Consider the following 57,671-nt stretch of genomic DNA (forward strand, 5'->3'; position numbering starts at 1 on the left):
GCTTTCCCCAGGCGGAAATTTTTACCACCGTCAATTTCCTGGCCTCTGATGATATGCCCGCGCTCAAAGGGCGAGCCATCCATACCAGCGTCATTCAGCGCCTTCCCTTCGCGCGAAAGCACTATCGGCGCTATCTGCCGCTGATGCCGCTGGCCATCGAGCAGTTCGATTTAAAAGGCTTCGATCTAATTCTGTCGAGCAGCCACGCCGTGGCCAAGGGGGTGCTCTGCGACCCGGGCGCCGTACATATCTGCTACTGCTACAGCCCGATGCGCTACGCTTGGGACATGCAGCACCAGTATCTTCGACAAACCGGTAAGGAGCGCGGCGTGGCGAGCTGGCTGATGCGCTGGCAGCTTCACCGACTTCGGCAATGGGACTTCATCAGCGCGCAGCGAGTCGATCACTTCGTTGCGATCTCGCACTATATCAAGCGGCGTATCGCCCGCTGTTATCGCCGCGATGCCGAGGTGATCTATCCGCCGGTACAGGTCGAGCGGTTTCGCCACGACCAGCCTCGCGACGAGTTTTATCTCACCGCCTCGCGCATGGTGCCGTACAAGCGTATCGACCTGATCATCGAGGCCTTCAACCGCCTGCCGGATAAACGCCTGGTCGTCATTGGCGACGGCCCGGATCGCGCCCGACTGAGCGCCATGGCCGGGCCCAACGTGACCGTGCTGGGCTACCAGCCGGACGACGTACTGGTGGATTATCTGGAGCGCGCCCGTGCGTTTTTGTTCATGGCCGAGGAGGATTTCGGCATTCTGCCCGTGGAAGCCCAAGCCGCCGGCGCACCGGTCATTGGCTACGGGGTAGGAGGGCTTTCCGAGACCATGCTTGATGACACCACCGGGCTGTGGGTCGCCGAGCAAACCAGCGCTGCCTTGATCGAGCGGATTCATCAGTTCGAACAGCGCCGCCGATCCGAGCCGGACGCTTTCTCACCCACCGCGTGCCGGCAAAGCGCCGAGCGCTTCGCCACGGCCAACTTTCGCCGCGCGATTCTCTCGCTGGTGGAGCAGCACCTGAACCGCTAGCGCCGATTACTCCCCCAGAGGCTTCCCAACGTCGCCGGCGCCTGGCGGCACGGCAGTTTGGTAATAGTGCCGACACTGTTCGAAGGGTTGGTCGTCAAGCCACTCGATCAAGCGCTGCGTGTGTCGCGCGCGCGCTTCATCGACCAAGTGGAAGTTGGTATCGAAAAAGTCGTCTGCCTCGTACATGGCAGCTTCCGGCGTACCCATCCACATTAACCCGGCGCGGCGTACCCGAGTTGGAAGGTTGGCATAGAAGGCCGCCTCGATAGGGGCGTCGGCATAGTGCAGCTTGTACAGTAAAGGCGCCGGCAGGAAGATCGGGCAGGCGCCCCTAACGAGTACGCTGTCGCGAAAGGCGCGTAGCGTCTGGCCATCGAAGCGGCCGCGGCGCGCCGTTTCACCGTAGGTTTCGGCGGGCAGCGAATTTAAAAAACGCCAGTGGCGCGGCTCGCGCCGCGCGCGGGCGGTGCCGGTCTGGTCGCCGCGCCGGTCCAGATGATGCGCGCCGTAGTCGCCGCTGACCGTAAAGCCTTCGGGCACGCCTCGGTAGCCTTCCAGAAGGCGGCGCAGCGAGGTCTGCGCAATGACCCCGAGCGCGCGCTTTAGCGGTAGCGCCCAAAGGGCCTCGGGGTGGCTGTTCGCCCAGTGCACCAGCGACGCCGAGACGGCCTCGTTGCGGTTATAAAGCGAATACTCGAGCGGTAAAAGCACAAGGTCACCTGCCTCGATGACCGGCTCGGCGCTTGCCAGTATCACCGGTAGTGACAGCCCTGCGTTGACGCCCAGGTTGACGGCGGGGCGCCCGAAGGCGGTTTCCAGAGCGCCGCTGTCGATACCGAACATCGCCGACGATCCGGCCACGATCAGGATTTTGGGTGAGGGCAGTGCCTCGGCCCTGGCCAGTTTGTAACTCAGCGCGCCTTCGATCCACGCGTTATTGGGGTGAGCGCGCCCCAGCTGGCCCGCCCACAACAAAAGCCAAAGGCACAGTGCGCCCAAAGCACCCGCCAAAAGCCCGGCCCAAAAGCGCTTTGTGGTTGGTTGTGTGCGTATCGCTAAACGTCGTGTCATCAGCATTCAAAAGTTGAAATACAAAAAGGCCTGGCCTGGCAGATCGACCATCGCCTTCGCCGCGGCCATGAAAAAAGCGCCGGCTACCGCGCCTTGCCACCAGGCGCGTTTGGGCTTGGCCAGCCACCTTGCCCACACCGCGCTTCGCGGCGTGAAAAAGGTGATGAACGAGCCGAGCAGCAAAAGCGCACTGCTGGTGCCCAGCGCCATAACGCCCTGGGTCAGATCGCGATAAAGATCGCCAAGCGCCCCCCACTGCCACTGTCCAAGGCCTGCGTAGAGCGCGACGGTATGCGAAAGGCTCTCGGCTCGAAAGGGCACCCAGGCCAGCATGACCAGCGAAAGCGTCAAGAGCCAACTCAAGGGGCGCGGCAGTCGCACGCAGGCAACGCGTTGCCACATCAATAGCGCGGTCAGCATCAGCCCGTGTAGCCCGCCCCAGAGTAAAAACTGCCAGCCAGCACCGTGCCAAAGCCCGCCCAGCAGCATTGTCACCATCAGCGCCACGATGTGGCGGGGCAGGCCATGTCGGCTGCCGCCCAGAGGAATATAAAGATAGTCGCGCAAAAAGCGCGAAAGCGTGATGTGCCAGCGCCGCCAGAATGCCTGAATGTCCGCTGCGCGGTAGGGCGAGGCGAAGTTTTGCGGCAGCCGAACGCCAAACAAGAGCGCAAGCCCCACCGCCATGTCCGCATAGCCGGAAAAATCGAAATAGAGCTGTAGCCCAAAGGCCCAGCCCGCCACCAGCGTATCGCCGGCCACGATGGCGTGCGCGGGCAGCGAAAAAAGCCGCTCGACCAGCGGTGCCAGGTTGTCAGCCAGCAGCAGCTTTTTGCAAAGCCCGAAAGCCAACAGCACCAGGCCCAAGCGCACTTGGGCAGACGAAGGGCGGCCAAGGCGTGAAAGCTGCGGTGCCAGGGCACGATAGTGAACGATTGGCCCGGCGATCAGCTGCGGAAAAAAGCTCACGAATACCCCGTACAGCGAGGCTTCGTACAGCGAACCGATTTCTCGCCGGGCGTGGCCCCGGCGAACGTCCACCAGATACGCGATCTGCTGAAAGGTGAAAAACGAAATGCCCAGGGGAAGCACCAGTGGGCTCAGCGGGTGGGGGGCTAAATGCAGCACCGACAAAAGAAACACCGAGTACTTGAACCCGCCAAGCAGGCCAAGATTAAAAGCGACCCCCACCCAGAGCCACCCGCGCTGCCTGACCCGCCCGGCTAGCCAGTAATTGACGCCAATGCTTGCCAGCAAAAGTGGCAGCAAGCGGATGTCCCACACCGCGTAGAAGAGAAGCGACGCCACGCCGAGCCAGGCCAGCAGCAGCCGGGGCAGGGCAAAGCGCGCGAGTAGCAGATAGATCAGCCAAACGGTGGGCAGATACAGCAGTAGAAACGAAGGTGTGCTAAAAACCATGCGCGAGCGCCCAAACGTTGACCGGCCAAAGCGCCAAAGCACAGCGCGGGCGTGAGCATACCATAGCGATGTGCGGCGAATATGACTGCGCGATGTGGTTGGGCCGGCGGTGGTATGCCTACAGCACTTGGCTTAACATTGCGCGCAGATGCCGCCTGACCAGCACGGGAAAAAAGGGAAAACCATGCTTGCATCCCTCAAGGGAGCCTGGCGTTATCGCCAGTTCATCGCCACCTCGATTCGCCATGAGTTGGTGACGCGCTTTGCCCGAAGCCGCATCGGCGGTGCCTGGATGATTATCCACCCGCTGGCCATGGTGCTCATCTACGCGCTGGTGCTATCAAAGGTGCTGTCGGCGAAACTGCCCGGTATCGAAAGCCAGTACGCCTACGCCATTTACCTCACCGCGGGCATGCTGGGGTGGAGTCTTTTCAGTGAACTGCTCACTCGCTGTCTGGGTATTTTCATCGACAACGCCAATCTGATGAAAAAACTGGTCTTTCCCAAGGTGGCGCTGCCGCTGATCGTGACCGGTTCGTGTTTGATCAATAACCTGGCGCTGTTTCTGGTCACGCTGGTGGTGTTCGCGGCGCTTGGCCATTTCAACGCTGCCACCCTGGCCTGGGTGATGGTGCTCACCGGTATCACGGTGCTTCTGGGCCTGGGGCTTGGCATGACGCTGGGCATACTCAACGTGTTTCTTCGCGATATCGGCCAGCTCATGCCCATCGTGCTGCAGTTTCTGTTCTGGTTCACGCCGGTGGTCTATCCCGCCGAGATCGTCCCCCAGGCGCTGCAAACGCTGATCGCCTTCAACCCCTTGTATCACCTGGTAGGCGCCTACCACGACGTGCTCGCCTACGGGCAGGCACCCTCGCTTGTGGCTCTGGCGACTTTGACGGCGCTGGGCTTGGGCCTTGTGCTCTTTAGCGCGCTGCTGTTTGAGCGGGCGAGCCCGGAAATGGTGGACGCCCTATGAGCGCGCTTTTGGAAGTACGCGAGCTTGGCAAGGTGTACCGCCGGTTTCCCAACGAGCTGTGGCGCATCGTGAGCTGGTTTAGTTCGGTCGCGCCCGCCGCCGAAACCTGGGTGCTACGCGATATCGGCTTCGACATCGCCGCCGGCGAAGCGGTGGGGATCGTCGGGCAAAACGGCGCGGGCAAAAGCACGCTGCTCAAGATGATCACCGGCACGCTCGTCCCCAGTGAAGGCTATGTGCGCACCCGCGGGCGCATCGCGGCGATTCTGGAGCTCGGCATGGGCTTCAACGGCGAGCTGACCGGGCGCCAGAACGTGCGGCACTCGGCGGGGCTGATGGGCTTTGGCCGAGCCGATATCAGCGCGGCAATGGACGACATCGAAGCCTTTGCCGAAATCGGCGACTATTTCGACAAGCCCATGCGCGTTTACTCCAGCGGTATGCAGATGCGCGTCGCCTTTTCGGTGGCCACCGCCTTTCGCCCCGACATTTTGATCGTCGATGAAGCGCTTTCGGTCGGCGACGCCTACTTTCAGCACAAAAGTTTCGACCGCATTCGCGAGTTCCAGCGGTTGGGCACGTCGCTTCTGATCGTCTCCCACGACAAGGCCGCGATTCAGAGCCTTTGCGACCGTGCCATCCTGCTGGAAAAGGGGCGGGTGCTCCAGGACGGCCCGCCCCAGGACGTCATGGATTACTACAACGCGCTGATCGCGCAAAAAGAAAACGATAACGTCGAGATCAAACCGCTCGAGACCGGCCAGATCCAGACCCGCTCTGGCAGCGGCGAAGCCCGCATCGAACGCGTCAGCCTGCACGGTGAAAACGGAGCGGCCATCGACGTGGCCGATGTCGGCCAGCCGGTCGAGCTGCAGGTAGCGGTCAGCATTCACGCACCGCTTGCCGAGCTTGTGCTGGGGTACAAGCTCAAGGACCGGGTGGGCCAGGACGTGTTCGGCACCAACACCTGGCACACCCACCAGGTCGAGCGAGACGTGGCAGCGGGCGAGCGCTTGATCTACCGGCTGCGTTTTGACGCCAACCTTGGCCCAGGCAGCTACTCGGTGTCGCTGTCACTTCACAGTGGCGACACCCATTTGAGCCACAACTACCAGTGGGTCGACCACGCGCTGGTGTTTCAAATGATCAACGCCGAAAAGGACTTTTTCCTCGGCAGCAGCTGGGTCATGCCGGTGATCCAGTGTCAGCGTCACGGCGCGCCCTATCCAGCCTCCAACGAGTCAGCGTAATGGATTTCTATACCCGTTTTACCCACCACTTTCGCGGCGATGAAAGCGTCATCAAGGCCCGGCTGGAGGTTTACCTGCCCGTGCTGGCGCCGGTTCTGGCGCGCTATCCCACCGCGCCGGTGGTCGACTTGGGCGCCGGGCGGGGTGAGTGGCTCGAGCTGATGCGCGACAACGGCTGGCCCGCCAGCGGGATCGATACCAACGAAAGCATGGCCGGCGAGTGCAACGCGCGCGGGCTGAGAGTCGATACACGTGACGCCCTGACCGGGCTTCAGGCCCTGGAGGACGACAGCCTCTCGGCGGTAACCGGCTTTCACATCGCCGAGCATCTGCCGTTCGACGATCTGGTGGCGCTGGTGCAGCAGGCGCACCGGGTGCTACTGCCCGGTGGCGTGTTGATACTGGAAACGCCCAACCCGGAAAACCTCACCGTGGGGCTTTGGAGCTTTCATCTCGACCCGACCCACCAGCGCCCACTGCCACCGCCGCTTCTGCACTTTCTCGCCACCGATACGGGCTTTGCCAATGCCCGCATTTGGCGACTCAACGGCCCCACGCCGCCAAAGGATAGCGCCCCGGTGCGCGACTATCTGGACTGGGTCGTTTCCGCCTACCCGGACTACGCGCTGATCGCCCATAAACACACCGATGACGAAAGCGCGCCCTGGTTCGAGTACTTGGAAACCCAAGCCCAAACGCAGCAGGGCAGTCTCGACACGCTAGCGGCCAAAATCGAGGCTCAGGCCGAGGCGCTGGCGGATGAAACCGACAGGCGCCAGCGTTACCAGGCGCGGGTCGAACAGCTCGGTGAGGAGCTGGAGGGCGTTTATCGAAGCCGCTCCTGGCGGCTGACAAAGCCGCTGCGCGGCGTCATGCACACCCGGCGTCAACTCGCTGGCGCTCAGGGCCGACTGATACGCAAAACCGCGCAAGTGCCCTGGCTCAAGCGGCCGGCGCTGGCCGTTCTCAACCGCTTTCCGGCGTTGAAAATGCGCGTGCTCAAGCAGATGGCCGGGAGCAGCGAGCTTTTTAGTCGTAAGGGGCAGTTTCGCCCGGAGGATTTCGTCGATCTGGACACGCCCGTGCGCGCTCGGGTGCGCGTTGAGGCGCTGACACTGCGCGATACCACCGCCAGCGTATCGGCCCTTCGCGGCCTGCGCCTGGAAGGGCACGTCAACGGAAGCTACAGCCTGGCCGCGGTCAACCGCCACCTGCTCACACGGCTCGCCCAGAGCGACAACCCCCCGGCGCTGTGGCTTGCCCCCCACGAGGCCTTGCCGGAAAAGCGCGTCAACTCAACGCCTGGCGGCGAGGCGGAAGCCGCCCGTCTCAACGGCCTGCTCGACCCCAGCCCCTGGCAGGCGTTAGCCCCCAATGAGCGCATAGCGCTTTATCACCGCTACCCGCTCATAACACCCGACCCTGCCTTTGGAACGGCCGTGGCGCTGTTTTTCTGGGAGGAGTCCGCGGTGCCGGCGGACATGATCGACACGCTCAACCGCCACTATCACGGCGTGATCGTAACCGCCTGGTTCGTCAAGAAAGTGCTGATGGATAGCGGCTGTAGGCTGCCCATTCACGTCGTTACTCTGCCGCTGGTGGAAAACCCGTTGGCCGCCGAGAGCCAGGCGCTGGATCTGGAGCGGGCAAGCCAGGGGCGCCCGGTACACCTGCTGCACGTCTCCTCGGCCTTTCCGCGCAAGGGTGTAGACGTATTGCTGCAGGCCTTCGAGCGTCTGGCAGGCGAAGACTCGGCGCTTACCCTCACGCTCAAGAGCTTTCCCAACCCGCACAACCAGGTCGAGGCGCTGATCGAAACGTACGTGAGCAGCGCCTACCGCCCGCGGCTCACGCTCATCATGGAAGACTACAGCGCCGAGCAGATGGCCGCGCTGTATCAAAAGGCCGATATCGTGGTGCTGCCCACCCGTGGCGAGGGCCTTAACATGCCCGCGATCGAGGCCGGCGAGTTCTCCCGCGGGCTGGTCGTCACCGGCTTTGGCGCGCACACCGACTTCCTGAGCGCCGACACTACCGGCTTCATCGACTACTGCTTCGATCACGCCCAGTCGCACTTTCAAAACGACCAGGCACTGTGGGTCGAACCCGGCGTCGACAGCACCGTGGCCGAAATCACGCGCCATGTGCAGGCACTTCGTTTGGGCGGTGAACATGCCTACGCGGCCCCAGTGGCGCTGAACGAGGCCATTCGCGCGCGCTTTTTCGCCCCCGGCGCGGTGGCGTCGATTCTGGCAGCGCTGGCCCGGATCAAGGCGCTGACGAACACCGCAGCCCCTGCGCTTTCCGTCAGCCTGTTTTCCACCTGGCGCGAAGCCTGCGGCATCGCTCAGTACAGCGACCACCTGCTCGAGGCGCTTTCGCACGACGATACCATCGCGCTCACCGTGCACGCCCCGACCGCGCCGCTGGATGGCGCCGCTTATCCCGTTCGCGTTGCCGAAAAGAGCTGGCAAAAGGGCGCAAGTCCCGCGCTTTCTGGGGCCTCGGGCAACGTCGTCTGGTTGCAGCACCACTTTGCCTTTTTCGAGCTCGACACCGCCCTGGCGAGGGAAGTGGTGCGCTGTCGCGAGCAGGGCAAGCGGGTTTACATCACCCTTCACACCACGCGCCCGTTGATCGATTTCGACACCGCCCGCCGCCGCGCGGCGGCTGCCACGCTGGCCGAGTTCGACCGCGTGTTCGTCCACACCCTGGACGATCTTAATCACTTGAAGCGCATCGGCCTGACCGACAACGTAACTCGCATGCCTCAGGGCGTGGCCCAGAGTTGTGAGGCCACCGTTGAAGCCACTCCCTCCAACGGCGCGCCGATCATCGGCTGTTTCGGCTTTTTGCTGCCCCATAAGGGCGTCAATACGTTGATCGAGGCCTTCGCCGCGCTGATAAAACGCCAAGCGCTGCCCGAAGGCGCCAGGCTACGCCTGGTAACCTCGGTACGCAACGAGCCCGCCTCCCAGGAAGAGCTTGCGCGCTGCCAGCGCACCGCCAAACGGCTCGGTGTCGAGCGCTACCTCGAGTGGTACACCGATTTCATGCCTCTGGACGAGGTGCAGCGCCGCTTGGCCGAATGTAGCCTTGTGGTGCTGCCGTACCAGTACACCCAGGAGTCGAGCAGCGCTGCGGTGCGCACCGCCGTGGCGGCGTGCCCGATGATTTTGACCACCCCAGCGCCCATTTTCGACGAAGTGGCGGGCGTGGTGTGGCAATCTGACGGCTTCGAGCCCGAGGCGATTGCCTCGGCGGTTGTTCACGTGCTCAGCGCCAACGAGCAGGAGCGGGCGGTTTACCGCCAGGCGCGCGCTGACTGGCTCGAACAGCGCCGTTGGGCCACGCTTGCCCGGCGTTATCAAGCGCTGATGAACGCCGCGCTCGTTGACCAAAAACTGTAACACGCGGTGATTACACTCTGTTACCTTTAAGCGCCAGCAGCGGGCGCAACGGTTTGAGTGAGGCGAGCATAAAATGATGGGCGAGCATAAAAAGAGCGGCGCGTTGACCGCGATCGTCACGGGGATAACGGGGCAGGACGGCGCTTATCTGGCCGAGCTTTTGCTGGAGAAGGGCTACACCGTGTACGGCACGTTTCGGCGCACCAGCTCGGTGAATTTCTGGCGTATCGAAGAACTCGGACTCCAGGGGCATCCCAACCTGCACCTGGTCGAGTTCGACCTGACCGACCTGTCCGCCAGCATTCGCCTGCTGCAGCGCTGCCGGCCGCAGGAAGTCTACAACCTCGCGGCCCAGAGCTTCGTCGGGGTCTCGTTCGACCAGCCCATCACCACCGCCGAAATCACCGGGCTTGGCGTGGTCAATCTGCTGGAAGCCATTCGCATCGTCGACCCCGCCATTCGCTTTTACCAGGCCTCCACCTCCGAGATGTTTGGTAAGGTGCAGGAGGTGCCGCAAACCGAGTCGACGCCGTTCTACCCCCGAAGCCCCTACGGCGTGGCCAAGCTTTATGCCCACTGGATGACGATCAACTACCGCGAATCCTATGGCCTGTTTGCCGCCTGCGGCATTCTGTTCAACCATGAATCGCCGCTGCGAGGGCGCGAGTTCGTCACGCGCAAGATCACCGACGGTGTGGCGCGTATCAAGCTTGGCCTGCAACCCCACTTGGCGCTGGGCAACCTGGACGCCAAGCGCGACTGGGGCTTTGCCCGCGAGTACGTCGAGGGCATGTGGCGTATGCTGCAGGCCGATGAGCCGGACACGTTCGTGCTGGCCACCCACCGCACCGAAACCGTGCGCGATTTCGTGGCGCTCGCCTTCAAGGCAGCGAACATCGAGCTTCGCTGGGAAGGCGAGGGCGAAAACGAGATCGCCCAGGACGCGGCGACGGGCGAAACGCGGGTGGTGATCAACCCCGAGTTTTATCGTCCCGCTGAGGTCGAGCTTCTGATCGGCGACCCGGCCAAGGCCCACCGCGAGCTTGGCTGGAAGCCCGTGGTCCCGCTGGAGACGCTGTGCAAAATGATGGTCGAGGCGGATCTGCTGCGCGTGCAACAAGGCGTCAGCGTCTGAGTCGCCGATCACCTTTTGGTAAGGGAGCCACCATGACCACGAGCCTGGTCACCGGCGCCAGCGGCTTTACTGGCCGCTACCTCGTCGCCCATTTGAAGCGCCAGGGCCACCGTGTGGTGGCCCTAGCAAGCACGCCCTGCGGCGCCGATGAAACGCATCACATTGATCTAAGCGATGCCGCGAACCTTTCCCGTCTCGTGCAGCAAAGCGCACCGGACCAGGTGTTTCACTTGGCGGCGCTGTCGTTTGTGGGTCACCCGACACCGCTCGATTTCTATCGCGTCAACGTGCTGGGCACCGAGAACCTGCTGGCCGCGCTGAGCGGGCTGGCCGCGCCGCCCAGGGTGCTGCTCGCCAGCAGCGCCAACGTCTACGGTGCCAACGGCCAGGCGGTTATCGATGAAAACGTGGCCCCCTTGCCGGTCAACCACTACGCCCACTCCAAGCTCGCCATGGAGCACGTTGCGCTTACCTACGCCCAAAAGCTCCCCTTGTTGATCGCGCGGCCGTTCAACTACACCGGCCCCGGCCAGGCGGGGCACTTTCTGGTCCCGAAAATCGTCGCTCACTTTCAGCGCCGCGAGGCGATCATCGAGCTTGGCAACACTCACGTCAGCCGCGACTTCTCGGATGTGCGCGACGTCGTGGAGATTTACGCGCGGCTTTTGGCGCACTGGCCGCAAGACGCCAGGAGCGCCAGCGTGGTCAACGTGGGCAGCGGCCAAGCGGTATCGCTGAAAGCGCTGATTCAAACGCTCGAGCGGCTGGCAGGTCACGCCATCGAGATTCGCGTCAATCCGGCGTTCGTGCGCGCCAACGAGATTCCCAAGCTCAAGGCGTGTACCCAGCGTTTGAACGCCTGGGTACCGGGACTCGAGCGAACCCCGATCGAGCAAACCCTGACGGCGATGCTGGAAAGTCAGATGATAAACGATGCCCGAGGCAAGCAGTGAACGCCAGGGTAGCGCATTGGCCCCAACATCTAGCCCCAAAACCGGCGGTGCATGGAAAGGCGGCGCTTCAGGCTCACGGGAAGGCGGTTTTCCGCCTTGCCCAGCCGGTAGCCCAGGTACTTGAGGCAGGTTCTGAGCCCGGCCTCGGGCAGGCGCCAGGGAGCGTGACGCAGTAAATAGCGAATTTCCGAGCGCACGAAACGCCCGCCTTCGCCTTCCGCCTTGCCCAGCCACGCCAACAGCCAGCCCTCGCGGTGGTGCAGCACGCCGATATCGAAGTAGCGCTTGAACTCCTGGCCCAGCGAGTAGTTGTGCGAATGGTGAACGCACGCCTTGGCGCAGTAGGCGAGCTGCCAGCCGTTTTGTAAAAGCCGCGCACCGGCAATCATGTCCTCGCTCAGGATGGTGCCGGTGGGAAACCCGCCCGCCGCCAAAAGCGCCTCGCGCCGGTAAGCGGCAAAGGAGTTGGATAAAAACGCCGTTTTGAGGCCAAGCGTTGGAATGTCGGCTTCGTTCACCACTCTCGATTCTTCCGGGTAGTTAAAAAGCCTTGCGTGGGCGGCAATGGGCGTGGCGTCGTCGTGCGGCAGCTGGCGACCAAAAACCGCGCCCACGTGGGGCGCCTTGAAAGCCTCATTCAGCGCTGTCAGCGCGTTTTCATCGGCCACCAGCGCGTCCTGGGTCAGAAACACCACCACGTCGCAGTCGGCCAGTAGCTCGAGCGCACGCTGGCGGGTGCCGCCGTGATCGAACGCGTCGCGCGCAATGTGCTGTACTTCCCAACCGCGCTCCGCGGCCAGCGAAGCGGTGGCGTCACTGGAGCTCGAGTCGATCACCAGCCGGCGGTGGGCTGCGGCTAGCGCCGGCTCGGCCCGGTTCAGCCATTCAAGCCAGCTTGGGCCCGCGTTGAGCGTCGGCACGCAAACCCCGAAACGTGGCGTATGCAACCCCATACCCGCTACGACTCCCGCAGCAAGCGGCTTTTCACCTTGCGCTGCCAGCCCGCCGGCACGTGCCGCGATAGCCCGCGCAGCAGCGGCTGGGCGCGTAGCCAGTAAAGTGTCGACACCATCGCCTTGCGCACGCGCATGGTCGTGGTGTCTTTTTGTGCCGCGTGTACCTGCCAGTGCGAGGGGAGTGCGGCAAGCTCGGCCTCGGGCCGCGCCGGGGCAATGGGCGTCACGTAGCGTTTGGCGTAGAAATCCGCCTGACCGTTGTCCCAATCGCCAGGGGCCGCGGTTTCGATAGTGTTGGCCGCCCGTGCAGGCAGCCCTTCGAACCATTCACACCACTGTTCGGCGGTGCTGTCCCAAGCCAGCAGCCAGGAACAGGGCCGCGCCTGAAGGCGTTCCGGCAGGGCGCCCAGGTTGCTTGCCACCACCGGCAGGCCCAGCTGTAAACAGGTGCTCAGCGTATAGCTGTAGGTTTCCGGCCAGATCGGCGGGAACCAGGCAACATGAGGCTGCCACGCGCTGACAAGGGCGGCCAGCTCGTCGTCGCGGTAGGCACCGGTGACGCTCAGGTTGGGTAGCGGCTTGAGCGAGCGGTAGGCGAATCCAAACAGCTTGAACTCGATGTTCAGCCCTTTTTTGCTGGCAAGCGCGGCCACACTTTCGAGCACGTCCGCGCCCTTGATGATCGAAAGCGCGCCGATCACCGCCACGCGAAGCGGCTCGCCCTCCACGGGCGCCTGCCAGGCAGGCGCCGGGTAGCGAACGCCTTCCTGGTCCGGGTGAACCGCTACCTGAACCTCGAGTTCGGGAATGTAGCCCTTGAAGCGCTCGGCGGCGTCCTGGCTTGGCGAAATTACCCGGTCGCTTTTGAGCAGCCAGGCCGCGTGGCGCTCGCGCCACTGGGTAATGGTGCTGCCGTCCGGCGCCGGCTGCTCGGAAAGGCACTGTCGGCACTGCTCGACGCCTTTCTCACCGCAGTAGCGATGATCGATCGGCGTCAATGAAATTTGCGGGCACACGGCGTAGTAGTCGTGAAGCGTCACGTCCTGGGTGGCGCCCAGGGCGCCGGCGAGGTCGAGAATGCGCTTATCGAAGCCCAGCACGTGATGAAAATGCACGTGAGTCACGCCCAGCGCCTTGAGCATGTCGACCAGTTCGTCAAAGGCGTCCGGCAGCACGTAATCCAGCGCCATGGATTCGGCCTCATCGAGCATGGTCAGCCGCGCCCCACCCACCGGGCTTGGCCGCAGCATCAACCACTCCACTTCGCCTTTCAGCGTGGCCGCCAGCTCCTGGCAGTGGCGCTCGGTGCCGCCGCCACGCTGATGATTGACCATCAAAACGCGCGGTTTGGCGCTTTTTCGAAGCCGAGCCACGTCGATGTTCAGCCGCGCCTGGCGGGCCGGGTCCACCCCGATGAACGTGTGTACGCGAGATTCGTAGTCCGGGTGCAGCTCGTGCAGCACCTGCAGCGCCTTGGTCACGCGCTCCGGCTGGCTTTCGCCAAAGCTCACGCTGCCCTTGTGCCAGGCGAAGACGTCGAGGGCGTGCAGGTGGCACCAGCCGGCTTTTAGCGTGCGCATACAGAAGTCGTTCTCTTCGCCGTAGCCCTTGCCGAAATTCTCGACATCGAACAGACCCACGTCATTGAGCGCTTCGCGGCGAATGTACATGCAAAAGCCAATACCCGTGGGGATTTCCACCGCCTGGCCTTTGTTGGTGTCCGCTACCAGCCGGTCGAGCTCGGAAAGCGTGAAGCCTTCCGGCAGGTGGTTGTCCTCACAAAAGCGCGGGTAGCTGCAGATGGTCGCGTTGTTGGAAAACGGCGTGACGCTCGCCACCGGCCGGGTCGTGGGGCGGTAGGCGGCGTCTACAAGGCGGTCCAGCCAGTCGTTGACCACTTCGGCGTCGCTGTTGAGCAGCACCACGTCAGCACTTTCCGAGTGGGCCATGCCGCGGTTCACCGTGCCCACGAACCCCAGGTTCTCCTCGTTTTCCAGCAGCAGCATCGGGCGGGTCTTTGCCACCTCGCGAAGCCACTCGGTCAGCGCCGGCTCCGGGCTTGCGTCGTTGATCACCACCAGCCGGTAGGCGTGCTTCGAGGTAGAGGCCCACACGCTCTCCAGGCAGTCGCGGGTCTCGTCCAGGCCCTTGTAGACCGGCACGATGACATCCACCGCGCCCACGGGGGTTTTCTGTTTGGCGCGGGCGATCGGCAGGTCGTCGTCCGGTGAGGCGAAACGCTCCTTGAACGAGCCGTTTTTCAGCGCTCTGAGTTGCTCGGTCAGCCAGCGAAGCGGCGCGGTCAGGCGCATCGAGCGCGAATGGCGCAGCGCGTGAAGCTCTTCACCGAGCACATGGGCGCGGTGCTCGGCATCGGCACGGGCTTGCTCGAGCGCGAGGCGCGCGTGATCGGCCCCGGCCAGGCGCTCATGCAGGTGGGTGCTTTGCTCTTCGAGCGCCGCGTGGCGCTCGCGCAGCGCTACGAGCGCGTTGGCGTCCTGCTGCAGGGTGTCGATACGCGAAAGCGCCTGCTCGTGCTCCTTGCCCAGTGCATCGAGTTTTTCCCACACCCCACCGTGGGCCTGGTGAAGCTCACTGTGAAGGCTCTGAAGCTTCTCGTAATGCTCACGAAGCTCCAAAAGCTTGCCTTCGCGCTCATGATCGCGCTGGTGAAGCGCCGCCTCGCTTGCGTGAAGCTGACGGGTGTCCCACTCCAGCTGCTCCAGCCGGTCGACCAGTACGGCCATGCCGTTTTGCAGCAGCGCCTCGTCCACCCGGGGGAGCCACTTTTGCCATACCGCGCGGCGGGCCGCTTGGAAGGCGTCGATATCGCGCTGCTGCGAAAGGCCAGACTCGCCCAGCCCCAGCCGGTAGGTCGCACTCGGCCCCGGTACGTGAACGAACGCGCCTGTTTGCGCCAGCGTGAGCCAGAAATCCCAATCCTCGAGCTGCTCGAACTGCGTATCGAAACGACAGTCGTGCGCTTTCACAGCGCTTACGCGAAACAGCACCGCGTGAATCGGCAGCGTGTTGTGAAGCAAAAGCTCGCCGGCCACCCAGGGCGTGTCCATGGTAGAAACCACCTCGCCGGTGGTTTTCTCCAGCCGCACCCCGGCGTAGGCCGCCGGCGCCGCATCATGGGCGTCCAGCGCTTCGACCAGACGTGCTATGTGATCGGGGTCGATCGTGTCGTCGTCGTCCAGAAACATCGCGTAGGGCGTCTGCACCGCTTCGAGCGCCTTGTTGGCCGCCTCGGCGCGGGGAAGGGGCGTGTCGGAGTCGACCAGCCGGCAGGGCACGTCGAGCGCGGGCAGCGCGCTATGCGGCTCGCCCTTGGCGTTGACGACCAGAACTTCCAGGCCCGCAAAACGCTGCGCCGCGATACCGGCCAGGGCGTCCTGAAGATGAGGGCGGTCCATGCTGCGAATCAGCAGGCTCACGCGCGCAGTGCTCGAGCCGGTGTTGACCAAAACGTTCGAATTAGACGATGACATAAACTTCCTGATGAATAATGCGCTTAACCGCGCCCTAGTAACGATTTTAGACGCGAAAGCCAGCGCCAGCCTCGGGTGGCGTAAATGGCCTGAAGCTCCTGTTCGGCGCCGCGTTTGGCCTGCTCGCTCTGCGCCAGCGCCTGGCGGTCCTCGTGGGCTTGATCGACAAGCGCCGCGTTTTCCCTTTTCAACGCCTCGATCGCGTGAACGTGCTCGGCCTGCATTTGACCCAGGGCTTGGGCCTGCGATTGAAGCTGGGCTTGCGTTCGAGCCAGCGCGGCTTCGCAGCGCCAAAGCGCCTGGTCCTGCACCGAAGGCAGTTCGATATCACCGCGCTCGCCGGCCGCCAGTACGTGAAACGCCTCGGCCCGAGTGACCGAAAGCCCCAGCGTATAGCTTCTATAGCGATTGAGCCCGTCGATCTGATCAGCGTAGCGCTGCTCGGCAAGCTGCGAGGCAAAGCACTGCATGGCCCTGGCTTTTAGCTCGCCCTCTTGGGATATATCCACGAGCTGGTTGGCGCTCAGCGGCACGCCGATCTCGTAAAGCGCGATGGAAAGCGACGCGTTATGCTTGGCAACGAAGCGCTCGCCGGCCTTGAGCGCGGCGTCGCAGGCAGCGCGGTGGTCCGGGTGCATCTCGAAGCTCGAAGGCGCCAGCAGTAAATCCGGGGTGAACGCCTCGAGCGCTTCCAAAAGCGTGTCGGCCAGCGCATCAATGGCCTGCTCCAGCCCCCGGTCGGGAAAGGCCCAGTTGATCGGAGCGGGGTAGCCCAGCACCGCAGCGGCGCGGGTCGATTCCGCCAAACGCAGGGCCGCCTGGGGCCCCTGGGTGGCGATCACCACGCGAATCTCGGCGCCCCTGGCGGCAAGCTGGGCCAGCGCGCCTCCGCAGCCGAACACTTCGTCGTCCGGGTGGGGGGCCAGCACCAGCACGCGCGAGCCTTCCAGCGGCGTGGGGGTGTAAGGAACGTACCAGGCTTCTCTCATGCAATGACGGCCTTTTCCATGGTCTTGTAAGCGACGCGGCGCTGCTTGTGTCCGCGGCTTTTTATAATGGTGGTTTTATCCTTCACCAGCCGGGGCGCAGGTGCAAGGTCGGCTTAGCGGAAATCCGTGTCGCCGCCCATCAGCCACCAGCGGTTTTCCACCTCCAGGCCCAGCGCTTTGCCATTCACCTGGCTGCCCGGCACCACTACGTCGGTATCGGTCAGCTGCGCGCCGGACGCCGCAAGCGCACTTGCCACGCTCGGTGAAAGCCAGGCGGTGAGCGTATCGCACCCAAGCCGGGCGGTCAGATGGCGAGCGCTTTCGACGACCCGGGGCAGCGCCTTCGGCGGGGCGACCAGATCCAGAAGCTCGACCTGGCGCTCGTGCTGGCGCAGCACGCAAATGCCCACCGGGCGCTTGGTCAAACGCTCCACGACCAGCCACTGCAGGTAGTTGCGCCCCGGCACCTGGCGGTAGCGGTGATCGAGCCAGCGGCTGTCGCGCTCGCCGATCGCCACCTCAGGCAGCGCCTCGCGCATGGTTTGCCAGAGCGCATCCACGGTGGCGGCGTCCTGGGGCGTGAGTGGCCGGGCGGTGGTGAGCAGGCGGCGTTTGGGTTGGGGCGACCACTCGGCGGCCCGAATCACATCGGTTTCGCAGTAGAGCGAAAGCGCCCGGCCCAGGCGGGCGTGGCGGGCGTGGGGAAAGCCGAAGGCGTAGCGGTAGTCGAGCGTTTCGCCCACCTTGTCGCTAAAGAAGGCCTGCACCACGCGATAAAACGGCCCCTTGCGGGTGAGAATGCCCCGATACGCCGGGTCGACCATCACATCGCCCATCTGCACCGCCCTGTGGCGCTGGCCGTCGACGAACACCGGGCGCGGCATACCGCCGTTGAACGCCACGAGCTCACCGTTATCCACGCACACCACGCCGGGGCTATCGGCAAAGCGGTATTTCCAGCGCCACTCGTCCAGGGACATGGTCGCGCCGAAACTGCGCTCGAAAAGGCGCAGCAGGGCGGGGGTGTCATCAACGGTGGCCCAGCGAATCTGCCACTGGGCGCTTTTGAGCGCGGTGTCAGCCATGGCTGGCGCCCCCGGGGGTGCGCGGCTGCCACTGGTGGGGCAGGCGCACCACGCCGCGGGCCACGCTCGTTTGGGTCACGTGGAAGCCGCTGATCGGGTCGACCCACTCGTAGCTGTGAAGCCCGCGCTCGCAGAACAGGTACGCCCCCACGTGGTATTCGCCCTTGAGCAGCGCCAGTTCAGGAAAGCAAATCGAAAGCCGCCCCTCGCCGCGCTCGCTTCTGGTGAGCGCCACGCCTTCCTCCCAGCTGCCGGAGCTGGTGACGATCTGCCCGGAAGGCGTCGAGATCGTTACCGCCACGCCCGGGCAGGCAAGCGCCGGGTCGCTGGCAAAGTGAATCTCGATCTCGAGCGTGCTTTCGCCGCTGATCGCCGGGTAGCGGGCATCCGGCGTTTTGCCGTCTACCAGCACGGTGGTCGACAACAGCCGCGCGCTGCCCGATGGCGCCACGTGGCGCTGCTCGTCGGCCGCGCTTTCGCGCACCCCCCGGCTTTCCACGGTGTCGCCCAGCAAAAACTGCTCGTAGCGCGGAATCACGATCGAGGGAATGTCATCGGCCAGCACTTCGCCGCCTTCCACCCACAGCGCCCGGTCGCACAGGTTTTCCACCTGGTAGAGCGAGTGCGAGCAGAACAGAATCGTCGCGCCGCGCTCGCGAAGCGCCATGATGCGATCGAACGACTTGCGCGCAAAGGCGCCGTCGCCGACGGAAAGCGCCTCGTCGACCACCAGAATGTCCGGCTCCACGCTGGTGGCCACCGCAAAGGCCAGGCGCACGTACATGCCGCTGGAGTAGGTTTTCACCGGCTGGTCGATGAAATCGCCAATACCGGAGAACGCGTGGATCTCGTCGAACTTCTCGTTCACCTGAGCGCGGCTGAGCCCGGCGATCGCCGCCGACATGTACACGTTCTCACGCCCGGTGAACTCCGGGTTGAAGCCGGAACCCAGCTCTAAAAGCGCCGCGATCTTGCCGTTCACTACTACCTCGCCCGTGGTGGGGGAGAGCGTATTGCACACCAGCTGCAAAAGCGTCGATTTACCCGCGCCGTTACGGCCAACGAGGCCCACGACTTCGCCGCGCTTGACGGTCAAGTCCATCGGCTTCAGGCCGCTGATGGTGTCAAAACGGGCGCGCTTGCTAAGCGCCTTGAACTGCAACAGCAGCCGGTCGAGCGGGCGCTCGTAGCGGTAGAACGTCTTGCTGACGTTGGTCAGCGCAATAGCGGGCTGGTCGCTGCGGGTAACGGTCGTATCAGAGCACATCGGCAAACCCCCCGCGCAGCTTGTTGAAGGCCCAGCTACCGCTTGCAAGCAGCAGGGCGGCCACCACGGTTAGCCCCACCACGACCTTCACGCTCGGCCAGGCGCCCATGAAAATTACGTCGCGAAGCTGGGTGATCAACAGCGCCAGCGGATTCATCAAATATACCCCTTGCCACTGCTCCGGCACGTTGGAAAGCGGGTAGAACACCGGCGAGAGAAACATCAAAACCGACGTACACAGCGCCATGAACGGGCCGATATCGCGAAGATAAACCCCCAGCGCCGAAAGCCACAGCGAAATGCCCACCAGCACGCCAGCAAACGGCAGGATGACCAGCGGAAGCGCAAGCCAAGTGACGTTAACGCCCACCAGCACCGCGGTAATCAGCATTAAAAGCACCAGGCTCACCAGCGCTTGAAAACTGGCCGCCAGCACCGACGAGAACGCCAGCAGCGGCAGCGGAAACACCACCTTCGTGACCAGGTTGGGCTGGCTGGTTACCAGTATTGGGCCGCGATTGACCACCTCGGCGAACCAGTTAAAGGATAAAAGCCCGACGAACACCTGCAGCGCGAAATCCATCTGCGGGGTGCCGGTGGCCTCGACCGGCCACTTCAAATCGAAAAAGCCGTAGAACACCAGGGTAAAGGCACCCAGCATTAAAAGTGGCGAGAGCAGGGTCCAGCCTAGGCCCAAAAGCGACCCCCGGTAGCGCCCGGTAATATCGCGGCAGGTGAACTGCCACAATAGATGCAGGTGGCGGTGTAGGTGTAAAGCAGCCAAGGCGCGCTCCCGGTAAACAGAAAGGCCGCTATCTTACCCGTGCGCTCCCATGGTGCCAACCGGGGTAAAAATGAACAGTGTGGCGTTTTTAAACACTTTTTTTTCTGTAAGCGCCACAACGCGTTTGAGAACAGCGCTTTAGCGAACGATGTTTCAAAACCCCGAAATGCCCGTAACCCGTGGCCCTGTCATCCCGCCGTCACTGAAAGGTGATAAACGTTCGAGCCGCGCTTGAAAACTTAAGTAGGCTTGCGATCAACGCAGCACGAAGGCATAGTAATGCGTTACCGGAAGTTACTTGCCAAGCCACCCTGGCGCGGCTATAAAGAGTGGCGTGGAGCCTTTTGGGCAGCAATGGCGGCGCGTAGCGCGCATACCCGTTGCCATTTCCATAACGCAATATCGCAAGAACTGTGTAAACAGCAACTTGCACGTAGTAAAAACTGGTTAGAATTTTAAGCCTGTGCTAGCGTAGCCAGCGCGGCTTTTAATGAGCCTGACAACGTTGTCAAGAACGCAAGGAGTTTCACCAAGATGGCTATTACCAAGACTCAAGCAGTACAGGGCCTCGCCGCTCTGATGTTCGGCCAGGCAGTAGGTACTGCTTCCGCCGCTAATTTCCGTGAGATTCTGGCGACCAACCCCAGCATCTACGACCTGGCCAACAACCTGGCCGCGACCGACGCGTTCAACTCTCAGTTCCGTGAAGGCGCCACCACTCAAGACAAGATCGACCTGGTACTGGGTCGTCTGGGCCTGGAAGAAGGTTCTGACAGCTACGCCACCGCTAACGCGTTCGTTAATGCTCGTCTGGAAGCCGGCGTTCCGGCTGGTCAAGTAATTGCCGAAATCGGTGAAAAGCTGCTGGCTGACTCCATTCCGCGCGGTTTCGCCGAAGCCTCTCAAGTGCTGGAAGACGCTATCGAGCGCTCCAACGCCTACTTGGAAGCCGGCAACGAAGGCAACGCGCCGCTGCAGCTGGGCGATGGCCTGACCACCGCTCTGCTGGCTGAAGCGATCGAGCAGCTCCAAACCGCTATCAATGCGCGTGAAGAGTTCCTGGAAGAAACCGCTCAAGTTGAAGGCGTTGCCGATATCATCGAAGATGGCGGTTACACAGCCGCTGATGGTACTACTGTTGCTTTGCAAGACGAAGAAGGCAACGATCTTGACATCGCTAACTCTACTGATGCTGAAGTTTCTGCAGCGGCAGTTCGCGCATACTATGCAAGCGAAGCTGAAGTGGTTGGCGATAACGCTTTGATTGACGACGATGGCTTTGCCGGTCGCGAAGCTTCTGTCCAAGATACGCTGATTCAAAGCGCGCAAACTCAAGCTGAAAACCAGGTTACAACTACTGGTAACACCTTGGGTACTGACGGCGTTAATGCAGTCAACACTGCTCAGTCTCGCCTGAGCGCAGTTAACACTGCTGTCGAAACTCGTGATACTGCTGGCTCAGCTTTTGCTGGTGAGTTCGCTCGCTTTAATACAGTTAATGCCGATCAAGCCGTAATTAACCGTCCGGATGGCACAAATGTTGATTTTGCCAACGGTGATGAGCTTCAAGAGAATGACATTCTTGAGATTGGTGGCGCTGACGTAGCTACTTTGAATAGCAATGGCACCTTTACTCTTATTGACGGTGCTAACTTTGATTCCAGCACCGTCAATGGCTTCGATGCATTGCTTTCCGCAGCTAGTGCATTCGGCCGCGCTCAGGTGCGTTTGGATACTGCTGAAAACCGTGCGGATGCAGCGTTCGATGCAGCATTTGGCGATGGTCAAGGTACTGTTGGATACGCTGACTTTACTAGTACAGATGCCGATGGTGATTTTGTCATCGATACAAGTTCAGCAGCCTTTGCTACTGGGCTCGATAACGAAGTTGCCTACATCGATGCATTAAATGCTCGCACTACCTTGAACGCTGATATTGCCGACTTCCAGGAAGCTCGCGATCTGAATACTCAGCTCGAAGCGCTGACTGAAGCCGTTACCGAAGCGAACGACGTTCTGACCGAAGACTACGAGTACAACGTCATTACTGACTTCGGCGATGCAACTAACGAAAACGATCTGTACGTGTTCGTTGACGATGCTGGCACCCAAAACGACATCGATAACTTCGGTGACGAAGGTACCGACTACATCTTCTTCGGCGAAGGCTACACCGCTGTTGCGCTGACCGAAGGCCAGACCATCAACGACCGTGTAGGTTCTGCATCTCAGCTGGAAATCTTCTGGCAGCAGGATGGCAACAACCTGGTACTTTACGTTGAAGCTAACGAAGCGTCTGGTACCGACCTGAACGGCGGTGACATTACCGAGATCACCCTGACCGGTGTGAACGTTCAAGACGTCGACTTCTCCAACGGCTTCCTGTCCGTTAACAGCGCTGCCTAAGGTTGACCTGGCAACCGGGTAGGGTGGTGTAACCTGCCCGCGCTGTGAGACACCCGGCGGCCCAGGCCGCCGGGTGCAGCAAACGAAAGTTTGCTTGCCCGAACGATGCAGTACCCCAACCCCCGACCTTTTGGTCGGGGGTTTTTTATTGCCTAAACGAAGGCGCTGTTATCGATTCATTTGGCCGTGCATCATCCAGGTCGATTTAACAATTTTTAACGATGGATTCTAATTAAAATGTATTAGCATTATTTGGCGTCTCGCAGTAAGCCAGGGACGCACTACCCGTTAACGCTTACTGCACGAGACCTTTCCGCCATGGTAATCACTCAACAAGATGCCGTATTGGGCCTGACAGCGCTGATGTTTGGCCAGTCCCCGGGAACGGCATCCTATGCCCGCCTCACCGACCTGCTCGCCGCGAACCCCAGCTTTATCCAGTTGGCCGGTGATCTGGCGCGCACCGACACCTTCGCCGCCCAGTTCGCCCCGCAAAGCACTCGCCAGGATAAAATCGACCTGGTGCTGGCCCGCCTGGGTCTTGAGGAGGGCTCGCCGGGCTACACCCGCGGCAGCGACTTCATCAACCAGCGCCTAAACGACGGTATTTCTGTGGGTCAGGTCATGTTGGAAATCAGCGAAACGCTTTTGGCCGATGCGCTCCCACGCGGGCTTGACGGCGCCGCGCAGGTGCTCGATGACGCCATCGCCGCCTCGAAAGCGCACCTGGCCGCGGGAATCGAAGCCAACGCCCTACTCGCCATGGCCGGCCCTACCACGCCTGCGCTTCTGGCCCAGCGGCTGGAAACGTTGAAAGCCGCCCAGCAAGAGCGCGCCGCGTTTCTCGAAGAGATCCAGGAGCGCGACAGCCTGGCGCCCTTCGTTGATGCCGCCGCCAACGCTGTGGGTGCCCTTGAGGCTTTTTATCAGAACGCGGCAAGCGCGGTAGTGCAGGCCGCCCACGGCGCTGTGGCCAAAAATTTGGCCGAACGCTCGAGTGCGGTGCAGCAGATATTCCTCGACGATGCCCGCCAGCAAGCTGACAGCGCAGTGGCCACGGCGGAAGCTGGCGTCAAGCCGGGTGTGGTCGCGGCGTTTGGTCGGTTCGAAAAGGCGTATGCGAACCTGCGCGAGCTGGTGACCAAAACCGTCGAACTGGGGCTTGAGTATCAGGGCCGTAATGCTTATTTCGAAGCGTTGAATCCCTCGTATCTGGTCGACTTTTCGCCGCTGGACGAGCAGGGGAACGTGTTCCAGGCGATTCTTTTTAATACGCAAACCCAGCAGGAGACCAAGGTGCTCACCGTGACCAACGGCGCGGCGGTGACAACAATACCCAGGGGGCTCGAGCTTGCCGGGCTCGACTCGCTTCTGGAGGTGTTGATCGATACCGCAGTGACAGGGCGGGCCGGTATCGCCAGTGAACGAGCAACCGGCGAAGCGATGCTCGCACTCATCGAGCTTCAAACCGGCAAGCAAGGATTGACCGAGGAGGATATCTCGCAGTTCGTCATTACCAGCGTCCTTCCCGACGAAAACGGCGCACCCGTGCTCGCGCTTACCTTCCGTGAGGACACCGCCGGGGCGCTGGCAATACTTCAGCAAGCCCACGACAACCAGCGCGCGCTCGCCGACGCTATCGACACCTTCGATGAGGCCCGCGAACTGCGCGAGACATTAAGCGCGCTCGATACTCAAGTGGCCAGCGCCGAAGAGGCCGTCAGTGCCCTGGGGTATGAACTCAAGGATTTCGCAAACGCTGAAAGCGCGAATCAAAACGACGATCTGTACCTGTTCGTGGACAGCACCACCGAGGCCAACGCGGTCACGCTAACTGGTTTTGGCGAGCAGGGCGTGGACACCCTCTACTTCGGCGAGGCCTTCAAGGCGGTGAAGCTCGAAGCGGGCCAATCGATCACCGACCGCCTGGGTTCGGCCGACCAGCTCGAGATCTTCTGGCGCCAGGACGGCGACGACCTGACGCTGTTTGTGGAAGCCCACCCCACCGGCGGCAACGCCACCGACACCGCCGATATCACCCAAGTGACGCTTACCGGTGTAAACGTCGCGGACGCCGAGTACGCCAACGGATTCTTGACGGTGAGCTCAGCGTAAGAGAGTTGAAAGGCTTTTGTGCGAAACGACAATAACGCCCCGACTTGGATCGGGGTGTTATTGGTTTCACAATTCAACGCAAATAATGAATGTTTACGTTTTAGTATCTAGAATAAAAATAATAGACTGTTAATATTAATTCATGATTTCAAAGAAAAAAATAGAAACAAGAACGGTTAGGAAGATAAGTAAGGCCATGGCGCAAACTTTACGGACACGTGAACGCTTTTGCTGCAAAAGCTGGTAAATTTCGATCAAGTGTCCACGTCTATCGTATTTTACTCTTTCTTTTATTTTGTCGTTTTTTAGAATTTTTTCTAAGACCGGTGAAATAGCTGGTAGAGGCTTGGCATCTTCTTCGAGTAGCTGGGTCATTATGACCTGCATACGGCTTTCATAGCCAGCAATGTAGGTTGCCATGAATGTATAAAGAACGGCTGTCAGAGCTAAAAAAATCACCATCAGGTCATCGAATTCCACTAATATCTCCTTGAATTTATAAGCATCCATGATATTTAAAATTGTGTTATTAAGTTTATGAAATCTAACTATAATGAGCAATAGTTATTGTGCCATATTTTTGTACTAATTTTTTGCCTGACTTTTTGAGAGCCAAGCCGTATGACCCCGTCATTGGTAGAGGAAGCACTAATCCAGCCTAACGGTGTCTCAGCGCAGGTGTGACTTGATACACTACGCCGATTCAGCCGGCCCGCGTGGCGGGCGGCGTTCACTAACCAGGAAGTTTCATGTCCAACCTGCTTGTTCTTAACCCCCGCGAATGCGAAGGCAAGACTTGGCATCCGCCCGTGGATCTCGATTTCGCCTCCTCTCACGCGCTTTTGCCACTGCACGGCCGCGAGCTTGCCCGGGCGGCGGCATCGATGCCGCTGGCGCTCATCCAGGGCGCGAAGGGCTGGCAGCTGGTGGGGGTTTGCGGTTTGGCTCAGGGGCATAACCTGTTCATCCGCGAAGGCAAGTGGCTTGGCAGCTACCGGCCCGAGTGGCTGTCGACCTGGCCGTTCGAAATCGTTACGCAAGGCGACCGGGGCGCGGTGGCGTTCGACCGCGACAGCGGCTTGGAAGACGAGCACGGCGCCGGCGAGCCCTTCTTTGATGACCAGGGCGAGATGTATCCGGCGGTATCGAGCCGTGTCGAGACACTGAAGGCGAGCTTCACCCGCCACCGGGCCACGCAAAAAGCGCTGAACGCCCTGGCCGAGGCCGAGGTGCTCACGCCCTGGCCCGAATCACTTCGGGAGTCGGCCTCGATTTCGATCGAGGGGCTTTACATGATCGACGAGCGGGCACTGGCCGAGCTGGGCGACGAGGCGTTTTTGGCACTGCGCAAGGCCCAGGCACTGCCAATCGCCTACGCGCTAAATCTTTCACTGACCCAAACGCATTTGCTTGCCCGCCTTGCGCGCATCAACCCGGGGCACGTCGCCGCGCCGGAAAACCTGGACGATATGTTCGACGGCGACGATGACGAGTTCAGCTTCGATTTCGATAGCTAGATCGCTCGAAGCGGCTTAGCGCTGATCTTCGGCGCTTTCGTGCACCTGCGGGCGAAAGCCACTCCGAAACAGCTCCACGATGGAGGCCGGGGTCAGCACGGTCACTTGCGTGCCCGAGGCGGGCAGGGGAGTGGCCGGCCCATAACCCTCGAAACTCCAGGGTAACAGGTGATTTTGCGTGACCAGATACGCCTGGCCACCCAGATCGATCAGGGTGCCAAAGGGCAGCCCCTCAAGAGCTGCCTGAAAGGTTACCTTGTGGCCGCCACGCCGGGCGCGCTCGGCATGCAGGGTTTTGTCGATGTCCGCAAGGCTTGGCTTTTCGATGCCCGCCCGCGGGTTGGCCGCAAGCCAGGCGTGCTTGAACGCCTTGAAGCGCTGTTGGCGACAGGACCCGCACGGGCGATGCCCGGCGGCAAACGCGGTAGCCTCATCCAGAAAGAAGAGCTGGGAATAGCGCCCGGGTTCGAATACCGGGCGCTCGTGGCCTGGAAAGTGCGTCACGCAGGTGACCCACTGCTTGTGCGCCCAGGGCCGCTTGATGGCTTTATCGTCATCGTGCAGTAGGCCGCGATTGCCCATTAGCGCGCCGCGAGCACTGACGCTGCAAAGCTGGCCGTAGGGGTCGATGCGGTTTTGTAGGGGCATGAGCAGGCTCTTTTTTGGCAAAGTGAAGTATTACGTTCAACGGCGTACCGTATGTTAAATTGATCGCTTTTTATAAAAACGGCCAAATAGTGTATGGTTTTGCCCTTTTATGGCTAGCGGTGCTGCCCCCATGTCGCCCTCACTTTTCAACGCATTGCACCTGACCAAGGTGTTCGGAGCGCTGCTGGTAGTGGCCTGTCACTATGCCGGTCACTATTATCAGTTTTCGTTTTACAGCAACGGCACGGGCTGCTTTTTCATTGTGGCGGGATATTACGCGCTGAATTGGGAGCACAGTCGAGGGCTTCATTATCTGGTCAAGCGGCTGCTTCGTTTATACCCAGCGTACCTGGTGGCCGTGGTCGCATACCTGCTCACGCAGTGGCCGCCAGTTTCGAGCTGGCCGGCGTTGCTTTTTCACCACCTAACGTTTCTTTTGACCGTACCCGATAAGGCCACGGTCTTTGCGCTGAACCCGCCGTTCTGGTCGATGCCGGTCTTTTTTACCTTTTTTACGCTCGTGGCATTTTTGCCTCGGGTAACGCCGCGCGCTTGGCAGGTAGGGGCGCTGTTGCTGGTAGCCGTGGCGACGTTAAAAACACCGCTGATCGAATGGCACGATGGATACATCGAACTATGGGTATTTCCGTTGCACCTGTTTGCGTTTTGGCTGGGGGGGCTAATCGGCCATGTGGCCCATCGTCGTGAGATCAAGCCTTCCAAAACCTATAGCTGGCTGACGCTGGCCCTGATGGGCGTGATCATTGCCTGCGGCTTCTTTTACCAGACATTTCTCGAACTGACTTCTGAGTTTTCGGGGTTTTATTTTCGCGGCGTGATGGTACTGCTGTTCGGGCTGCTGTTCTGGGTGGTGCTACACAGCCACCTGACTGTCCGCTCGTCTCGGCTCTTGGCGTTTCTCGGCACAATCAGTTTTGGGGTGTATCTCTTTCACAACCTGCCGCCGATGTGGCTTGACCCCGTGGTCTCTGGCGTAGGGGGGATGGCGGCTGCGCTGATACTTTCGATTTTGCTGGCTTGGGGGTCCTGGGTTTTGGTCGAGGCGCCGCTGCTTCGCTTTTGCAAGCCACGCCTTGCGCGCTGGATGAGCGCGCCTTATTAGCGGTCTTGGCCTTCTAGCATTAGCCGAACACGAGCCTTGATTTCGGTAGCATTCGCACACCAATAGCCAAAATTAAACTAATGAAAAAAGTGACTATTAGGACAAGAATAATAAAAAGCCCTGTAGGCAATTCAGTATTACTAGCCAAGGCATTCGATATTTTGTCCAACACCACGACATGGACGAAATATATAACGAACGTTTTTTCCGAAACGAAGCTTACGGCTTTTTGAGTAGAAAAGCTTGGCGTTTTGATCTGGCTAATTAGCACCATGAATGAAATTGAGGCGATAAACACGTTAGGCGATAAGTACTCGTAAGCCGTTTGAATGGCCATGTCATATCGATCTGACAACATCCACGTGTATAAAAAAGTTATGAGCGATGACGTGATGAACGCAACCAAAGCGATAAAGACCTGAAATTGGGAGACGCCTTTCGTGGCAAGGTATGACTTGAAATATGCTCCAAATACGAAGTAACCCGCATAGCTTGGCAACCCTTTGTCAAATACAAGGCCATACAAACCTCCTTGCCAATAAAAAGGTAGGCAGTTGACGATAAAAAAGAGCACCAGAAAATATATGGCGTAGTCGACTCGTTCCACTAGCAGGTCGGTTATTTTCTGTAAAATGGGGATCAACAGATAAACACCCAATAGCGCATAGACAAACCACAGGTGATACATCGCAGGGCTTTGTAGAATGCTAAAAAAGTCGATACTTTCTCTTGTATAATAGGAGGTATAAAAAAGAAAGAGAGTACTCCATATGATCAGAGGTAGTGCAATTCTTTGTATGCGCCTAAGCAGCCCTTTTAACGAAGGAGCAGAACGGTGAGGCGTAATAATGAGAAATCCGGACAGAAGAAAGAACAATGGTACCGAAATGCGAGATATCGAGTCGATCGCATTTGCTGATAACCAGTTACCCGTATCAAGCGTGGAAAACTGATAAAAGCTGTCAGCACTGGCGTGAATGGCAATGACCCCCAGGGTGGCTATCACACGGCAAAGATCGATCCAGTATATGTTGGATTCCATTCCATTCGTGATTTTTGACATTCAAACCAGCCTTTTAATTTTCTCGTCGCGGCGTTCCCCCTTTATGTTCACTATTGAGTTGTCATCAATGTCAGGGGGATAAATAGGAGTTAAATTTTATCATGTACTTAAAAGCTAATCGAATGTTAGGGCCATAAGGTATCACCAGCAAAGAGCTTCGCGGTGATGGGTAAGTCGATTCGTAAACCGGTTTGAGTGGGCGCACTGATCTGATGGATGCTCAAGGCGCCAGCCAGTCGGTATAAATATCGTCCACGCCCCGCGACCGGTAGTACTCCAGTTCGCGCTGGGTGTTCACCGTATGCACGTAGGTCGCAATACCGGCCTCACCCAGCGCTTTTCCATCGCCGCGCTCGGCCATTCGGCGCGGCATGGAGACCGCGAATAGCTCCATGTCGTTGGCGTGATCGATAATCTCATCCAACGGCATGAGGTAAACCTTGTAGAGCCCCCAAATGATATCGCGATAGCCCAGCGCGCGAATCTGCTCGTACTGAGCGGGGTCATACATCTGCGCTATCACATGATCGCCCACCTGATCAAACCGCTCGGCAATGCGCGCAAGCCCTTCCAGTTCACGCTCCTTGATATCCGGTACCAGGCGCTTTCCCGGGTGCGCCTTGAGCCACTCAACGAGGGTATCGAGCGTGCAGTTTTTAACGTAGGGGTTCTCGCTAACGAGCTGCTCGAACTCGGCAAGGGTGGGGCGGGTATCGAAGCGGCGCTGAAAAATATACTCGGCGTTGTACTGCCAGTCGTGTACGCATACCAGCTGATCGTCGGCGGTCCAGGAGAGGTCGATCTCGAAAAGCTCGAAGTGGTCGCGGTTGAAATCGAGCGCCTCGAACGTGTTTGTGTAGGCCCAGTTGTTGACGCCACCGCCGGCGTGGGCGACTCGCGGCAAATCGGTCGCCGTGTCGCCACAGCCGGCGAGCGCCGCCAGTCCAGCCAAAAGTACGATGCGAAAAGCAAGCATGGCGAATCTCTTGTAGTATCCGTGCCGCAACAGCGCACCGTGTGGGGAAGGGCATTACGTGACTGACGCTTTGCTCTGCCAATACGGCGAAATGCTATCACGCCCCGGTAGCGTCTTGCCCGGATAGCACCTGATTTTATCGGTCAATGGTTTTAAACGAGCCCCCCACTGGCGGGCGAACGGCTTCTTTTGAGTATGTTGTATGAATGCAAGGTGTTACCCGTTGACCTCGCCCGACGCGTGGCGGTTTTGGATGACGCCACTGGGGGTTTTCGGACTTTGCCTGGTGGCTGCGTTGGTGGTGCGCGTGGCGGTGTTGCAGGACATGTCGAGCGCGGTATTGAGCTGTCGCTGGTGCGCGACGCCTGCCGTCATTAAAGCCGATGTGCCTTATCTTGTGGCGCTGGCGCTGCTGTTTGCGGTATCTACGTTGAGGCCTGTGCGATGGTGGACGCTGCTTTGGCGGGTGCCTGCGGTGATGGGGTTTTGGCTGTATGTGCTGGATATCGCCACCATGGTGCAGTTCAACTCTCGTTTCATGATTGCCGATGCCCGTATCTACCTGGCCGACGCCGAGCTGGCGGTAAGCGTGTTGGACCAGGCGCCCTTGTCGGTCGCGATAGCGTGTACGTTATTGGTCGCGCTCAGCGGGTGGTGGTGGATACGGATATCACCCCAGCACGCGTTGAGTCGCCGGTTCGGACTGACCGGTGCGGCGCTGATGCTGAGCGTCGCCGGGTTGGCCCTTTTATTGCCCACACCTGGGTACGTACACCAATGGGCGCTTGAAAACGTTCTGGCCGCCAACTGGCCAACCGGCATCGACGAGCGTTACGGTGCGCAAACCCTTGGGCATCTTCAGACGGACCCTGCGCCGTATTACTGCACATCGACGCCTGCGCACCGCGATAATGTGGTCGTTTTGGTGCTGGAGTCCTGGTCGCCTTATCACAGTCAGCGCTGGTCAGGGCTCAATGATTGGACACCGCGGCTGGACCGCTTGGCGGGTGAGGGCACCTGGTTCTCTCGCTTGCACGCTGGGGGTTCCACCACCAACGATGGGCTAGTGTCGCTGCTGACCGGCCGGCAGCTGGTACTGCCGTTTACGCCGCCCACGCAAACCGAGGCTTTCGAGGGTGCCTGGCGGCGTGCAGAGCAGGCGCTGCCGCACGCGCTAGCTGCGCGTGGCTATAAACGTAGCTTTCTTACCTCGGGCGACCTCTCTTTTACCCATAAGGGAGAGTGGCTTTCGCATATCGGTTTCGACACGCTGCAGGGTCATGACACCCCCGCCTTCGATGGCTTGGCGCGCCATCACTTCAACGCCGTGGAGGACGCCGCACTTTATGAGCATGCCTTGTCGTTCCTGCGCCAGCGCCAGCGCTCGCCTCATCCTCAGTTCGTGGTGATCGAGAACGTCAGCACGCATCATCCTTTCGTTCATCCTGATACGCACGAGCGAAGCGAAGAACAGGTTTTTCGCTATATGGATGACACCGCCGCCGACTTTATCGAGGCCCTGAAGCGCGACGGGTTTTTCGGCAATGGCCTGTTGGTGGTGGTCAGTGATCATCGTGCGATGACCATGATGAGTCGCGAGGAGCACGCGCTTTTAGGGCGTGCGGCGGCCTCGAACGTTCCCGGGTTCATTCTCACCGGCGAAAAGGGCGTGGGCGAGGTCAGTGGGCTCTATCATCAGGCCGATTTGATGCCAACGCTTTTGGCGCATGTTAGCGAGCCCCCGTACTGTCATCAAAGCCCACCGCGTAGCCTGCTGAACCCGGACGATACCTCGCCTGCATGTGTCTTTCATGCACGGGGTGATCAGCGCGATCTCGTGAATGTTTTCTGCCCGCAAGGTCAGGGCGTGATTCGAGTTGACGGCGACGATAGCCGCTTTGTACGTGCATCGATGCTTTCCAGACCGCTCAAGCGCGACCTGTTGCAGCGGTTGGCTCGCGAGCGCCAGTAGCCGGTGCCTTGGGGGGTGCCCGCCGGTGTTTGCATGTTATCCTTGTGCGCTGGATCGCTGCTTTCAATGGCCTGACGTTCGGGCCCTTCAAAACGGCAGTTGCACAATCTCAAGGTCATGCACAAGGCAGTCATTATGAAGCTTCTAGTCACGGGTGGAGCAGGATTCATCGGCTCGGCAGTCGTCAGGCACCTCATCGCCAACACCGACCATGAGGTCGTCAACGTCGATGCCCTGACCTACGCCGGTAACCTGGAGTCGCTGGCTGACGTCGAGGGCAACGAGCGCTACGTCTTCGAGCACGCCAACATCAATGACGCCGCGCACATGGCCCGGCTTTTCGAGCGCCACCAGCCGGATGCGGTGATGCATCTGGCGGCGGAGTCTCACGTGGATCGCTCGATCGACGGCCCGGCGGCGTTCATTGAGACCAATATCGTCGGGACCTACACGCTTTTGGAAGCCGCCCGCCAGTATTGGAACGGTCTCAAAGAGAGTCGCCCCGAGAAAGCCGCCGCGTTTCGCTTTCATCACGTCTCCACCGACGAAGTGTACGGCGATCTGGAAGGCCCCGAGGATCTGTTCACCGAAGAGACTCCCTACGCGCCGAGCTCCCCGTACTCCGCCAGCAAGGCAAGTTCCGATCACCTGGTGCGCGCCTGGTATCGCACCTATGGCCTGCCGGTGCTGCTGACCAACTGCTCGAACAACTATGGGCCGTATCATTTCCCGGAAAAGCTCATTCCGCTGATGATTTTGAACGCTCTGGCGGGCAAGGCGCTGCCGGTATACGGCGATGGCCAGCAGGTGCGCGACTGGCTCTTTGTCGAAGACCACGCCCGGGCGCTGGTGAACGTAGTGACCGAGGGCAAGGTCGGTGAGACCTACAATATCGGTGGCCACAACGAGAAGGCGAATCTGGAAGTAGTCGAGACGCTTTGCGATCTGCTTCAGGAGCTGGTGCCCGCCGAGAAAAGCTACCGCGAGCTGATTACGTTCGTGGCTGACCGCCCGGGCCACGACGTGCGCTACGCGATCGACGCCGACAAGATCGAGCGCGAGCTGGGCTGGCGCCCGGAAGAGACCTTCGAGACCGGCCTGCGTAAAACCGTGCAGTGGTACCTGGACAATCGGCAGTGGTGGCAGCGCGTGCAGGACGGCAGCTACCAGGGCGAGCGGCTAGGGAGCTTATGATTTGGCAAAGCGATCATCGATCATTCTGATTTAAAAGGATTTGACCATGAAGATCCTGATTACCGGTGGTAATGGGCAGGTGGGCTTCGAGCTCAAACGCCAGCTGGCGACCCTGGGGGAACTGCTGGCTCCTTCGCGCCAGGTGCTGGATTTGGCCGATGGCGAGGCGGTGGATGCATATCTTGCCACGCATCAGCCGGATGTCATCGTCAACGCGGCGGCCTATACGGCGGTGGACCAGGCGGAATCCGACGAGGCGGCGGCCACGCGCCTGAACGCGTCGCTGCCCGCTCAGCTTGCCGCTCACTGCACGGTGAACAACGCGCTGCTGGTGCACTACTCGTCGGACTACGTTTATACCGGTGACGGCGATACGCCCTGGCGCGAGAGCGACCCGGTCGGGCCGCGTAATGTCTACGGCGAGACCAAGCTTGCCGGCGACGAGGCGGTGAGCGACAGCGGCTGCCGACATCTGATCTTTCGTACCAGCTGGGTTTATAGCGCCTTCGGCAAGAGCTTTTTGGCCACCATGTTGCGTTTGGGCGCCGAGCGCGAAAGCCTCAACATCATCGACGATCAGGTGGGCGCGCCGACCCCCGCTCGCTTGATCGCGCTGGTCACTCAGCAGGCGCTGACCAGATGGCTGAGCCCGGACGGCAGCGATCTCAAAAGCGGGGTGTATCACCTGGCACCGCGCGGGCACACCAGCTGGCACGGCTTTGCCTGCGAAATCTTCGAGCACGCGGAAAAGGCCGGCCTGCCACTTTCGATCACCGAGCAGGGCGTGGGCGCCATTCCCACCAGCGACTACCCCACGCCCGCTACCCGGCCGCTGAATTCCCGCCTGAATGTGGGTAAACTCGAGAAAGCATTGGGAATCACGCTGCCGGATTGGCAAAGCCAGGTCGCGTTGACCGTGCAAGAAATCGCAAGCTCGCGTTAAAGCGAGCCTTGAGCAAGGAAGGACACCATGCAACGTAAAGGTATTATTCTGGCCGGGGGCAGCGGCACGCGCCTGCATCCCATCACCCGCGGCGTCTCCAAGCAGCTGCTGCCCATTTACGACAAGCCGATGATCTATTATCCGATCTCGGTGCTGATGCTGGCCGGCATCCGCGAGATTCTGATCATCTCGACCCCGGAAGATTTGCCGCAGTACGAAAACCTGTTAGGCGATGGTAGCGCCTTCGGCGTGCGCTTCGAGTATGCCGTGCAGCCTAGCCCGGACGGTCTGGCCCAAGCGTTCATCATCGGTGAAGAGTTCATCGGCGAATCCCCGGTGTGCCTGGTGCTGGGCGACAACATCTTCCACGGCCAGCACTTCTCCGAGCAGCTCAAGCGCGCAAGCGAGCAGCCAAGCGGCGCTACCGTGTTTGGGTACCTGGTGAAGGACCCGGAGCGCTTTGGCGTGGTGGCGTTCGACGAAAGCGGCACCGCCGTTTCCATCGAGGAGAAGCCGGCCAAGCCGAAGTCGCCCTACGCAGTGACCGGGCTCTACTTCTACGACAACGACGTGGTCGAGATCGCCAGAAAGGTAGAGCCTTCCGAGCGCGGCGAGCTCGAGATCACCAGCATCAATAATGCTTATCTGGAGCGCGGCGACCTGCGCGTCGAGCGCCTGGGCCGCGGCTTTGCATGGCTGGATACCGGTACTCATGACAGCCTGTTGGAAGCCAGCCAGTACGTGCAAACCATCGAGCATCGCCAGGGGCTGAAGGTGGCGTGTCTCGAGGAGATCGCCTGGCACCAAGGCTGGCTGAGCGATGAAGCGCTTCGCGAAAGCGCCAGCGCGCTATCCAAGACCGGTTACGGCCAGTATCTGCTTGCGCGGCTCGATAGCAAGGGAGGTCACTAATGCAGGTCGAACAAACGTCATTGCCGGGCGTCGTGATTCTGACGCCCAAAGTGTTCGGCGACGAGCGCGGCTTTTTCATGGAAAGCTTCAATCAAAAGGCGTTCGAAGAGGCCACTGGCTGCACACGTGAATTCGTGCAGGACAACCACTCGCGCTCGCGTCAGGGGGTGCTTCGCGGCATTCACTACCAGCTCGAGCAGCCCCAGGGCAAACTCGTTCGCGTCACCCAGGGAAGCGTCTTCGACGTTGCGGTCGACCTTCGCCGCGATTCCAGCCACTTCGGTCAGTGGGTGGGCGTCGAGCTTTCCGCCGAGAACAACCGCCAGCTCTGGGTGCCGGAAGGCTTTGGTCACGGTTTTGTGGTGATGTCGGACACCGCGGACTTTCTCTACAAGACCACCGACTACTATCACCCGGCCTCCGAGCGCAGCATTCGCTTCGATGACCCCGAGCTTGGTATCGAGTGGCCCACGCTTCCCGTCGAGTTCGCGCTTTCCGAGAAGGACCAGGCCGGTAGCAACTTCGCCGCCGCCGACGTGTTCGAGCGCTAAGCGCCGCCCATCGAAAGCCATGAGCGCCCACCGCAGCCACGCTGAGGTGGGCGTTTTTTTATGCAGAAGCCTAATTTTACTTTTTGTTGCGAGTGGGGGTAGGGTAGTGGCCACGACCGCTTGATGATCCAAAGGGGGCGAAATGGTAAATCACGGGGGAAAACCAGCGCTTTCCACGCTCGTTCACCGGGGCGGGGCTAATGGGGTGACCGGGAGCTGCCATCAGCTTTATGCTCGTGCCGGGCCGTCACTGCTGATCGACTGCGGCTTGTTTCAGGGCCAGGACGCCGACCCGGCGCGTTTCGATCAAATGACGGTCGATTTCGACGTCGACTCGATCAAGGCCGTGGTCATTACTCACGTGCATATCGACCACGTGGGCCGCTTGCCCTACCTGCTGGCGGCGGGCTTCGATGGCCCGGTCATCTGCTCGATTCCTTCCGCTCGGCTGTTGCCGCTGGTGATCGAAGACGCGCTCAAGATCGGCTTTACCCGCGACCGCGCGCTGATCGAGCGCTTTCTGGAGCGGCTGGAGCAGCAGGTGGTGGCGCTTGAATACGACCGCTGGCACTCGGTCGTCAATAACCAGGATCTGGTCATGCGCGTCAAGCTGCGCCGGGCGGGGCATATTCTGGGCTCGAGCTTCGTCGAGGTTGGTTTGCGCGAGCCTGAAACCGGCCAGCGCGAGCGTGTGGTGTTCTCCGGCGATCTGGGCGCGGCCAACTCTCCGCTGCTGCCGGCGCCCAAATCGCCGGCCAAGGCCGATGTGCTGGTGCTGGAGGCCACCTATGGCGGTCGCCGCCACGAACGACGCGAAGGCCGAACCCAAGCGCTCAAAAAAGCGATCGACGCTGCGCTCGACCACCAGGGGACTGTGATTATTCCCGCGTTCAGCATTGGCCGCACCCAGGAGCTTTTGTACGCGCTGGAGGGCATCGTTCACCGGGCGGCGGGCCGAGGGCGGTGGGCAGCGCTCGAGATTATCGTCGACTCTCCTTTGGCGGCGCGCTTTACCCGGGTGTATCGCACACTCAAACCCTACTGGGACGCCGAGGCCCAAACGCGCGTGCGCGCCGGCCGCCACCCGCTCGATTTTGAATCGCTCTATACCGTGGATAGTCACGAGGCGCATCTGCGTACGGTGACGTATTTGGCCCAAAGTGGACGGCCTGCCGTCGTCATTGCCGCCAGCGGCATGTGCGTGGGCGGGCGTGTGGTCAACTATTTGAAGGCGATGCTCGAAGATACCCGCCATCAGGTGCTGTTCGTGGGATATCAGGGTGAGGGCACGCCGGGCCGCGATATTCAGCGCTATGGGCCGGCGGGCGGCTGGGTTGAGCTTGAGGGCGAGCGTTTCACCATTCGCGCCGGCGTGACGTCGATCAGCGGCTACTCCGCCCACGCCGATGAAGACGGGCTGTTACGCTTCGTGGCCGGCATGCGCCGCTGGCCGCGCGAAGTACGCCTGGTGCACGGCGACTCAACGGCGCGCCTGGCGCTGAAATCGGCGCTGGAAGCGTTGGCGCAAAAAAAGGGCAAAGCGCTGACGGTCACGCTTCCCGATAATCAGCCGTATGATTGAGGCCGCGAGCCTACGCGCGAGCTGTGCTACTATCCGAGCTTTTTACGCGTTACACGTAACCATCTACAAATAACCACTTAAAAGTAGCAATGAGTAAAGGCACCAGGGCCGGAGCATGGCGCATCATGGACATTAGCAAGACAAGGGAAGCCACACTGCCTGCGGGCCCGTTAGCGCGTTATGTGAGCGTGTGCGTATTTCTAATGGGGGCGCTGGCGCTGGTGGTGCCTTCGGGCTACTCCATTGGCGCCGCGCTGTTGCTTCTGGCAAGCGTTTGCCTGCTTTCTCGCCGCGTGGGAATGGCAACGCTTACGCGTCAGGATCGATGGCTCATCGCGGCACTGTGCCTTTATGGCCTGGCGGTCGGTGTACTTTCGACCATCGAGTTGGGCGCGCGCGGCTTTGACCGACCATCACGGTTTCTGTTGGCCGTACCGGTGCTTTTGCTGGTGCTGCGCTGCCCGCCGCGGCTTTCATGGCTCTGGAGCGGGCTGGCGCTTGGTGCCATTGGCTCCGGGAGCTGGGCGCTCTGGCAAAACCTGGCGCTGGATAGGGCGCGCGCCGACGGCTTCGTGTACGTGATTCAGTTTGGCAACCTGAGCATGCTGATGGGCGTTTTATGTTTGGCCGGGCTTGGCTGGGCGTTCGCTCAACGGCGCAGGGCGTTTTGGCTTTTGCTTCTGATGCTGGGGGCGTTTCTGGGTATGCTGGGCTCGCTGTTATCGGGCAGCCGCGGCGGATGGATTGGCCTTCCGTTCATCGCGTTCGTGCTGTATCGCGGCTACGGTCGCGGGCTTTCGCTAAAGGTCAAAGCGGCGGCGGTGGCGCTACTGCTGGCCGTTGTCGTGATCATGTACGCCACGCCGCAAACCGGGGTGCAGCAGCGCGTTCACGCCGGGATCAATGATGTAGCTCAGTATATCGGTGAGGGCGAGCGCGATACGTCGCTCGGGCTTCGTTTTCAGATGTGGCGCGGCGCCGGGCTTTTGATTGCCGAGCGTCCGGTGCTGGGATGGGGCGAGCAGGGCTACGTCGACGCCATGCAGGCCCTGGCCGAGCGCGGGGTCATCAACCCGGCAGCGGCCGGATTCGACCACGCCCATAATGAGTTCATCGATGCCACCGCCAAGCGCGGCGTGGTAGGGCTCGCTATTTTGCTGGCCCTTTATCTCGTGCCGATGCGGTTGTTTGCCTCGGGGTTTTCGCATGCCGACTTGCGCGTTCGTTCGCTGGCGGTGGCGGGCACGCTACTACCCGTGGCCTATATCGATTTCGGTCTCTCGCAAACGTTCATGGCACACAACAGCGGCGCCATGTTCTACGCCTTCTGGCTGGCGGTATGGTGGGGGGCGTATAGCGCTTATCGGCGCCAATCAGCCGCCGTTGCCGCATCGTTCACACGCTGAGCGCTGCTCTCATCAAAAAGCCGGGCCTGGCTTAACGTGGCGGGATGCGTTATAGCTAAAAGGCGGCGAACGGGCGAGGGAGTCGTTGTTATCGCAAAGCGGGCCAAAGAGCCCGTATTGGCCGCTCGAGCGCGACAAGAAGCAGGGAAAACGAGCTGCAACAACAATGCTGGGAGGCATGACCGATGCTGACACCGACTCAATACATACAATCCTACTATCTGGCGCTTTTTGGCCGCGCCGCCGACCCGGCGGGGCTTGCGTACTGGCAGGAACAGATGGACGCCGGTGCCCTTGAGTCGCAGGATGTGCTGTTTTACATGCTGCAGTCCGATGAGTTCGTGGCCGGCCGCCAGGCGCTTTCAGCGCTTCCTGGTAACGGCTGGGTCAACGAGATCTACCAGCGCCTGTTCGCGCGCGATGCCGAGCAGGCGGCGGTCGATTACTGGGGAGCGCAGGCCGATAGTGGCGTTTCGGATCAGGTATTGATCGAATCCATCTTGGCTTCGGCCAGCAAAACGGATCTGGAGGCGCTCGATGCCTATACGTCGGTAGCCCAGTTCTATTCCCAAAACGTGAGTGACGAGAACTACGACGCCGACCAGCCGCTGGTGCAGGACGGTTTTCGCAGCAACGAACAGCTTTATGCCGACCTGCAGGCCCTCGATGCGCGTTTTGACACGCTGTCGCTGACTCAGGCCGGCGAGTCGATCGAAGGGCGCCCGCTCTTTGCTGCAAGCGTCGGTGACGGGCCGCGCAAGCTGATGATCGTCACCCAGCAGCACGGCGACGAGCCGGTGGGTACCGAAGCCGCCATGCATTTTCTCGAGTGGCTGAGTGGCGATAGCGAAGGGGCTATCGCGCTTCGCGAGCAGGTGAGTGTGACCGTAATGCCGCGGGTCAATCCGGACGGTTTCGCGCGCTGGGAACAGTTGGTGGCGGGGGAACTCGACCCGGAAACGACGCTGGACCCGCGCCGCAACGCCGCCGATATCGATTTGAACCGCACCTGGGACTCCTCCCAGCCGCTGGATGCCACCCAAGCGCCGGAAACTGCAGCGATTCGCGCCGTGCTGGCCGCGTTCCAGCCCGATATGCTGCTCGATTATCACAACCAGAATAACTATTTGAACGCCGCTGGCGAGCTGGAAACCCAGTCGGTTCTATGGCCGACCAATGAAAACGTCGCGCCGGGTATCACCGCTACTGCGCAGCAGGCGGCTCTGGCACTTGCCCAAGGGCTCGAGGCATTCGACTACGGCTATCTGTCGCTTTTCCCCGGCGGCGACGCGGCGGATATCGGCCGTAACGGAATCGGTCTCGACGGCACGCCGGTGTTGCTGGTCGAGCAGCGCGGGCTTGAGGAGTTCGAACTGAAAGCGCTGGAAGGGCTGACGCTGGATTTCGACGCGGTGGCAAGCGCTCTGACCCTTGAAGGCGTATTGGGCATGTTGGGTATCGCCCGGGCGCTTGGCCTGGATGGCTTTGCCGGCCTCGACCCGGCGCTGGCGCTCCAGATTCCCGAGCGCGGCGAACGCACGCCGTTCGAGGAACTTTACGGCGAAGAGATCGAATGGGCGTTTGACGTGGCGAGTATGGGCACACCCGCAATGGCGGCAATGAACGAGCCGGTGACGCCGCTGATGCTGACCGGCGTGGCAGACACTTCAATGGCGGATTATCAGGTAGCCTGAAACGTTTTATCAGGTTGAATAGTCTGTCACATCAATGAAAAAGCGGCGCGCTACCCGGTAGCGCGCCGCTTTTTTTGGCCCCAGAAAAGCCGGTATTAAACCCCGGCTACGCTACCAGCCGCCCTGGGCTTCCAACAAACTCAGCGTGTTGTTATTGATCGGCAGTTTGAAGTCGGCGGTGGCCAGCACCATGGCGTCGCCGGCGCGCACCACGCGAGTGCTCACATAGATATAGTTCTGCCCCTGGGCATAGGTGCCCATCAGAATCGAGCGGGCATTGCTTTGGGCGCCAAGGCGCTGTATCTGGCGGGACAGGATCAGCTCGCCGACGTTCTCCTCGACGAACATGCTGTCGCGCATCTTGACCTCGCGCACCTGCATGCCCTGCTGGGCCAAGGCGGATGCCATGATCTCCGAGCTGATGCGCCCAAACGTGGAGGACTGGGTCAGATTATCGATGCTCACGAACGTGGCGGCGATCATCGGGCTGTAGCGGGTCATGTCCGGGTTGTGGGCGACCATGCGCGCCGCCGCTTCGTGGGCGAGTTCGGAAAGATCCGGCTCTGGCGGGGCGGGTTTAGGGCCGCGCTGGTTCAGGCCCGCGCACCCGGCAAGCATCAATACGCCGAGTATGAGCAGGGCGCGACGCAGATGAATGAGCAGTGAGGTCGAAGTGAGTGCGGGCATGGCCTTACCAGGTATCGGTGAGCGGAATGGCGGGGTCCGGGTAGTGCACCCGCTGTGGCGCATACTGGCGCCGGTCACCGCCGTTGATGTAGTAGATGTTCGACGACGAGTAGAGAATGCGGTCGCCATCGACGACCTGCGTGGTGATGATGATCTCTTCGTTGCCGGTATATGTCCAGCTACCGCTGAAAACGTCCGCGGCGATACCGGCAGGAATCAGTCCCAACGCCGGCTCGGCCCAATGATTGATGGGTATGGTCGCCACGGCGATGCCCGCGGTCAGCGCGGTGAACGCGCCGGTCGGCGGGCGAATGAACCCACGGTCGCGGTGCTCGACGATTTCGACGTCCACGATCACGTCGACGCTGTTGGCCCCGGCGGCGGTGGTCACGTTGGCGCCACGGGTCACCAGCTCGCTGGTCAAGAAGGTGCGAAAGCCGCGGTCGAACTCGCCGCCGCTATAGGGAACGTAGCCGTCCGGGTGCGGATTTTTGATGTGCAGGTCGCGAAAGCGCACCCGCTCGCGCTGGAGGATCTGGCTGGCCTCGTGGCGGGCGAGTATCTCCCAGTGGTGCGCAGCCTGCATGCGCTGCTGCTCCGAGTAGGGATAGGTCGTCGCAATCGGGGCCTGGGAGGTGTTGGCGTAGAAGCAGCCGCTCAGAGCAAGACTCAAAAGCCCCACGCCGAGTGCGCCTGCCACGCGCGTCGTTCCAGCTAAAAGACGGGTATACAACGGCTAGTTCCTTCTCTTCGCAAAAGGGGTTTTTGATAAACTGGCTTTCCATACGAGTACTTATCGGCCAATCGCTCGAACACTTGAATGAGTAATCACGCCCATGCTTGAAGATCACCGCGGCGGCTCGCGCCACGACACGCTTTTGTCCGCGTATCCGGCTGAGGACGGCAACAGCGGCTGGATGATCAGCTATCTCGATATCATGACGCTGCTGGTCGCGCTGTTCGTCGTCATCATCGCGGCGGCCAATATACGCCCGGGCTTCTCGAGCGACGAGCCGCTAGAGCTTTCCAGTTTCGACGGGCCTATCGTGCTGGAATCAATCCTCGATGTGCCGCTGCCCGCACCGCTGACCCGCGCCGCCACGGCGCTTCCCATCCCGAACGCGGGTGAGCTAAGCCCGATGGCGATCAGCGCCGCGCTGGGCGTGGCGGGGCTGCCGGGTAGCCGGATCGTGCCGCCGGCTCCGGCCACTATGGCGCCGCCTGTGCTTTTGGCTCACACGCCTGCGCCCGTGGAACTTGAGGAGGTGCCCGCGGCGCCCGCCTTCGAGTGGCTGCTGCCCGCGCCGCTATTCGCCGAACGCGCAAGCCAAGCGCTTAAGCCCGTAGGCGCGGCGCCGCTTGCCGACTACATGGTGATTCTGACCGATGAGCCGCCGGTCAACGCGGTGCCCATCAGTGAAGACGCGGTACGCGGCGCGGTCAGCGTGGCCGAGCGTTTGAACGAGTCGCTCTATTTGCCGAGCCTTGACGGGGTGGAAGTCGCGCGCGTGGCCGAAGGCATCAGCCTGCGCGTGCAGGACCGGCTGCTGTTTCCTTCCGCCACGGCAGAGCTGACCGATGACGGCGCCTCGCTGGTGGGAAGCCTTTTGGAGACCATTCAGCGCTTCGATGGTGAGGTGTCGGTCGAAGGTCACTCGGATAGCCAGTCGATCAATACGCCGGAGTACTCCTCGAACTGGGCGCTTTCCAGCGCCCGGGCGATCGCCATCGTCGAGGCGCTGCAGGCCGCGGGCGTCGATGCGTCGCGGCTGCGCGCGGTGGGGCTCGCCGCGACGCGCCCGCTGGCGGATAACTCGACCGTCGAAGGGCGCGCGCGCAATCGTCGCGTCGAAGTAGTGATTCACGTTGAATAGTGATCACGTCGAATAGTGATCACGTCGAACAGAGTGGAGATGTCGCGATAAAGCTTGCGAAACGGTGTACACCGCAGTTTATAAAATGACGGCCAAAAAAAGACCCGCCGGGGGTGGGCGGGTCAGCTAGGGCTTGGCTCGGTGTAGTCTGCTGGCGTCAGGTGAGGGGTGTACAAGTCCGCCAGCAGGTACAATTTGAGTATAGACATTTTCGCGCTTCTGCCAAGAGTTTTTTTCAAATTTTTTATACGCCGATTCAAGGCTTGTCCAACTTTGCCTTTTCGTGGTGTTCGCCATGCTCAAAAAAGCGCACATTTTCTGCACCAAAATAGAGCTTTGGGGGTGCGCTCTTCTAGTGCTTTCTGCCTTTATATGGTTCATTCGCTTTGCAATGCACTGATTGAAAAAGTGTTTTATCGAGTGGCACACAATCTGCTTGGATGAGAGACAAGCCAATGCGCCGGGATGGATCAAGGCTTTTTGAAGGCCATCGCCTCGTTGGCTTGCGCGCCGTTCAACCTAAAGCAGCGTTTGACCTAAAGTAGGTAATGCCATGACGGAACATGCCTCTTCGAGCAAGCCAACGCACCCCCGTGAAAAGTCAACGGCAGACCCGCCGGTGCTGGAGCTCGCTTTAACGCCGCGCCTGGTGGTCACCGACCTGGACGGCTCGTTGCTCGATCACGACAACTACGATTTCTCGCCTGCCCGCGCCACGCTGGCAAGGCTTCGCGTGCTCGGCGTGCCGGTCATCCCCGTGACCAGCAAAACCCGCGCCGAGCTCATCGCGCTTCGTCAGGCGCTGGATCTCACCGCAACGCCCTTTGTCGCCGAAAACGGCGCGGTCATCGGTTTACCCCCGGGCTGGTGTCACCCGAGCCTTGACCGCCCCGGTACCGCCCGCGACAGCCTCGTCATCAAACATACCGGTGTGGATAGCCGCTTCATTCGTGCGCGCTTGAATGTATGGCGCGAGCGTCTGGGCGTTCGCTTTACCCGAATGGGGGAGATGTCCGTCGAGGAGCTGATGGCTCTGACCGGGCTCGATGAGCCGCGCGCGCTCGCCGCGCGCCAACGCGAAGGCAGCGAGCCGCTCGTGTGGGAGGACAACGACATCGCCCTCGACGCCTTTCGCCTGGCGCTGGAAAGCGACGGGCTGACGTTGACCCAGGGCGGACGGTTTTATCACGTGATGGGGGCGTCTTCGAACAAGGGGAGCGCCGTGGAGTGGCTGGTCAAGCGCTTTAGCGCCCTGAGAGGCAGCCGCCCACTGACCCTGGGGCTGGGCGACGGCCCCAACGACATCGCCATGCTCGAAGCGGTGGATCAGGCGGTGGTCATCAAGGGGCGCCACGACCTGGCGGTCGAGCCTCAAAGCGCCGCGCTTTATCGCACCGACGCCTTTGGCCCCGCTGGCTGGGTCGAAGGTCTTACGCACTGGTGGGGCGGCCAGGATGAACGGCCAAGCCTTGATACCGACACGCTCTGACCGAACGCGAACAAACTAAAACGCAGGCGCTACGCCAGAGAGGGCATATGAGCGATTTTCATCAGAATGGATTGATCACGGACTTTCATAACCTGACCCGCCGCCCCGTCGCGGAGCTGGAGGCGGATCTATGCCGGTTCGCCGAGCGCCGCCCCATGGGATTGATTCTGCCGTCGCTGTTTTCCGAGCTCGAGGGGCCGGCGCTGTCGGCGATCATCGATGAGCTTAAGGACGTACCTTATTTGGGCGAAATCGTGATTGGCTTGGATCGCGCCGACCGCGAGCAGTTTCTCTATGCCCGGGAGTTCTTTTCACGCCTGCCCCAGCATACCCGCATTCTCTGGAACGACGGCCCGCGCTTGACCGCGCTACACGACGAGCTCGAAGACCACGGCCTGGGGGCGGTGGAGCCGGGCAAGGGGCGTAACGTCTGGTACTGTTCGGGCTACCTGCTGGCGTCGAACCGCTCGAAAGTGGTGGGGCTGCACGACTGCGATATTTTGACTTACGACCGGGGGCTTCTGGCGCGGCTGATGTACCCGCTGGCCCACCCGCGCTTCAACTACAGCTTCTGCAAGGGCTACTACCCGCGTATTGCCGAGGGCAAGCTCAACGGGCGCGTCTCGCGGCTGATGGTGACGCCGCTTTTGCGCGCGCTGAAAACCGTCTGCGGGCCACTGCCGTATCTGGATTATCTGGACAGCTTTCGCTATCCGCTTTCCGGCGAGTTCGCCATGCGCAGCGAAGTGCTGGAAGGCATTCGTATTCCGGCGGACTGGGGCCTTGAAATTGGCGTGTTGTCAGAGCTTCAGCGCAACTACTCGATGCGCCAGATTTGCCAGGTCGATATCGCCGACACCTACGATCACAAGCACCAGCCGGTCAGCGAAGAGGACGCCTCCGGCGGGCTCAACCGCATGAGCCTCGACATCGCCAAGGCGCTTTATCGCAAGCTCGCCACCCAGGGCGTGAGTTTCAGCAGCGAGGATTTTCGCACGCTGAAGGCGACCTACTACCGGCTGGCGCTGGATCTGATCGAAGCCTACGACCACGACGCCACCATGAATGGCCTGAGCCTGGATCGCCACAGCGAAGAGCAGGCCGTCGAGCTTTTCGCCAGCAACCTGCTGGAGGCGGGCAACCTGTTTCTGGACAACCCGCGTGAACGCCCCTTCATTCCCAGCTGGAGCCGCGTGCAGGCCGCCATTCCCGATCTGCTCCCGCGCATGCACGAGGCCGTGGAGCTTGATAACCAGGGCAAGGTATGAACGGGCGTTGAAAACGCCGCGCCCGGTCGACGAATCGACCGGGCGGCGGGTTAGAAAGCGGCGAGGGCGGGGGTGGAGCTCAAGGACGCAGGCGTGGGCAAAGGCTCACTAGCGTTGATACGAAAGTTGGCGACCGCCTGGCGCAGCTGATGGCTGAGCTCGGAAAGCTGCTGGGCGGTGTGGTTACTCTGCTGCACCAGCCCTGCGTTTTGCTGGGTCATTTGATCCATCTGGGTCACGGCGTCATTGACCTGCTCGATCCCGCTACTCTGCTCGATGGTCGCGGCGGCGATCTCCTGTACGAGCGTGCTGAGCTCGCGAATGTCGCCAACCACGCGATCGATGACCTCGCCTGTACTGCGCACCTGCTGGCTGCCGTCGGCGACCTTCGTGCCGGAGTCCTCGATCAGCTGTTTGATCTCCTGGGCGGCGGCGGCGGAGCGGCTGGCCAGCTGGCGCACTTCGTTTGCCACCACGGCAAACCCACGGCCCTGCTCGCCGGCCCGCGCCGCCTCGACGGAGGCATTGAGCGCGAGAATGTTGGTTTGAAAGGCGATGGTATCGATGGTGTTGACGATGCTGCTCATCTGGCTCGAGCTTTCGCTGATGGCCTCCATCATGCTGACGACGCTGAGCATGGCGCTGCTGCCGCGCTGGGCGTTTTCCGCGGTCGAGGAGGCGAGCTTGCGCGCATGATCGGCGTGTTCGGCGTTTTGTTTCACCGTGGCGGTCAGCTCTTCCATGCTGGAGGCGGTTTCGGCAAGTGACGCCGCCTGCTGCTCGGTGCGCGTGGAGAGCTCTTCGTTGACGCCGACGATCTCCTCGACACCACTGTTCACCTGATCGGCGCTATGGTGAATGCCGCTGATCGTCTTGGCCAGACTCGTGCGCATACGGTTGATGTTGTAGAGAAGGCTCGCCTGGTCGGCCCGCCCCAGTGTCGTTTCCCGGGTGAGATCGCCCTGGGCAATATGACTGACCACTCCGGCGGCGTAGCGCGGGTCCCCGCCCAGACGACGGCCAACGTCGCGAATGATCCAGCCCATCAGTAGCGTGACGGGAATGCCGATGATCAGCAGAGCCACGAGCGAGCGAATCAGGCTGGAAATGAAGGCCGCATTGATATCGTCGACGTACACTCCGGCGCCGTAGGCCCAGCCCCAGTCGGCCAGATAACCGAAATAGCTGATCTTGGGAAACTGTTTGTCGCCGGAATCGAGGCGCCGTGAGTAGTAATCGACGTAACCGCCGCCGTCACGGGCGGCTTCAAGCAGGGCGCTGTAAAGGTGCATGCCCTTGCTGTCCTGAAAGTCACTCATGTCATCGCCGCGCTCGCGCCGCGGGTGATAGACGATATCGAGCTGGTCATCGAAGGCGAAAATGTATTCGCCTTCACCAAATTGAGCGTTAGCAATGCTCTCGATGGCGCGCTGTTGGGCTTGCTCGAGCGTAAGCTCTCCGCTGCGAGCACGTGCCTGGAGTGACTCCAATTGATTGCCTAGGCTCTCCACCACCTGTTTGATGCTGTTGCGCCGTTCCTGCTCGATGGTTTGACGGGTTTCCAGGCCCAGCCAGCCTACCAGGATCAGCATGGCCAGGCATATCAAGGCAAGAATGCCCCAGAGTCGTTGGTTCGTCGTTAGTCGTGTCATGATGTTTTGGGTGTGGTCTCATGGAAGCAGATAAGCGTGATGATCCATATCGGCCAGTTTGGAGGAAGCATTAATAAAAAAACCGCTTGCAGACAAGCGGTTGAATAGAATGCGTTCGAGCGGCTATCAGCATTTAAATGCGCTGTTGCTCTTTAGAAAGAAGGTGCTGGGATGGCGCCTGATGGGGCGTGCAGCTGGGCGGCTGTATCGGGGGAAATACGAAAGTTGGCGACCGCCTGGCGCAGCTGATGGCTGAGCTCGGAAAGCTGCTGGGCGGTGTGGTTACTCTGCTGCACCAGCCCGGCGTTTTGCTGGGTCATTTGATCCATCTGGGTCACGGCGTCATTGACCTGCTCGATCCCGCTACTTTGCTCGATGGTCGCGGCGGCGATCTCCTGCACGAGCGTGCTGAGTTCGCGAATGTCGCCAACCACGCTATCGATGACCTCGCCGGTGCTGCGTACCTGCTGGCTGCCGTCGGCGACCTTCGTGCCGGAGTCCTCGATCAGCTGTTTGATCTCCTGGGCGGCGGCGGCGGAGCGACTGGCCAGCTGGCGCACTTCGCTTGCCACCACGGCAAACCCACGGCCCTGCTCGCCGGCCCGCGCCGCCTCGACGGAGGCATTGAGCGCGAGAATGTTGGTTTGAAACGCGATGGTATCGATGGTGTTGACGATGCTGCTCATCTGGCTCGAGCTTTCGCTGATGGCTTCCATCATGCTGACGACGCTGAGCATGGCGCTGCTGCCGCGCTGGGCGTTTTCCGCGGTCGAGGAGGCGAGCTTGCGCGCATGATCGGCGTGTTCGGCGTTTTGTTTCACCGTGGCGGTCAGCTCTTCCATGCTGGAGGCGGTTTCGGCAAGCGACGCCGCCTGCTGCTCGGTGCGCGTGGAAAGCTCTTCGTTGACCCCCGCAATTTGCACGACGCTGCCGTTGACCTCATCGGCGCCCTGATGAATCTCGCCGATGGTGTTGGCTAGGCTTTCTCGCATCCGGTTGATGTCGAATAGCAAGCTTTGCTGGTCCGTACGGGCAAGCCGGGTACTGACGGTCAGATCACCATCGGCGATGTGGCGAACGACGCCGGCGGCGTAGCGAGGGTCACCGCCCAGGCGTTTGGCGATATCGCGAATCACCCAGCCCATGAGCAGCGTCATGGGTAGCCCCAGTAGTAGCAGTGCCAGCGCGGCCTTGATCAGGCTATCGATGAACGCCGCGTTGATATCATCGATATAGACGCCGGTGGCGATGCCCCAGCCCCATTCGGGGACGTAGGCGACGTAGCTCATCTTGGGAATCTGCTCGTCTTCACCGAGGCGGGTGGTGGCGTAGTAAACGTGCCCGCCGCCGTTCTGGGCGGCCTCGAGCAGATCCGCGTAGAGCCGCACGCCGTTGGCGTCTTCGTAGCCACTCATATCGGTGCCGGTGTCTCGCGTCGGGTGTGAAATGACGCGAAGCTGATCGTCGAAGGCGAACAGATATTCGCCGTCGTTGTAACGGAGATTCGAGATGAGCTCGACGGCGCGTCGCTGCGCCTCCTGCTGATCGAATTCGCCCTGGCTTGCCCTCGCCTGCAGCGCTTCTACCTGGCTTTGGACGCCGGTCACGATATAGCGGATGCTGGCTTGTCGTTCGTCGGTGAGCGTTTGGCGGTTATCCCAGGCCAGCCACCCCACGAGAAGCAGCATCGATACCCAAATCACCGCCAGTGTGCCCCAAAGCTTTTGTGTCGTTGTTAAACGCTTCATGGAAGATCCTTTTATTATTGATATGTCTTTTATCGGCCTCCTCGAGGGGCGCATGAGAAGCGAGTGGGTACTCTTTAGTCGTAGTGGAATCGGCTTCGGTGCAGCTGAAAGAGCACCGGGGCGGCTTAGGGCGCCTCACCACCCATCATCTCGATCAGACGCTGCTCGCTCGGCAAGCCCTCGATACGATCCAGGCGTGTATGCCCCTCTTCGGTTTGGCGCTGAAAGGCGGTCGTGGGCGTGGCGACCAGGCCCAGCCCTTCGAAGAGCTGGTTGTTGGCGTAGACCTGCTCCTCGATCTCGATGGCCTGGGCGCCGGGTTCGAGCGGCTCGCCTTCGCTGTGGGCCGTCAGTGCGGCGGTGGGGTCCTCGGCGGCCAGTATCGTGGCCGCAAGCGCCGGGCTCGTGGGTGCCAGAATGCCGACCATGATATGACGAATCTGCACCTGACCGGCCTCGACCCAGGGGCGCGTTTGGCGCCACAGCCGCTTGCAGTAGGTGCAGTTGGCATCGGTGAACATGTAGAGCGTGCGCGGGGCGTCGACATCGCCGTCCTGAATCCAGTGGCTCTGCGCCAGGCGCTGCCAGGTCTGCGCCTCCAGCGGCACCCGAACCGCGGCCTCGAGCTGCGCCTCGGTCAGGTTCTCGCCGCTTGAGTCGAAAAGCGTGCCGACCACGGCGTGCTCGCCATCCGGCGTCAGGTAGACGATCATCTCCTGGCCCTGGCGGCTCGCGCCAAAGCCCGTCAGCCCGCCGGGCGCGTCGATGCGCTCGTGAATGGCGATGCCTTGAGCCTTGAGCGCCTCGATCGGGGCGGGTAGCGGCGCGGCGCCGACGGGGGTGGCGAGAACGGCAAGCGTTAGCGCGGCGATTGAGGCGGTCTTGCTAAAAGTCGCCATGGTGAGTCTCTTGTGTGAGTGGAAAAGCGGGCGGGTTCATCGTCTCGATCCATATCACCTCAACCGCCGTCGCTCACCAGCCAGCGAACGGCGTAGGGCGGCAGGGCGTTTTCCGGCGTCCAGGGCGTGGCATCGGCCAATAAGCGCCACTGGTGCGCGTCGAGCGCTTGCGCGAGCTCTGAACCGCCGTCACCCAGCGGGGCGGGCTGGTCGGTCACGTTGAACAGCGCCAGCAGCGTGCGGCCATCCTCGAGCGGACCGCGATTGATCGCCAGCAGGTTGTCGGGAGTGGCCAACACCTGCTGGGCCGCCGCCGGGTGAAAACAGGGCTCAATGCGGCGCTGGCGCAGAAATTCTTGCAGCGCGAAGAATATATCATGGGTCGGCGTGGTCGGGCTTTCGAGCAGCAGGTCGAGCTCATCGAGCGACCAGCGGTGGCGGTTGATCGAGCGCAGCCGCCCGCTTCGCTCGACGCCCTCATGATCGTTGAGCGAGCCGGTCAGCGTGTGAATGTAAAGCGCGGGAATACCCTGGAGCGTGAGCATGATCGCCTGGCTGCAAAGAAAGCGAGCGATCTGCCAGGGATCTGGTCCGCGCCGGGTGCCGCGCATCGCCTCGAACCAGGTGATGTTGATTTCGTAGGCGGTGTCGGTGCCGTCCGGGTTGCTGCGCATACTGACGAAGCCGCCAAAGCGGTGCATCAGCTCCAACAGCGCGTCGCGCTCGTGATCCGGCAGCAAACCTTCCAGCGGTCGCACGCCGATGCCGTCGTGGCTGGCGGTGAAGTTCAGGTAGGTGCAGTTATCGGGCAGCGGCGGCAGACTCGCAAGCCAGGCCTGCATGGTCGCGGTTTCGCCGCGGGTCAGGGTGTGAAGTAGAAGCGGCGGCAGGGCGAACTGGTAGACCATGTGCGCCTCGTCTGCGGCGCTTGCGCGCTCCGGGGCGCCCGGCGCCAGCCGGTCGAGGCCGAAGTAGCTGATGTTTTCGGCGTGAGGTACGTTCGTTTCGGTGATGAGTAGCGTTCCCGGCGCTATTTCGTCGACGATCGCACGCAATAGCCGCACGACCGTATGGGTTTCGGGAAGATGAATGCAGTTCGTGCCCAGACGTTTCCACAGAAAGGCCACCGCGTCGAGGCGAATGATGCGGATGCCCTGCAGCAGGTAAAAAAGCAGAATACCGACGAATTCGAGCAGCACGTCCGGGTTCTCAAAATTAAGGTCGATCTGGTCATCGGAAAACGTGGCCCATAGATGGCGCGTACCCCGGCGGGTGGCCACGGGCACCAACAGCGGACTGCTACGCGGGCGGGTCACCTGGGAGACATCGGTTTCCGGGTCGACCTCGATGAAAAAGTCGCGCCCGGGGAGGCTGCCGGTCAGGTAGTCGACGAACCAGAGCGACTCGCGGGAAACGTGGTTGAGCACTAGGTCCCCCATCAGGTCGAAGTGGCTGGCAAGCTCGCGAATGTGCGACCAATCGCCTAGCGCCGGGTTGACCTCACGGTAATGGATGACCGAAAAGCCGTCGTCGCTACTCCAGGGAAAAAATGGCAGCACGTGAACGCCGCTGATGCAGTCGCCTAACCGTGCGCGCAGAAAATCGCTCAGCACGGTCAGCGGCGCCGTATCGCCTTGAACGATCGAGTCGCCGTAGCTGATCACCCACTGATCCTTTTCGCTCCAAAGTGGTGCGTCGGCGGGCGTGCTGGTCACGCGGGCAACCGGCGTGCCGTCCTGGCTTTCGCCGCGCTCACGTGCGTTTCGATAGTATTCCAGGTGCTGCTTGATGCGCCGGGTGACTTCGCCGCCGCGGTGGCCGTACAGGTGAGTCAGGTAGCGGTGAAGTGTCTGTTCGAAAAGCGTCATGGCGCCTCCTCCGGGTAAACTGTCACAAACGCTGCAGCTTGTGTGCCAAATCGTTACAATGCTAGGTTATGCCCGCGCCTGTCAGCGCGGCTTTATAGCGCCCGTGATTAAAAAAGCGCGTCAGGCAGCGCGCTTTTTTAATCATGCATCGGTACCGACGCGCAGGCTCCGGTGCGCGTTGACCTTAATAGGTGCGTCTTTTACTGCTTTAACCATTACTGTTTTAACCATAGCTGCTGCTTCAACCGCTGCTTCAACCATAGGTGAACGGCCATGCATTGCCCTTTTTGTGGTGCTCATGATACGCGGGTGTCCGATTCGCGCCTGGTGGCCGACGGCGACCAGGTGCGCCGGCGCCGCCAGTGTGCCAGCTGCCAGGAGCGCTTCACGACCTACGAAACCGCCGAGCTGATCATGCCACGGGTGGTGAAGTCCGACGGCTCGCGGGAGAGCTTCGACGAGGTCAAGCTGCGCGCCGGCATGCTGCGTGCGCTTGAGAAGCGCCCGGTCAGCGCCGAGGCGATCGAGGCGGCGGTCGAGCGCATTCGCCAGCAGCTGCGCGCCCGGGGTGATCGTGAAGTCAACGCCCGCGATATCGGCGAGGCGGTCATGAACGCGCTCAGCGGGCTCGATCAGGTGGCCTATATCCGCTTCGCCTCGGTCTATCGCAAATTTCAGGATCTCGACGAGTTTCGCGCCGAGATCGACCGCCTGGCGCCTCAGGGGCCCAGGAGCGACGCCGGCAAGCCCCGCGAGGAGAGCTGATGGACGCGCCGTTTTCCAACGCCGACCACGTGCACATGGCCCGCGCCATTACGCTGGCCAAAAAGGGGCTTTACACCACCGACCCCAACCCGCGGGTCGGCTGCGTGATCGTTCAAAACGATGAAGGGGGCGGGCACGGCCGCGTCGTCGGCGAGGGCTTTCATGAGCGCGCCGGCGAACCCCACGCCGAGGTGCACGCGCTTAACGCCGCCGGCGACAACGCGCGCGGCGCGACAGCGTTCGTATCGCTCGAGCCCTGTTCGCATACCGGGCGCACCGGGCCTTGCGCCGAGGCGCTGGTCGAGGCCGGCGTGGCGCGCGTGGTCGTGGCCATGGTCGACCCCAACCCGAAAGTGGCCGGGCGCGGTATCGAGCGCCTGAAAGCCGCGGGCATTCGGGTCGATGTGGGGCTTTTAGAGGCGGACGCCCGCGCGCTCAACCCGGGGTTCGTCTCACGCATGCAGCGCGGTGTGCCCTTCGTGCGCCTGAAAATGGCGATGAGCCTGGATGGGCGCACCGCCATGGGCTCCGGCGAGTCGCAGTGGATCACCGGGCCCGAGGCCCGGCGCCAGGTACAGCGACTGCGCGCGCGTTCGAGCGCCATTTTGAGCGGCGTCGAGTCGATCATTCTGGACGACGCTCGCCTGACGGTTCGCGCCGAGCAGCTGGGCCTGGAGAACGCCGAGACGGTCGTGACCCGCCAGCCGCTTCGCGTGATCATGGACTCCACGCTTCGCCTGCCGCTGGCCGCGGCCTGCCTGCAGGAGCCGGGCCAGACGCTGGTGATCACGACCGACGCGCATAGTGAAGAGAAGCGCCTAAAACTCGAAGCGGCGGGGGCGCGCATTCACGTCATGCCCGCCGTGAAGGCGGGGCGGGTGTCGCTTTCTGATATGCTCGGCTTTTTATCGAGCGAGTATGATGTCAACGAAGTGCTGGTCGAAACCGGCGCGACCCTGGCAGGCTCCCTGCTCGATGCAGGGCTCATCGACGAGCTGCAGCTATTTGTCGCGCCGACGCTCCTCGGGGGCGAGGCGCGACCGCTTTTCGCCCTCCAGGGGTTGAGCGAAATGGCGGACCAAAAGCGCCTCGATATTCAGGATATTCGTGCCGTCGGCAATGATTGGCGCATTATCGCCACGCCCCGCGCGGTGGCGCCTTGAAAGAACGTTTTCGATGATCGTGACACGCGCAGGCCAGGCCTTGCGCGCGCTAAATCTGGCGCGGCGGGGCCAGCCACGGTACCCTGCGCGCAACATCGCACGACGGTGCGGCTACTTTACGGGAGTTTCCATGGTGCAACCCTCTTTTGATGGTTTGTCCCCGATCAGCGAGCTGGTCGAGGATATCCGCCAGGGCAAGATGGTGATCCTCATGGACGATGAGGATCGCGAAAACGAAGGCGATATCATCATGGCGGCCGAGAAGGTTCAGGCCGAGCATATCAACTTCATGGCACGCCACGCCTGTGGTTTGATCTGCATGCCGATGACGCGCGAACGCTGCGAACGGCTGAACCTGCCGCTGATGGTGGGCAACAATGGCTCGGGCTTTGGCACCAAGTTCACGCTCTCGATCGAGGCGCGCGAAGGGGTCACCACCGGGATCTCGGCCGCCGACCGCGCGCGCACCGTGCAGGCCGCCGCCGCACCCAACGCCCGCGCGGCGGATATCGTTCAGCCTGGCCACATCTTTCCGCTGATGGCCGAGCCCGGCGGCGTGCTGCGCCGAGCGGGCCACACCGAAGCCGCTTGCGATCTGGCCGCCCTTGCCGGGTGCGACCCGAGTGGGGTGATCTGCGAGATCATGAACGATGACGGCAGCATGGCGCGCCGCCCGGAACTCGAGGTGTTCGCCAGGGCGCACGGGATCAAAATGGGCACCATCGCCGAGCTCATTCATTACCGTATGGTCAACGAGCAGACCGTCGATTTGATCGAAACCACTCAGGTGGCGACCGCACACGGCCCGCTTGCGCTGCACGTGTTTCGCGACCGGCTGCAGGGCGGCCACCACCTGGCGCTGGTGAAGGGGCGGCCGTCGCCGGACACCACGACGACGGTGCGTGTTCATCTGGAGGACACGCTCAGAGACGTGCTGGGGCTCAAGCACGAGGCGTCATCGCGCTGGCACGCCCATCGGGCGCTCGAGGAGATCGCAGCGGCAGAGGCCGGCGTGCTGGTGCTGATCGATGAGGGTCACCCGGCCCAGGATTTGAAGGATCAACTGGATATCTTTTTGGGACGCGTGCAGCCGCCGCGCACCAGTGACTCCGACGGCTCCGGCAACTATTTGACCATCGGCACCGGGTCGCAGATTCTGCGCCATCTGGGCGTGGGCAAAATGCGCCTTTTGAGCTCGCCGTGGAAATTTTCAGCGCTGTCGGGGTTCGACCTGGAAGTGGTCGAGCTGGTGAGCCCCGACAACGGCACCGATTCAGCGTCCGTGTGAGACGTTCTGATACGCTTATTGAGTAGGATGAAAGAGATGCAATCCCTTATGCAAGTTGAAGGCAGCTTCGTCGATGTCGACGGGCGCTACGTAATCGTCGTTGGGCGGTTCAACCATCACGTGGTCGATAGCCTCGTCGAAGGCGCGGTCGATAGCCTGACGCGTCACGGCGTCGATGCCGACAATATTCATATCGTCCACGTGCCCGGCGCCTGGGAGCTTCCGCTGGCGGTCAAGCGCGTGCTCAAGACCATGAAGCCCGAGGCGGTCATTGCGCTGGGCGCGGTGATTCGCGGCGGCACGCCGCACTTCGAGTACGTGGCCGGCGGCTGCAATACGGCCATCAACCACCTGCAGCTCGAATTCGATACGCCGGTGGCCAACGGGGTATTGACCGTGGAGTCCATCGAGCAGGCGATCGAGCGCGCCGGCACCAAGGCGGGCAACAAGGGCACCGAGGCCGCGATGGCCGCCATGGAAATGGTCTCGCTCTTGCGTGCCCTGCCCGGAGACGACTCATGAGCGAGCGTCCGGAGCGTAAGCAAAGCGCCGCCCAACAGGCTCGTCGCGCCGCGCGCGAACTGACCGTTCAAGCGCTCTATCAGTGGGACATGACCGGCAAGTCCGCCACCACCGTCGAGGCGGAATTTAGAAGCCAGCTCGCCGACGATGACCTGGAAGACCACGAAAACTGGGTCAAGGTGATGGAGATTGCCGACAAGGCACTGTTCCATACGCTGTTGCACGAAACCGTGCGCCACAAGAGTGAGCTCGACCGCGAAATCGCGCCGCTTCTGGATCGTCGCCTCGAGGATCTCGACGCGGTGGAGCTGGCCATTCTGCGCCTGGGCGCTTATGAGCTTGCCAAGCGCCCGGAAGTGCCTTACCGCGTGGCGATCAACGAAGGCGTGGAGCTGGCCAAATCCTTCGGCGCGACCGATGGCCACAAGTACGTCAACGGCATCCTCGATAAGCTGGCGAATCGCTTACGCAGTGCCGAGGTCAGCGCTCGCCGCCTGTAAGGCGCAGCGCTTGAATTGCGTTAAGGGGCCATTGTGTTTGGCGAATTCGAACTCATTGAACGGTTTCTAAAGCCCGCGCCCGCCGCGCTCGATCGCGGCGTGGCGCTGGGCGGCGGCGATGATGCGGCGCTTTTGATCCCGCAGGCGGGCTTTGAACTCGCGGTAAGTGTGGACACCTCGAACGCGGACGTTCATTTTCCATCCGATGCCCCCGCAAAGGCCATCGGCCATCGCGCGCTGGCGGTGGCCTTGAGCGATCTGGCGGCGATGGGCGCGCGTTCGCGCTGGTGTTTGATGGCGCTGACAACGCTTGGCGGTGCGTTTGAAGACGAAGCCGCCGCCGCGTGCTGGCTCGAAGGCTTTGGCCGGGGGTTCCACGCGCTTTGCGATCGCCACCAAACGGTGCTGGCAGGCGGGGACGTGACCCGTGGGCCGCTTGGCATCAGCGTGACCGTGATGGGCGAGGTGCCCAAAGGACAAGCGCTCACCCGCGCTGGCGCCCGCCCGAGCGATTTGATCGCCGTGACCGGGGCGCTTGGCGGCGGCGCCGGAGGGCTTGCGCTTTGGCAGCGCGGCGAGCGCGATCTGGCGCACCCGCTGTTAAAGCGCTACCTGCTGCCCGAGCCCCGGCTCGAGGCAGGTATTGCGCTGCGCGGCATCGCCAGTGCCGCACTTGATATCTCCGATGGGCTGCTGGCCGATCTCGGCCATTTGCGCCAGGCGTCGAACGTGGGCGCCGAGCTCGATATGGATGCGCTGCCCACCGCCGAGGGCCTGATCGAGGCGCTGGGCGAGGAGCAGGCGCAGGCCGCCATGCTCGGCGGCGGCGACGACTACGAGCTGCTGGTGACGCTGGCACCCGGTGAGCTTGAAAAGGCCCAAAAGGCGCTGGCGGCGGTGGGGCTCGCGCTTTCAGTGATCGGGCGCTGCTGCGAGGCGCCGGGCGTTTATGGCGTGCCGGCGGACGCGGCGCCAGGCTGGCAGCATTTTCATCGGGGGCGGCCATGATCAAGGCTCCATCAAGCGTCTGGCGACGCCCCACGCACTTTTTCGCCTTCGGCTTGGGTAGCGGCATGGTGCCCTGGGCGCCGGGTACCTTTGGCACGCTGGCGGCCATTCCGTTTTACTGGATCATGGCGGATCTGCCGCTGGGCTGGTATTTGAGCGTGGTGCTGGTCGCCTTCATCGTGGGCGTGTGGCTGTGCGACAAGACCTCCCACGATCTGGGCGTTCACGACCATTCGGGCATCGTCTGGGACGAGTTCGTCGGCTACTGGATCACCATGGCGGCGGTGCCGTTCTCCTGGGAGGCGGCGCTTTGGGGGTTCATCGTGTTTCGCATCTTCGATGTCTTCAAACCCTGGCCGATCCGCTGGGCTGACCGGCGGGTCGCCGGCGGCTTTGGCATCATGATCGACGATGTCATGGCGGGCATCTATGCCTGGAGCACCATGCACCTGTGGTTCTGGCTGCACTAGGCCAGAACCGGGTCTTTCATGCCGGTGTCACGGGGCGGTATTACGCTTTAAAGCGTCGTGTTCAGGGTGATGCGTTTGGCCTTAGCGTGTAAAAACAATAAGGTGATTATCCATATACGTGGCTAAAGCAGCGCGTAACCCAGGCAATACGCAACACAAGCAATACGCAACAAAAGCAGCACGGTCACGCAGCGGCCCGGCACGTTGGAAGAGGGCGCCTGATTTCGGCTATCCAGGGAGATGGCATGCGCAAGGAACGTCTTATAGTCCCGATCATCGTCGTGGCGTCGCTCGTTTGGGCCGTCGCGCAGTTGATCTCGAGCGTTCTGTTCGAGCGCAGCCTGAGCCAGGCGCTGGAGGATCTGGAAGCGCGCGGCGAGTGGCGCGTCAGCCGCCCGGAGAGTCGCCCCGGCTGGCTCTCGTCTCAGGGGCGGCTTTTGCTATCGCCGCTGCTGGGCAGGCCCTGGCAGCTGGAAGTCACCTACGATGCCCGCCACGGGCTTTTGAGTACCGACGTGCAGGGCACGCTGGTGCCG

48 protein-coding genes (2 of these 48 only partly in view) are annotated in these 57,671 nt (G+C 61.5%); 29 read left to right on the forward strand and 19 right to left on the reverse strand.

The window, feature by feature from the left end; translation table 11 throughout:
• On the forward strand, positions 1 to 1,040 hold the 3' portion of the coding sequence (locus tag RN346_RS06035; RefSeq protein WP_311962448.1) for a glycosyltransferase family 4 protein. The gene continues 76 nt to the left of window position 1, outside the view; only the last 1,040 of its 1,116 coding nucleotides appear in the window; its start codon lies off the left edge, out of view; it ends in the stop codon at positions 1,038 to 1,040.
• Positions 1,041 to 1,046: 6 nt separating this feature from the next.
• Here RN346_RS06035 and RN346_RS06040 read toward each other — a convergent pair whose 3' ends face one another.
• The gene (locus tag RN346_RS06040) at positions 1,047 to 2,039 is read right to left on the reverse strand and encodes a hypothetical protein (RefSeq protein ID WP_311962449.1); all 993 of its coding nucleotides are present in this window, start codon (positions 2,037 to 2,039) and stop codon (positions 1,047 to 1,049) included.
• 78 nt (positions 2,040 to 2,117) lie between these two features.
• Positions 2,118 to 3,530 (reverse strand): MBOAT family protein, encoded by a 1,413-nt coding sequence (locus RN346_RS06045; RefSeq protein WP_311962450.1) that lies wholly within the window; start codon positions 3,528 to 3,530, stop codon positions 2,118 to 2,120.
• A 184-nt stretch (positions 3,531 to 3,714) separates the two neighbouring features.
• Here RN346_RS06045 and RN346_RS06050 point away from each other — a divergent pair, with 184 nt between their 5' ends.
• The 5 genes from RN346_RS06050 to RN346_RS06070 all read left to right on the forward strand — a co-directional run bounded on the left by RN346_RS06050 (position 3,715) and on the right by RN346_RS06070 (position 11,257).
• Positions 3,715 to 4,509: an ABC transporter permease gene (locus RN346_RS06050; protein WP_263584517.1), complete on the forward strand. Its 795-nt coding sequence runs from the start codon at positions 3,715 to 3,717 to the stop codon at positions 4,507 to 4,509.
• Positions 4,506 to 5,759, forward strand: coding sequence for an ABC transporter ATP-binding protein (locus tag RN346_RS06055; RefSeq protein WP_311962452.1), 1,254 nt, complete (start codon positions 4,506 to 4,508; stop codon positions 5,757 to 5,759). Before RN346_RS06050 ends, RN346_RS06055 begins: the two co-directional genes overlap by 4 nt.
• Entirely contained in the window at positions 5,759 to 9,169 is a 3,411-nt protein-coding gene (locus tag RN346_RS06060; protein WP_311962453.1) for a glycosyltransferase, read from the forward strand. The genes RN346_RS06055 and RN346_RS06060 overlap by 1 nt, the downstream gene beginning before the upstream one ends.
• A gap of 73 nt (positions 9,170 to 9,242) precedes the next feature.
• The gene (gmd, locus tag RN346_RS06065; protein WP_311962454.1) at positions 9,243 to 10,304 is read left to right on the forward strand and encodes a GDP-mannose 4,6-dehydratase; all 1,062 of its coding nucleotides are present in this window, start codon (positions 9,243 to 9,245) and stop codon (positions 10,302 to 10,304) included.
• Between the two features lie 32 nt (positions 10,305 to 10,336).
• A complete protein-coding gene (locus RN346_RS06070; protein ID WP_311962455.1) occupies positions 10,337 to 11,257 on the forward strand; it encodes an NAD-dependent epimerase/dehydratase family protein in 921 nt (306 codons plus the stop codon).
• A gap of 29 nt (positions 11,258 to 11,286) precedes the next feature.
• Here RN346_RS06070 and RN346_RS06075 read toward each other — a convergent pair whose 3' ends face one another.
• From RN346_RS06075 to RN346_RS06100, 6 genes are all read right to left on the reverse strand, one after another.
• Complete coding sequence (locus RN346_RS06075) at positions 11,287 to 12,210, reverse strand: glycosyltransferase family 2 protein (protein WP_263584512.1); 924 nt, start codon at positions 12,208 to 12,210, stop codon at positions 11,287 to 11,289.
• Positions 12,211 to 12,215: 5 nt separating this feature from the next.
• Positions 12,216 to 15,707, reverse strand: coding sequence for a glycosyltransferase (locus RN346_RS06080; protein WP_311962456.1), 3,492 nt, complete (start codon positions 15,705 to 15,707; stop codon positions 12,216 to 12,218).
• 23 nt (positions 15,708 to 15,730) lie between these two features.
• A complete protein-coding gene (locus tag RN346_RS06085) occupies positions 15,731 to 16,696 on the reverse strand; it encodes a PIG-L deacetylase family protein (RefSeq protein ID WP_311962457.1) in 966 nt (321 codons plus the stop codon).
• A 113-nt stretch (positions 16,697 to 16,809) separates the two neighbouring features.
• Complete coding sequence (locus tag RN346_RS06090) at positions 16,810 to 17,781, reverse strand: GNAT family N-acetyltransferase (protein ID WP_311962458.1); 972 nt, start codon at positions 17,779 to 17,781, stop codon at positions 16,810 to 16,812.
• The gene (locus RN346_RS06095; protein ID WP_311962459.1) at positions 17,774 to 19,048 is read right to left on the reverse strand and encodes an ABC transporter ATP-binding protein; all 1,275 of its coding nucleotides are present in this window, start codon (positions 19,046 to 19,048) and stop codon (positions 17,774 to 17,776) included. Before RN346_RS06095 ends, RN346_RS06090 begins: the two co-directional genes overlap by 8 nt.
• Positions 19,038 to 19,832 (reverse strand): ABC transporter permease, encoded by a 795-nt coding sequence (locus RN346_RS06100; RefSeq protein ID WP_263584507.1) that lies wholly within the window; start codon positions 19,830 to 19,832, stop codon positions 19,038 to 19,040. Before RN346_RS06100 ends, RN346_RS06095 begins: the two co-directional genes overlap by 11 nt.
• 534 nt (positions 19,833 to 20,366) lie before the next feature.
• On the opposite strand from RN346_RS06100, the gene RN346_RS06105 reads away from it, so the two are divergent.
• Both RN346_RS06105 and RN346_RS06110 read left to right on the forward strand, forming a co-directional pair.
• Positions 20,367 to 22,238 carry a hypothetical protein gene (locus tag RN346_RS06105; protein WP_311962460.1) on the forward strand — a complete coding sequence of 624 codons (1,872 nt, stop codon included), beginning with the start codon at positions 20,367 to 20,369 and terminating at the stop codon, positions 22,236 to 22,238.
• A gap of 318 nt (positions 22,239 to 22,556) precedes the next feature.
• The gene (locus RN346_RS06110) at positions 22,557 to 24,353 is read left to right on the forward strand and encodes a hypothetical protein (RefSeq protein WP_311962461.1); all 1,797 of its coding nucleotides are present in this window, start codon (positions 22,557 to 22,559) and stop codon (positions 24,351 to 24,353) included.
• A gap of 135 nt (positions 24,354 to 24,488) precedes the next feature.
• On the opposite strand, the gene RN346_RS06115 is transcribed toward RN346_RS06110, so the two are convergent.
• Positions 24,489 to 24,833, reverse strand: coding sequence for a hypothetical protein (locus tag RN346_RS06115; protein ID WP_311962462.1), 345 nt, complete (start codon positions 24,831 to 24,833; stop codon positions 24,489 to 24,491).
• Positions 24,834 to 25,102: 269 nt separating this feature from the next.
• Between RN346_RS06115 and RN346_RS06120 the strand changes: the two genes are divergently transcribed.
• Complete coding sequence (locus tag RN346_RS06120) at positions 25,103 to 25,870, forward strand: SapC family protein (protein ID WP_311962463.1); 768 nt, start codon at positions 25,103 to 25,105, stop codon at positions 25,868 to 25,870.
• Between the two features lie 15 nt (positions 25,871 to 25,885).
• On the opposite strand, the gene RN346_RS06125 is transcribed toward RN346_RS06120, so the two are convergent.
• The gene (locus RN346_RS06125; RefSeq protein WP_311962464.1) at positions 25,886 to 26,518 is read right to left on the reverse strand and encodes a hypothetical protein; all 633 of its coding nucleotides are present in this window, start codon (positions 26,516 to 26,518) and stop codon (positions 25,886 to 25,888) included.
• A gap of 130 nt (positions 26,519 to 26,648) precedes the next feature.
• Between RN346_RS06125 and RN346_RS06130 the strand changes: the two genes are divergently transcribed.
• Positions 26,649 to 27,641, forward strand: a complete 993-nt coding sequence (locus tag RN346_RS06130) for an acyltransferase (protein ID WP_311962465.1) — start codon at positions 26,649 to 26,651, stop codon at positions 27,639 to 27,641.
• Positions 27,642 to 27,660: 19 nt separating this feature from the next.
• Here RN346_RS06130 and RN346_RS06135 read toward each other — a convergent pair whose 3' ends face one another.
• Entirely contained in the window at positions 27,661 to 28,704 is a 1,044-nt protein-coding gene (locus RN346_RS06135) for an acyltransferase family protein (protein WP_311962466.1), read from the reverse strand.
• A 220-nt stretch (positions 28,705 to 28,924) separates the two neighbouring features.
• On the reverse strand, positions 28,925 to 29,680 hold the full coding sequence (locus RN346_RS06140; protein ID WP_311962467.1) for a hypothetical protein: 756 nt from the start codon (positions 29,678 to 29,680) through the stop codon (positions 28,925 to 28,927).
• Between the two features lie 253 nt (positions 29,681 to 29,933).
• Here RN346_RS06140 and RN346_RS06145 point away from each other — a divergent pair, with 253 nt between their 5' ends.
• From RN346_RS06145 to RN346_RS06180, 8 genes are all read left to right on the forward strand, one after another.
• On the forward strand, positions 29,934 to 31,652 hold the full coding sequence (locus RN346_RS06145; RefSeq protein WP_311962468.1) for an LTA synthase family protein: 1,719 nt from the start codon (positions 29,934 to 29,936) through the stop codon (positions 31,650 to 31,652).
• Positions 31,653 to 31,787: 135 nt separating this feature from the next.
• Positions 31,788 to 32,846: a dTDP-glucose 4,6-dehydratase gene (gene rfbB / locus RN346_RS06150; protein ID WP_263584498.1), complete on the forward strand. Its 1,059-nt coding sequence runs from the start codon at positions 31,788 to 31,790 to the stop codon at positions 32,844 to 32,846.
• Positions 32,847 to 32,892: 46 nt separating this feature from the next.
• The gene (gene rfbD, locus RN346_RS06155; protein WP_311962469.1) at positions 32,893 to 33,789 is read left to right on the forward strand and encodes a dTDP-4-dehydrorhamnose reductase; all 897 of its coding nucleotides are present in this window, start codon (positions 32,893 to 32,895) and stop codon (positions 33,787 to 33,789) included.
• A 27-nt stretch (positions 33,790 to 33,816) separates the two neighbouring features.
• Positions 33,817 to 34,701, forward strand: a complete 885-nt coding sequence (gene rfbA / locus RN346_RS06160; protein ID WP_263584496.1) for a glucose-1-phosphate thymidylyltransferase RfbA — start codon at positions 33,817 to 33,819, stop codon at positions 34,699 to 34,701.
• Entirely contained in the window at positions 34,701 to 35,252 is a 552-nt protein-coding gene (gene rfbC, locus RN346_RS06165; RefSeq protein ID WP_263584495.1) for a dTDP-4-dehydrorhamnose 3,5-epimerase, read from the forward strand. Before rfbA ends, rfbC begins: the two co-directional genes overlap by 1 nt.
• 142 nt (positions 35,253 to 35,394) lie before the next feature.
• Positions 35,395 to 36,834: an MBL fold metallo-hydrolase gene (locus RN346_RS06170; protein ID WP_311962470.1), complete on the forward strand. Its 1,440-nt coding sequence runs from the start codon at positions 35,395 to 35,397 to the stop codon at positions 36,832 to 36,834.
• Between the two features lie 125 nt (positions 36,835 to 36,959).
• The gene (locus RN346_RS06175; protein WP_311962471.1) at positions 36,960 to 38,240 is read left to right on the forward strand and encodes an O-antigen ligase family protein; all 1,281 of its coding nucleotides are present in this window, start codon (positions 36,960 to 36,962) and stop codon (positions 38,238 to 38,240) included.
• 185 nt (positions 38,241 to 38,425) lie between these two features.
• Complete coding sequence (locus RN346_RS06180) at positions 38,426 to 39,934, forward strand: DUF4214 domain-containing protein (protein WP_311960537.1); 1,509 nt, start codon at positions 38,426 to 38,428, stop codon at positions 39,932 to 39,934.
• Between the two features lie 111 nt (positions 39,935 to 40,045).
• Here RN346_RS06180 and RN346_RS06185 read toward each other — a convergent pair whose 3' ends face one another.
• Together RN346_RS06185 and RN346_RS06190 are read right to left on the reverse strand one after the other, a co-directional pair.
• Positions 40,046 to 40,621 (reverse strand): FlgO family outer membrane protein, encoded by a 576-nt coding sequence (locus RN346_RS06185; RefSeq protein ID WP_311962472.1) that lies wholly within the window; start codon positions 40,619 to 40,621, stop codon positions 40,046 to 40,048.
• 4 nt (positions 40,622 to 40,625) lie between these two features.
• The gene (locus tag RN346_RS06190) at positions 40,626 to 41,321 is read right to left on the reverse strand and encodes a hypothetical protein (RefSeq protein WP_263584490.1); all 696 of its coding nucleotides are present in this window, start codon (positions 41,319 to 41,321) and stop codon (positions 40,626 to 40,628) included.
• Between the two features lie 136 nt (positions 41,322 to 41,457).
• Between RN346_RS06190 and RN346_RS06195 the strand changes: the two genes are divergently transcribed.
• From RN346_RS06195 to RN346_RS06205, 3 genes are all read left to right on the forward strand, one after another.
• Entirely contained in the window at positions 41,458 to 42,495 is a 1,038-nt protein-coding gene (locus RN346_RS06195; RefSeq protein WP_311962473.1) for an OmpA family protein, read from the forward strand.
• 553 nt (positions 42,496 to 43,048) lie between these two features.
• On the forward strand, positions 43,049 to 43,984 hold the full coding sequence (locus tag RN346_RS06200) for an HAD-IIB family hydrolase (protein WP_311962474.1): 936 nt from the start codon (positions 43,049 to 43,051) through the stop codon (positions 43,982 to 43,984).
• 47 nt (positions 43,985 to 44,031) lie between these two features.
• Positions 44,032 to 45,252, forward strand: a complete 1,221-nt coding sequence (locus RN346_RS06205; RefSeq protein WP_263584487.1) for a glycosyl transferase — start codon at positions 44,032 to 44,034, stop codon at positions 45,250 to 45,252.
• Positions 45,253 to 45,302: 50 nt separating this feature from the next.
• Here the strand turns inward: RN346_RS06205 and RN346_RS06210 are convergent, their stop codons facing one another.
• The 5 genes from RN346_RS06210 to RN346_RS06230 form a co-directional block, all read right to left on the reverse strand.
• Entirely contained in the window at positions 45,303 to 46,904 is a 1,602-nt protein-coding gene (locus RN346_RS06210; protein WP_311962475.1) for a methyl-accepting chemotaxis protein, read from the reverse strand.
• Between the two features lie 152 nt (positions 46,905 to 47,056).
• A complete protein-coding gene (locus RN346_RS06215; protein WP_311962476.1) occupies positions 47,057 to 48,652 on the reverse strand; it encodes a methyl-accepting chemotaxis protein in 1,596 nt (531 codons plus the stop codon).
• A gap of 125 nt (positions 48,653 to 48,777) precedes the next feature.
• Positions 48,778 to 49,551 (reverse strand): thiol:disulfide interchange protein DsbG, encoded by a 774-nt coding sequence (dsbG, locus tag RN346_RS06220; protein WP_311962477.1) that lies wholly within the window; start codon positions 49,549 to 49,551, stop codon positions 48,778 to 48,780.
• Between the two features lie 59 nt (positions 49,552 to 49,610).
• The gene (locus tag RN346_RS06225) at positions 49,611 to 51,419 is read right to left on the reverse strand and encodes a sugar phosphorylase (protein ID WP_311962478.1); all 1,809 of its coding nucleotides are present in this window, start codon (positions 51,417 to 51,419) and stop codon (positions 49,611 to 49,613) included.
• 141 nt (positions 51,420 to 51,560) lie between these two features.
• Complete coding sequence (locus RN346_RS06230; protein WP_311960871.1) at positions 51,561 to 51,719, reverse strand: hypothetical protein; 159 nt, start codon at positions 51,717 to 51,719, stop codon at positions 51,561 to 51,563.
• On the opposite strand from RN346_RS06230, the gene nrdR reads away from it, so the two are divergent.
• The 8 genes from nrdR to RN346_RS06270 form a co-directional block, all read left to right on the forward strand.
• On the forward strand, positions 51,693 to 52,184 hold the full coding sequence (gene nrdR / locus RN346_RS06235; protein ID WP_311962479.1) for a transcriptional regulator NrdR: 492 nt from the start codon (positions 51,693 to 51,695) through the stop codon (positions 52,182 to 52,184). The genes RN346_RS06230 and nrdR overlap by 27 nt on opposite strands.
• Positions 52,184 to 53,347, forward strand: coding sequence for a bifunctional diaminohydroxyphosphoribosylaminopyrimidine deaminase/5-amino-6-(5-phosphoribosylamino)uracil reductase RibD (gene ribD, locus RN346_RS06240; RefSeq protein ID WP_311962480.1), 1,164 nt, complete (start codon positions 52,184 to 52,186; stop codon positions 53,345 to 53,347). The genes nrdR and ribD overlap by 1 nt, the downstream gene beginning before the upstream one ends.
• Before the next feature lie 130 nt (positions 53,348 to 53,477).
• A complete protein-coding gene (gene ribBA, locus RN346_RS06245) occupies positions 53,478 to 54,635 on the forward strand; it encodes a bifunctional 3,4-dihydroxy-2-butanone-4-phosphate synthase/GTP cyclohydrolase II (protein WP_311960548.1) in 1,158 nt (385 codons plus the stop codon).
• Between the two features lie 36 nt (positions 54,636 to 54,671).
• Entirely contained in the window at positions 54,672 to 55,157 is a 486-nt protein-coding gene (ribE, locus tag RN346_RS06250) for a 6,7-dimethyl-8-ribityllumazine synthase (RefSeq protein WP_252107316.1), read from the forward strand.
• The gene (gene nusB / locus RN346_RS06255) at positions 55,154 to 55,657 is read left to right on the forward strand and encodes a transcription antitermination factor NusB (protein WP_263584481.1); all 504 of its coding nucleotides are present in this window, start codon (positions 55,154 to 55,156) and stop codon (positions 55,655 to 55,657) included. The genes ribE and nusB overlap by 4 nt, the downstream gene beginning before the upstream one ends.
• Positions 55,658 to 55,690: 33 nt before the next feature.
• Positions 55,691 to 56,665, forward strand: coding sequence for a thiamine-phosphate kinase (gene thiL, locus RN346_RS06260; protein WP_311962481.1), 975 nt, complete (start codon positions 55,691 to 55,693; stop codon positions 56,663 to 56,665).
• On the forward strand, positions 56,662 to 57,135 hold the full coding sequence (locus RN346_RS06265; RefSeq protein WP_263584479.1) for a phosphatidylglycerophosphatase A: 474 nt from the start codon (positions 56,662 to 56,664) through the stop codon (positions 57,133 to 57,135). The genes thiL and RN346_RS06265 overlap by 4 nt, the downstream gene beginning before the upstream one ends.
• A 245-nt stretch (positions 57,136 to 57,380) precedes the next feature.
• Positions 57,381 to 57,671, forward strand: partial view of a YdgA family protein gene (locus RN346_RS06270; RefSeq protein ID WP_263584478.1) — the start only. It continues 966 nt past the right edge of the window; only the first 291 of its 1,257 coding nucleotides appear in the window; the start codon lies at positions 57,381 to 57,383; its stop codon lies beyond the right edge, outside the window.

This window comes from Halomonas sp. PAMB 3232 (genome assembly GCF_031954225.1).
Taxonomy (GTDB): Bacteria; Pseudomonadota; Gammaproteobacteria; order Pseudomonadales; family Halomonadaceae; genus Vreelandella.

Bases quoted from the DNA above. Each gene is read 5' to 3' on its own strand.
- RN346_RS06090 (WP_311962458.1), bottom strand. From the start codon at position 17,781: ATGGCTGACACCGCGCTCAAAAGCGCCCAGTGGCAGATTCGCTGGGCC.
- RN346_RS06070 (WP_311962455.1), top strand. From the start codon at position 10,337: ATGACCACGAGCCTGGTCACCGGCGCCAGCGGCTTTACTGGCCGCTAC.
- ribD (WP_311962480.1), top strand. From the start codon at position 52,184: ATGGACGCGCCGTTTTCCAACGCCGACCACGTGCACATGGCCCGCGCC.
- RN346_RS06175 (WP_311962471.1), top strand. From the start codon at position 36,960: ATGGACATTAGCAAGACAAGGGAAGCCACACTGCCTGCGGGCCCGTTA.
- rfbD (WP_311962469.1), top strand. From the start codon at position 32,893: ATGAAGATCCTGATTACCGGTGGTAATGGGCAGGTGGGCTTCGAGCTC.
- RN346_RS06225 (WP_311962478.1), bottom strand. From the start codon at position 51,419: ATGACGCTTTTCGAACAGACACTTCACCGCTACCTGACTCACCTGTAC.
- RN346_RS06120 (WP_311962463.1), top strand. From the start codon at position 25,103: ATGTCCAACCTGCTTGTTCTTAACCCCCGCGAATGCGAAGGCAAGACT.
- nusB (WP_263584481.1), top strand. From the start codon at position 55,154: ATGAGCGAGCGTCCGGAGCGTAAGCAAAGCGCCGCCCAACAGGCTCGT.
- RN346_RS06265 (WP_263584479.1), top strand. From the start codon at position 56,662: ATGATCAAGGCTCCATCAAGCGTCTGGCGACGCCCCACGCACTTTTTC.
- RN346_RS06080 (WP_311962456.1), bottom strand. From the start codon at position 15,707: ATGTCATCGTCTAATTCGAACGTTTTGGTCAACACCGGCTCGAGCACT.
- RN346_RS06050 (WP_263584517.1), top strand. From the start codon at position 3,715: ATGCTTGCATCCCTCAAGGGAGCCTGGCGTTATCGCCAGTTCATCGCC.
- gmd (WP_311962454.1), top strand. From the start codon at position 9,243: ATGATGGGCGAGCATAAAAAGAGCGGCGCGTTGACCGCGATCGTCACG.
- RN346_RS06130 (WP_311962465.1), top strand. From the start codon at position 26,649: ATGTCGCCCTCACTTTTCAACGCATTGCACCTGACCAAGGTGTTCGGA.
- RN346_RS06205 (WP_263584487.1), top strand. From the start codon at position 44,032: ATGAGCGATTTTCATCAGAATGGATTGATCACGGACTTTCATAACCTG.
- rfbB (WP_263584498.1), top strand. From the start codon at position 31,788: ATGAAGCTTCTAGTCACGGGTGGAGCAGGATTCATCGGCTCGGCAGTC.
- RN346_RS06230 (WP_311960871.1), bottom strand. From the start codon at position 51,719: ATGAGCACCACAAAAAGGGCAATGCATGGCCGTTCACCTATGGTTGAA.
- rfbA (WP_263584496.1), top strand. From the start codon at position 33,817: ATGCAACGTAAAGGTATTATTCTGGCCGGGGGCAGCGGCACGCGCCTG.
- RN346_RS06045 (WP_311962450.1), bottom strand. From the start codon at position 3,530: ATGGTTTTTAGCACACCTTCGTTTCTACTGCTGTATCTGCCCACCGTT.
- RN346_RS06145 (WP_311962468.1), top strand. From the start codon at position 29,934: ATGACGCCACTGGGGGTTTTCGGACTTTGCCTGGTGGCTGCGTTGGTG.
- RN346_RS06085 (WP_311962457.1), bottom strand. From the start codon at position 16,696: ATGAGAGAAGCCTGGTACGTTCCTTACACCCCCACGCCGCTGGAAGGC.
- RN346_RS06125 (WP_311962464.1), bottom strand. From the start codon at position 26,518: ATGCCCCTACAAAACCGCATCGACCCCTACGGCCAGCTTTGCAGCGTC.
- ribBA (WP_311960548.1), top strand. From the start codon at position 53,478: ATGGTGCAACCCTCTTTTGATGGTTTGTCCCCGATCAGCGAGCTGGTC.
- RN346_RS06140 (WP_311962467.1), bottom strand. From the start codon at position 29,680: ATGCTTGCTTTTCGCATCGTACTTTTGGCTGGACTGGCGGCGCTCGCC.
- RN346_RS06105 (WP_311962460.1), top strand. From the start codon at position 20,367: ATGGCTATTACCAAGACTCAAGCAGTACAGGGCCTCGCCGCTCTGATG.
- RN346_RS06195 (WP_311962473.1), top strand. From the start codon at position 41,458: ATGCTTGAAGATCACCGCGGCGGCTCGCGCCACGACACGCTTTTGTCC.
- RN346_RS06180 (WP_311960537.1), top strand. From the start codon at position 38,426: ATGCTGACACCGACTCAATACATACAATCCTACTATCTGGCGCTTTTT.
- RN346_RS06060 (WP_311962453.1), top strand. From the start codon at position 5,759: ATGGATTTCTATACCCGTTTTACCCACCACTTTCGCGGCGATGAAAGC.
- rfbC (WP_263584495.1), top strand. From the start codon at position 34,701: ATGCAGGTCGAACAAACGTCATTGCCGGGCGTCGTGATTCTGACGCCC.
- RN346_RS06215 (WP_311962476.1), bottom strand. From the start codon at position 48,652: ATGAAGCGTTTAACAACGACACAAAAGCTTTGGGGCACACTGGCGGTG.
- ribE (WP_252107316.1), top strand. From the start codon at position 54,672: ATGCAATCCCTTATGCAAGTTGAAGGCAGCTTCGTCGATGTCGACGGG.
- RN346_RS06075 (WP_263584512.1), bottom strand. From the start codon at position 12,210: ATGGGGTTGCATACGCCACGTTTCGGGGTTTGCGTGCCGACGCTCAAC.
- RN346_RS06095 (WP_311962459.1), bottom strand. From the start codon at position 19,048: ATGTGCTCTGATACGACCGTTACCCGCAGCGACCAGCCCGCTATTGCG.
- RN346_RS06200 (WP_311962474.1), top strand. From the start codon at position 43,049: ATGACGGAACATGCCTCTTCGAGCAAGCCAACGCACCCCCGTGAAAAG.
- RN346_RS06135 (WP_311962466.1), bottom strand. From the start codon at position 28,704: ATGTCAAAAATCACGAATGGAATGGAATCCAACATATACTGGATCGAT.
- nrdR (WP_311962479.1), top strand. From the start codon at position 51,693: ATGCATTGCCCTTTTTGTGGTGCTCATGATACGCGGGTGTCCGATTCG.
- RN346_RS06185 (WP_311962472.1), bottom strand. From the start codon at position 40,621: ATGCCCGCACTCACTTCGACCTCACTGCTCATTCATCTGCGTCGCGCC.
- RN346_RS06170 (WP_311962470.1), top strand. From the start codon at position 35,395: ATGGTAAATCACGGGGGAAAACCAGCGCTTTCCACGCTCGTTCACCGG.
- RN346_RS06055 (WP_311962452.1), top strand. From the start codon at position 4,506: ATGAGCGCGCTTTTGGAAGTACGCGAGCTTGGCAAGGTGTACCGCCGG.
- dsbG (WP_311962477.1), bottom strand. From the start codon at position 49,551: ATGGCGACTTTTAGCAAGACCGCCTCAATCGCCGCGCTAACGCTTGCC.
- RN346_RS06210 (WP_311962475.1), bottom strand. From the start codon at position 46,904: ATGACACGACTAACGACGAACCAACGACTCTGGGGCATTCTTGCCTTG.
- RN346_RS06110 (WP_311962461.1), top strand. From the start codon at position 22,557: ATGGTAATCACTCAACAAGATGCCGTATTGGGCCTGACAGCGCTGATG.